Raw genomic sequence first — 56,676 nt, forward strand, 5'->3', positions numbered from 1 at the left:
CGTGCCAAGTACCCCCGCGCCCGAAACAAGGCCGAAGGCGAACATCACCAGACCCCGGGCAATCGCGGTCGGCCGGAACGCCCACCCGCCTCCGCGGCCCACACAGAACAGAACGCTCACAGAACAGAACGCGACCGAACACGGAGAACCACTGACCGACCTAGACGAACCGAACGTCGCGCCGAGCCCCGCCAGGCTCGGCGAAGCCCTCGGCCCGTACCTCCTCCTGCTGTGAGGCGGACAACGAGGCCGGAGCCGCGTGACGACCTCACGCAACCCGGTCAGCCCCGACCAGGCCTGCACGTCGGCGACGGTGGCCGGCCCGAAGGCGGCCAGGTAGCGCAGCACCAGCCGCGACATCGACGGCTCGGGATGCGGGCTCGCGCCCCAGCCACGACTCAAGGCCGGCGTACGCGGTCTGCCCCGACTTGCCCCACACGGCGCGCGGCGGCACCTGCACCAGCGGCGCCGGCAACCGCACCGCCTGTGACGGGTCACCGGGGAAGAGCGCGGCCAGCCGCTCCCCCAGCCTGGCGGCGGGCTTGACGGGTGATCAGCGGCCACTCCTGGTGGTCATGCCGTCGAGCAGGTAGCCGAGGCCGCGGGCGAAGGTCTCGTCCCAGTCGTGGTCGAGACCGTGGGCGGCCAGGGTCGGGTAGGCGGCGTGCCGGGCGCGGAGGTGGTCGCGCATCGCGGCGTCGGTGGCGTCGCGCTCGCGGGTCTGCATCGTGGCCGAGCCGGTGACGTACATGGACAGGCTGAAGGCGGCCGCGGCCAGGTCGGGCCCGGTGAATCCGGCTCCGGCCAGCGTGGCGTAGAGGAACTCGGTGCGGCTGAGCGCGTTGGGGCCCATCATCGGGCGGTCGAGCAGCCCGGTGGACCACGGGTGGCGGAGCATCGCGGCCCGCCAGGCGCCGGCCAGCTCACTCACCCGAGCCCGCCAGCCGCCCGGTTCCGAGAGGCCGGAGGGGCCGTCGGGCAGGGGCACCTCGCCGAACACCGCGTCGAGTGCCAAATCGAGCACGTCGTCCTTGGTCTTGACGTGCCAGTAAAGGGTGGTGGAGCCGGTGCCGAGCCGTTCGGCGAGGCGCCGCATCGTCAGCCGCGCCTCGCCTTCGGTGTCGAGCAGGGCCACGGCCTCGGCGACGATCCGGTCGAGGGTGAGCGTCTGGCGCTCCTGTCTTCGCGGTCGCAGCCACACGCTTTCGCCAGCCATGCGCCCGATCCTACGGCGGTGTACCGGATCGGCGATCCGGTACACCGCCGGTTCCGGCAGCGGATCAGGCGGATCAGAAGGTGTGACGGTCAGGGAGCATGTCGTCGTCGGGGATGGAGGGCGCGCTGCGCTGGTTCGCCTGGGTGCCGGTCACTCCGGCCCAGCGCAGCAGGGTGTCCGTGGCCGCCTGGCGCTCGGCCTCGGGCAGGCGCGAGATGTTCGCCCCGTGGTTGGCGCCGGGGGCGACGTACAGGTAGGAGTCGTTGCGGCTGGGCGTGAACCGCTCGGCGCTCCACGGGTCGTTCTGGCCGTAGACGAACATCATCCGGCTGGACTGCTTGCTCACCCAGTGGTCGACGTCCAGCATCGGGAGCGGGTTGTGGAAGGTGCGCAGCGCGGCGGGGATGACGGAGTTGGGCTGGTAGAGCCCGGGGTAGCGGGTCAGGCCGCGCAGGTGCTTGAACGTGAGCTCGGGCCAGCCGAGCTGGGCGGCCGCCTGGCGGTAGTAGGGGACGTAGTAGTCGATGCCCTGGTCGGTGTAGAAGGAGAATCCGGCGACGGTGTCGATCCAGTCGTAGATCTCGTCGTCGGTGGCCGTGGCGGGCGGCACGTCCGCGCAGTCGCTCTCGCTGGAGTACTGCCAGAAGGCCCACACCGAGTCGAGGACGGTCATCTCGAACGACCGGTCGGCGGTGCCGAGCGACTGGGTGAAGGTGTAGCCGTTCTGCGCGGCCTCGGCCTCGAATCTGGGCACCAGCCTGTCGCGCCGCTTGAGCGCCTCCTTCTGGACGTTGTCCAGCGCGGTGCGGCAGGCCGCGTCGCTCACGTTCGCGAAGAACTCGTCGTAGGCGCGGTCGGCGGGGTTGACCCGGTCGTTGGGCGCGACGTAGGCGACCACGCCGTCGACGTCGCCGGGGTAGAAGCGGCGGTGGTAGACCGAGGTCATGCCGCCCTTGCTGGCGCCGGTCTGGATCCACTTGCCGCTGTAGACGGTCTTGAGGGCTGAGACGATGCGGTGCTCGTCGCTCGCCTCCTGCCAGATGTCGAGCTTGCTCCAGTCGGCCGGGTCGGGGCGTGAGCTGCGGAAGAACCGGTGCTCGACGGAGACCTGGTTGGCGCCGAGCAGCCGCGTCGGCTCGGTCTGGGAGGCGCTCGGGTTGACGGGCAGGCCGTAGCCGTTGGTGTAGAGCACCACGGGAGCGTCGTCGGACCGGTGCAGCAGGGTGAAACGCTGCTGGTACGTGCCCTTGCCGGGGTGGCGGTGGTCCACCGGCTGGGTGAGGGTGAGGACGAAGAAGCGGAAGCCGCTCGGCTGGGTCTCGGAGACGACGGTCAGGCCGGGAATGGCGTTGAGCTTGGCCAGCAGGGCGTCCTCGGCCGTCGTGGCGGAGGCGGCGAGAGGTGCGGCGGCCGAGGCCGGCTGGGCGACGGCGCCGGTGGTGAGTAACGCGAGAGTGAGGGCGGCAGGGAGCAGCCGGGTGCGCGTGGACATGATTCTCCTGGAGGGCATCAGGGTGATCGTCTTACGAGTCAGATGTCCTACTTATATCGATCTGCCGGTTCTGGCGCGACCCTCAAGCGATCAACGCGCCGGGCCCCTGTCTTCGCCGGGGTCGCATGATAAAACGTTGTACGGATACCGGATCGATGGTCTAGTACTGGAACAATGAGCCATATCGAGGTCAGCGAGCTGACGTACCTGCTGCCCGACGGGCGGCCGCTGCTGGACAGGGTGTCGTTCCGGGTCGGCGACGGAGGCAAGGCGGCGCTGGTCGGGCCGAACGGCGCGGGCAAGACCACGCTGCTGCGGCTGATCGCCGGAGAGCTGGAGCCCGCCTCGGGACGGGTGACCGCGTCCGGCGGGGTCGGCGTGATGCGGCAGTTCCTGGGCCCGGGCACGGTCGCCGACCTGCTGCTGGCCGTCGCGCCGGGCCCGGTCAGGCGGGCCGCCGCCACGCTGGCCCGGGCCGAGGCGGCCATCGCCGAACGCGACGACGAGCCGGCCCAGCTCGCCTACGCGCAGGCCCTCAGCGACTACGCCGACACCGGTGGCTACGAGCTGGAGGTGGTCTGGGACGTGTGCGCCACGCAGGCGCTCGGCCTGCCGTACGAGCAGGTCAGGCACCGGCCGCTCGGCACGCTGTCGGGCGGCGAGCAGAAGCGGCTCATGCTGCGCGCGCTGCTGCGCGGGCCCGACCCGGTGCTGCTGCTCGACGAGCCCGACAACGCCCTGGACGTGCCGGCCAAGCAGTGGCTGGAGCGCGAGCTGCGGGCCAGCGCCAAGACCGTGCTGCTGGTCTCGCACGACCGGAGGCTGCTCGCCGAGACGGCCGACCGGATCGTGACGGTCGAGTCGCGCCGCGTGTGGGTGCACGGCGGGGGCTTCGCCGGTTACGGGCAGGCGCGACAGGACCGCGTGCGGCGGCTGGAGGAGCTGCGCCGCCGCTGGGACGACGAGCACGCCAGGCTGCGCGACCTGGTGCACGTGCTGCGCCAGCGCTCCACCCGCAACGACGCGCTGGCCACGGCCTACCAGGCGGCGCTCACCCGGCTCGACAGGTTCGAGCGGGCAGGCCCGCCCGAGCGCGTCCCCCGCCGCCAGAACATCCGCGTCCGGCTGCGCGGCGGCCGCACCGGCAAGCGCGCCGTCACGTGCGAGCGGCTGCGGCTCACGGGCCTGCTGGACGCCTTCGACACCGAGATCTGGTACGGCGAGCGGGTCGCGGTCCTCGGACTCAACGGCACCGGCAAGTCGCACTTCCTGCGCCTGCTGGCCGGGGAGCCGATCGAGCACACCGGGCTGGCCCGGCTGGGCGCCCGGGTCTCGGCGGGCCTGTTCGCCCAGACCCACACCCGTCCCGACCTGCACGGCCGTACGGTCGCCGAGATCGTCATGACCGACCACCGGCTGGCCCGCGACGACGCCATGGCCGCGCTGGCCCGCTACGAGCTGGCCCCCGCCGGAGGCCAGTGCTTCGAGACGTTGTCGGGCGGGCAGCAGGCGCGGCTGCAGATTTTGCTGCTGGAGCTGTCGGGCGCGACCCTGCTGCTGCTCGACGAGCCCACCGACAACCTCGACCTGGCCGGCGCGGAGGCGTTGCAGCAGGGGCTGGCCGCGTTCGAGGGCACGGTGCTGGCGGTCACCCACGACCGCTGGTTCGCCGCCGACTTCGACCGTTACCTGATCTTCACGGCGGACGGGCGGGTGCTGGAGGGCGCCGAGCCCCGCTGGGACCGCTGAGCCGCCGCAGCGGCAGCCGCTCGTGATCACGTCATACAGACGTGATCACGAGCGGCTGCCGTCGTCAGACCTGCTTCCGATCACACGATCGCATTGACCCATCCCGCGTCCGCACTGGTCATGCGACGAATGGCGGTGGCCGTACTAGCGACGTTCAAGGCGGGAGGCGGCTGACCGTGCGAGGTGGCGAGGTAGGTGCAGATCCCAATACCAAGCGCACCGCGTGGCACCGGCTGTCCACACCGATTCGACGTCAGACGGTTCGGGCACTCCCCAGCCGAAGCTGACTCCAGATTGGCGGAAAGTCTCAACTATTTCCCGGACGAAGTCCTCGAATCCCGCCTTGTCACCGAACTCGCGGACATAGTCATCGAACAGATCCTTGTGGCCAATCCAATAGCTTGAGAGATGGTCAGTGGCAATGATCTGAGGCAGGGCCCGCACCGCGTCCAACGTTTCCACGATCATGCTGATCTGGGGCTGCCTGTCGTATCTCGCGCCCCACGCGCTGGCCGGTATGACCTGCCGAGGTCGTTCTCCCCGAGGGGGATAGGTCAGGCACGTCCATGCGCGTTTTATCTCTTCTACGGTGCGAACGCGGGGCAATACGATCTCGTCGAAGCCCATGTTCGCGAACGTGACAAGCGAGTCCGGGTCGATCGCCGGAACACGGATAAGGGTGCTCACGCCGCGCCCGGAGAGCCGGTGCACGACGTGGCTAGCCGCGATGGCGGACAGACCGGTGTACTCTGCGTCAAGCCACAGAAAGTCCATTCCAGCCTCGGCGACCGAATCGATCAGAATCGGGTCAGAGGACGAAGTCAGTAAGCCCAACTGGCGGGAGCGGACCTCGTTCACGACCTCAGCCATTGTCGGACGCTCCGGTACCCGGCCAGCCGCGTCGCGCGCCGGTCACGAGACTCAAAGAACTCATCCCCGTTGAGAAATCCATTTTTCGAACTATCTCCATTCCTGATCGCTGATAGTGACCAGCATCGTTCTCGGTAATGCCGCGGCCGATCGACCCGCGACTGAGCCACCCTCAGCCCGCCTCGGCTGATGGCGCACGAGCCTCGCCGGCACCGTCCTCGGCGCCGGGCCGACGAGACGCTCCACCCAACCGCGTCATCAGGTTGCGAGTGATGGCGACGATGATCGGGTCGCGGCCCTCGATGCCGTGGCCCCAGTCGGTGCAGCCGGATGTGAAGACCGTGCCGCCGCGCGTGTACATGCCCATGACGGCGTTTCCATGCCCGATCGCACGCACTCGCGGCTCCATCTCCGACTCCGGGGTGACGCGTGGATCGACGCCGAACACGCGCCACTGCGTGTATCCCAGGTCGGACAGGTCGCCGTCGACCCCCGAGTTCGTAGGCGGCAGATCCTCATTCGCCCACAGGCGCGCCGGCGACGTCGCGAGGATCTCGAAGCTCTCGGGCGTGCCGTCGCGGTGCGTCGGCACCGGCAGCCCGTCTTCACCGTAGGTGAGCTCACAGCCGTCGGCCTCGTACCCGATCACGCCGTACTCGGCGCCGATCAAGTCGCCGTAGCGGACGTCCGTGCCCTCGAAGATCCAGTGGTCCGGCCGCCAGACGAGGTAGCCGCCTGGCCCACGCGCGACGCCGTGGCCTGCGCGCACATAGCCACCATGGGTGAAGCTGACGCCGGTGAGCTGGTTCTCGGGCCGCCCCACGACGCTGTCCGACCACATGCCGCTCTGCCGTTCGGTACCGCGAAGCGGGTCCTCTCGTGGTGCCGCGTACTTGTACGAGACCATCACGCGACCCTCATCCTCGAAACGCACCTGCCAGAAGACGGCGTTGCCGGTCAGGAACATGACGTTGCCGCCGCCGGTGATGAACTCCTCCATGGAGTCACGCATGGCCCATGACCAGTACTCGTCATGGCCGACGCTCACCACCAACTGCCGGCCGTCGAGCACCTCGGGCCGGAACTCCAGGTCCGAGCTCACCGCGAAGTCGAGCTCGATCCCCTCTTCCTCTGCCCAGGTGATGAATGGCCGCTCCCACTGGTAGAAGCCGGCCCCGTAACACCACCCGGACAGGCGATGCGCGTCGACCGTCGCGCGTTGCGTACGGAACGCCGGGTCGAAGGTGCCCATCGCCGTCGCCGCCCGCAGTCGCAGGTCAGGTGGACGCGTCAGGAAGCCGGGTGCGAACGGCCGCTCGAACGAAACGTGCGAACCGCCCGTGTAAAGACTCCGGCTGTGGTTCCAGTCGTTGTACGCGTTGTACGTGGTGTCGGTGAGCAAGAGCAGGATCGGTGGGCGCGGACGCTCGGGCGAGCTGCGCAAGACGAAGAACGCCGGGAGGTTGAGCTCGCGATCGTCCTTGCCCGGCCACGCGAACGACACCTCGTAGTAGCCGGGCCGCCAGTCCGGCGGCAGCACGAGTTCGAAGGAGGACGGCCAGCCGCATCCCCGCGCGCCCACGTCCGCGGGGATCTCACGCTGGTGTCCCTCGATCCCCTCGGCCGTCCACACGACCTCACGCGTGCGTCCACAGCGGGCGATCTCGATGTCGAAGGAGGGCACATCGGCGGTGCAGTGGACGGTGAGCGTCTCGCCCGGTGCGTAGCTTCGCCCGCCCGCGTAGCCCTCGACCGCGGCGCGAAGCATGTTGCCTGGAGATTGCATCTTCTACCTTCCATTCGTCGCCGTCACCGCCCGTCCGGTCAAGGACGGGCGGTGCACGCGATTATGAGAGGAACCGGGCGGGATCGAGGAGGCTCGCGTCACAGGATGTCCGCAGCCATCGCCCATGGACGACGAGGTCGCGGATCAACTCGCCGGTCACCGCGGCCAGGTGGATGCCGCGGTGGGTGTGACCGGTGGCCAGGAACACGCCTTCGCGACCCGGCACCGGGCCGATGATCGGCCTGGTGTCGCGCGAGAGCGGCCGAATACCCGTGATCTGCTGTCCGACCGTGGCGAACTCGATGGTGGGCAGAACTTCGATCGCCCGTGCCAGGAGTTCGGCGCGCGCCTCGGGGGTCGGCGCCGGGTGCGGTTCGGCGATCGCGGCGCCCTGGTCGACGATCCAGTTGTCGCGATCATCGAAGTCGCGGCCGCCCGTGCTCCCGATGCTGAGGTAGCCGTCCAGGCGGCTGATGAGATGACCACGACGAGGAGTCGAGAGCAGCACCTGCAGCGGCGGGGACGGCCAGCGCAGCATCAACCGCTCGCCCCGAAGCGGCCGGACCGGCACCTGGTAGTCGAACCAGTTCGACGCGACGGCCGCCGAGGCGCCCATCGCAAGGACGACGTTGTCGCAGGAGATCGTCCCCTGGCTGTGACGTACGCCCGTCACTCGGTCGCCGCTCCACTCGAGGCCCGTCGCCACTCCGGGAACGAACGTCGCGCCGAATCGCTCGGCCGATCGCATGAAAGCCTGCGACAGAACGTCCGCCGGGACCTGGATCGCCTCCGGCTCCAGGGCGGCACCGCGGACCTCGCCACTGATCCGAGGCTCGATCGACCGCACTTCGTCCGGCGTCAGCCACCGGGTGTTCATGACCTCCGACTGCCAGGTCAGGTCGGCCCGGACCTGCGTCTCTTCCTCGTCGTCGATCGCCAGCCGGAGAGCCGGGCGGCACTGGAAGCCCGTGGTGATTCCCGAGAGGTCCTCGAGGACGGGAACGATCTCCTTCGTCGAGTAGTGCCCCTGCACGCCCCAGCGTAGGTAGTCCGCGTCGTTGAAGTCGGCGGAGATGGAGTACATCGCTCCAGTCGCGCAGGTCGAGGACCCGGAGGCCACCCGATCCTGCTCGAGGACCATGACCCGCATCCCCGCTGCCGCCAGATGAAAGGCACACGAGGTGCCAACTGCCCCGGCGCCGACGATCACGACGTCAGGGTTCCCGTATTCCACCACTTGCCAACTCCGATCAGGTAGTCGATCTCAGTAGTATACTGGTGGTACTCGATTAGTATATTAGCAGAGTATGGACGCCTGAACCAGTCAGGAGCGGAGCACGAACGGGTCGTCCGCCGGACCTTCGCCGGTGTTGATCCAGACACTCTTGAGCCGGGTGTACTCACCGATCGCGTGCGTGCCCTGCTCGATTCCCATGCCGCTGTTCTTGAAGCCCGACCGTGGGGACATCGGCGACGTCGACCGATAGGTGTTGACCCACACCGTGCCGGCCACCAGCCGCGACGCGACCCGATGAGCGCGAGCCAGGTCGCGGGTCCACACTCCGGCCGCAAGGCCGAAACTCGTGTCGTTCGCCAGGGCGAGCACCTCGTCCTCGGTGTCGAACGGCATGATCGCCACGACCGGCCCGAAGATCTCCTCCTGGCACACACGCATGCCGTTGTCGGCGTCGACGAAGACGGTCGGCTCGAAGAAGAACCCGTCGAGGCCGTCCACCGACGCTCGGCCTCCGCCGGTGACCACGCGAGCTCCCTCGGCGACGCCGAGCGCGACGTATTTCTCCACCCGGCCGCGCTGAGCGGCGGTCGCGAGCGGCCCGAGTTGCGTCGTGGGATCCAGCGGGTCCCCGAGGCGGATCGCCTGGGCGCGCGCGCGGACCTGCGCGACTATCTCGTCGTAGACCGGGCGTTGCGCGAATACCCTGCTGCCCGCGACACAGGTCTGGCCGGCCGCCGCGAAGATGCCCGCCACGATGCCGACGGACGCGTTGTCGATGTCGGCATCGGCGAAGACGATGTTGGGTGACTTACCGCCCAGCTCAAGGGTGGTTCCCACGAAGCGGCGCCCGCAGTCGCCGGCGATCGCCGACCCGGTCTCGGTGCTGCCGGTGAAGGACACCTTGGCGACCAGCGGATGCTCGACCAGCGCCCTGCCGGCCTCGTTGCCGTGCCCGGTCACCACGTTGACGACGCCGGGCGGGAACCCGGCTTCGGCGAACAGCGGTGCCAGCCGCAGCAGGGAGGCCGACGTGTGCTCGGATGGCTTGACCACCACGGTGTTACCCGAGGCGAGAGCGGGAGCGAGCTTGGTGGCCGTGAGCAGCAGTGGCGAGTTCCATGGCGTGATCGCGACCACGACACCCAGGGGTTCACGCAAGGTGTAGTTGAGGATGTCACGGTGCGAACCTGGAATGGTCTCACCGTGGATCTTGTCGGCGAGTCCGGCGTAGTAGTGGAAGTACTCGGGCAGGCTGGCGAGTTGCGCCCGCATCTCGGTGAGCAGCTTGCCGTTGTCGAGCGTCTCGGTCCGGGCCAGATCCTCACCGTGTTCGGCGATGAGTTCCGCCAGCCGCCGCAGCAGCGCGCCTCGCCTGGTCTGTGTGACGTCGCGCCACGCCGGGTCGCGGAATGCGGCGTGGGCGGCCCGGACGGCGGCGTCCGCGTCGACGGCGTCACCACGAGCGGCGTAGTACCACGCGCGACCCGTCGTCGGGTTCACGCTCTCGACGTAGTCGCCGCGGTTCGGCGCGCGCCACGATCCAGCGATGTAATGGTCATGGCGGGGAAACGCTCTCTCGGTCACCGTCCACCTCCTCAAAGTCGCGTTCTCGTGGCCGGCAGTGGGTGTGGTGCCTCCGACGACAGGAGACGGCGGACCTAGTCAGGCCTGCTGCCGTCCTTGGCGATGGTCGCCTCGCCCGACGATCCGGCCCGCGTGAGCGGCACGTCACCCGGCGGAGCGTGGCCCGGCTCGAAAGCACGGATGCAGGCCACCCGGTGAGCGTCCGCGCCCCGGTCCGCTGTCAGCGTCTCGAGCGCCGGATCCGTCCGCGCGCAGGATTCCTGTGCCAGCGGACACCGCGGGCGGAAGCGACAGCCCGAAGGGAGGTCGAGAAGGTCCGGCGGCTCCCCTGGAAGGATCGGACGAGCCACGTCCCGTGACCGGTCCGGGTTCGGCACCGCCGCCAGCAGAGCTCGGGTGTAGGGGTGCGTCGGCGAACGGAGAACCGCCTCGGGACTGCCTTCCTCCACGAGCCTCCCGGCGTACATGACCGCCACGCGATCCGCGTAATGCGCAGCGGTGACGAGGTCATGGGTGATCATCAGGATCGCCAGGCCGGCGTCGCGGAGGTCCGCGAACAGGCGGAGCACTCCGGCGCGCAGAGACACATCGAGCATCGACACCGGCTCGTCGGCGATCAGTACCAGCGGATGAAGGACGATCGCCGCCGCGATCGCCACCCGTTGCAGCTGGCCGCCCGACAGTTCGTGCGGGTAGCGGTCCACGTACGTCTCGGCGTTCGGGATTCCGGCACGTGCCAGGGCCTCGATCACCAGAGCGCGCCGGGCCGGCGCGCCTCCGCCGACTCGGTGGACGAGCAGGGGTTCGGCCACCACCTCGCCGACCGTGCAACGCGGGTCCAGGGCCTCGTAGGGATCTTGACAGATCAGTTGGATCGAGCGGAGGATCTCACGGCGGCTGTGCCCGCGAGCCTGGACCAGGTCGGCGCCGGCCACCCTCACCGTGCCGGCCGCAGGTTTGACGAGTCCCACGGCCGCGAGTGCGGTCGAGGTCTTCCCGCAGCCCGACTCGCCGACCACGGCCACCAGCTCACCGCTGCGGACCGTCATGGAGAGCCCGTCCACGACCTGCTTGGCCCCGTATCGCACGGCCAGCTCGTCGATCTCAAGCGCTGGGGTCTTGGTCATCATGGCCGGACCTTGGAGGCCGAGTCGTACAGATGACAGCGAGCCCGTTGCATGCCGGAACCGACGGGCCAGAAATGCGGAGCCGAGGAGGCGCAGGGGTCGAAGTGGCGCGGACATCGAGCCACGAAGCCGCAGCCGGGGACCGCGCCACCGGCCGCAGGAGGAGTTCCCGCGATCGACACGAGTTCCCGGTCGCGATGGGCGAGGCTGGGGCTCGCCGCGATCAAGAGCTGGGTGTACGGATGCGCGGGGTCGTGGTACAGGGTGTCGATCTCCGCGGTCTCGACCACCTCACCGGCGTACATCACCGCGGCCCGGTCACAGACCTCACCGATCACGCCCATGTCGTGCGACACGAGGACGAGTGCCGCACCGAGCTCCGCGCAGGCGCGTTCGAGAGCCGTGAGCACCTGTGCCTGCACGATCACGTCGAGCGCCGTCGTCGGCTCGTCGGCCAGCAACACCCGGGGCTGGCACACCACCGCCATGGCGATCGCCACGCGCTGGCGCATGCCGCCGGACAGCTCATGTGGATAGCGTCCGGCGACATCCGCGCGGAGGCCCACAAGCTCGAGTACGTCTGAGACGCGGCGCTTCACGGGCAGCTCGGATTCACCGACCATCCGGCCCGCGGCCTCGGCGATCTGCCGGCCGACCGTTTGGACGGGGTTGAGGGCGTTCATCGCACTCTGGAACACGACAGCGATATCCCGCCAGCGATGCGCACGAACGCTCCGCTCCCCGTCCCCCAGGATGTCGACCCCGTCGACCAGAACGTCGCCGGCCACCGAAGCCCGGTCGGACAGGAGTCCCATGAGTGCCATGAGCGTCGTCGTCTTGCCACAGCCGGACTCACCGATCAGGCCGAACCGTTCGCCGCTCTGCACTGTGAAGGAAACGTCCCTGACCAAGTGCAGGTCACGCCCCCCGGAACGCAGCCGGACGTTCAGACCTCTGACCTCCAAGCAAGGCGCAGTCACCGTGATCTCCCTGCAGCGTGCTGCCTGCGGAACGACCGCAGACCCAGATGGGACACTTCTAGCCGCGGATTCATGTGCTGTTCGAGCCGTCTTCCCAGCACTGTCGTCATGAGCACCACCAGCCCGATGGCCAGGCCCGGGGGCAGCAGTACCCACCAGGCTCCCGCGTTCGTCGCTCCACGCTGGAACGCGTCGGCGATCATCTGACCCCACGAGGTGGTGTTGCTGTCGGCCAGCCCCAAGAAGCGGAGCGCGGCCTCGAAGAAGATCGCGTGTCCGATGGCAAGCGCGGTGCTCGCCGCGAGCAACGGGCCGACCTGCGGCAGCACGTGTCGTATGAGCGTCCGTGCGTGGCTGGAGCCCATCGCTCGCGCTCGCCGGACGAACAAGCGCTCACGAACACTTTTGGCTTGTGCCCGCACGACCCGCGCGGTGCTCTGCCACGACAACAACCCGATGATGAGGATGGTGTTGACCAGGTGGGTACCGTACAGCGCCGCGATGATGATCATCACCGGAAGAACCGGGATCACGAGGAAGAAGTCGGTGACCCGCATCAGCATCTGCTCGAGCCACCCGCCGAAGTAACCACTCAGGAGACCGACCAGTCCGCCGACCAGGACCGTGATGGCCCCCGCGCAGACGCCGACCAGAAGAGAGATCCGCGCACCCCAGGTCAGCTCGGCCAGCACGTCGGCGCCACCGTCGTCCAGGCCCAGCAGGTGCTCACCCGACGGGGCGGCGTACGATTCCCCCACCTGGAGGCCCGACCCGGCCGGGAAGATCAGCGGTGCCAGGGCGGCGATCACTCCCAGCGCGAGCAACACCGCCAGCCCGAGGGCGAAGCCCGGGTTTCGCCGCGCTCCGCGCCAGAGCGCCTTCCCGCGCCGTGCGCCGCGCGCCGTGCGGGCACCATGGCTCTCGGTCACCGTGCCCCTCCCATCCTGCGCACCCTCGGGTCGAGAAGTCCGTACGTGGCATCGGCCAGCAGGTTGGAAAGCACGACCGAGACGGTGAACACGAGGAATGCTCCCTGCATCATCGGATAGTCACGCGCGACGATGGAGTCGTAGATCGTGCGCCCGATCCCGGGCCACGAGAAGACCACCTCGACGAGGATCGCGCCGCCGACCATCGCACCCACCGAGAGCCCGATCAGGGCGACGGTCGGCAACAGCGCGTTGCGGAGGACGTGACGGCGAACGACGTATCCCGCACCGAAGCCTTTGGCTCTCGCCGTGAGGACATAGTCGTCACTCAGTGTCTCGACCACCGACGAGCGCGTGACGAGCACGTACTGGCCGAACATGACCAGAGCCATGGTCAGTGATGGAAGGATCATATGAACTGCGACATCGGCGATCCGCTCGCCCAGCGAGGGGTCGATGAGGAATTCGTCGGTCATCCCCCCGGCGGGCAACCAGCCCGACAGCAGGAACAACAGAACCAGCCCTATCCACTGTGCCGGTAGCGAGTACATGAACGTGGCGAACCCGACCGAGGCATGGTCCAGTGGCCCGCCGCGGTGCGCGCCGGCCAGGACGCCAAGCGTGATGCCGATGACGATCGCCAACAGAACTCCGAGCATGACCATCGGCAACGTGTTCCCGATGGCGTCCACGAGGTTGCCGCGGACCGGCTGCTTGTTGACGAAGGAAACACCCAGGTTGCCTTGGCCCAGCTGTTCCAGATAGCGGAAATATTGCACGAGGATCGGGCGATCGAGCCCGAACTCGCGATTGAGCTGCTCCTGGAGGGCAACGCTGCCTTGCGGGACGCGGCTGAGTTGCGCGGTGGGGTTTCCAGGGGCCAGACGGAAGAGGAAGAAGTTGAACGTGATCGCTGCCCAGACCAGCACCGCCGCACTCAGGATGCGGCGTACGATCGCGCTGCCCATGTTCGTCACTGGTGCCAACACCTAGGCTGGGCGGATGTCAGTGAACTGATCGCGCGAGATCGCGTTGAACGGCCCGAAGCCAGACATGTGATAGCCGGTGAACTTCGAGCCCGAGGCGGAGAGCGCATCGACATAGCACAGGGCCAGCATCGCGCGGGCATCGAAGAACATGCGCTGCATCCGGTAAACCATCTCCCGCCGAGCCGCCGCGTCAAGCGTGGCGTTCTGCTCGACGTAGAGACGGTCATACTCGGGATCGCTGTAATGACAGTTGTTGAAGCCGCCGATCGAATCCGTCACGAAGTGATCGAGCACCGCCGACGGGTCCGGGGAGGCGGGTAAGAATCCCCAGACGGCCACATCGTTGGTGAGGTACTTGCCATCGGGTGCGCTGATGGCATCGATCATCGCGCTCGCGTCCAGTGCGCGGGAGGTCACCTTCACACCGACCTGCTCCCAGCCGCTGCTGATGATCTGCACGATCCGGCTGCCACCTGCGAGGCCGCTGGCGAGGTTGACGGTGTACGACATCGGCTCCGAGTCGGCGACCCGAATTCCGTCGGGCCCACGCTTGTAGCCGAGGTCGTCCAAGATTTTGTTCGCCGCCGCGACATCGAAGGGGTCGGGCGTGATGCTCGAGTCATGCCAGTCCCCCATTGCCGGGTAGACGAGCGAGCTGCCCGGCCGGCCCATCGCGAACAGCACCACCTTCACGATGCGTTCGCGATCGATCGCCAGCGACAACGCCTTCCGTACCTTCGGGTCGAGCAGTTCCCGATGTTTCGTCTTCTTGGGATTGACGTTGAAGTACAGGTTGTTCATGACGAACCCGGGCGCTTGCTCGACCTTGATGTTCTTGGTCCGCAGCTTGTCCACGCCGGCCCCCACCGCGCTGGGCGAAAGCAGAGCCACCGCGTCGATCTGACTGGTCTCCAGCGCTTTGAGCATCGCGTCCGGCGAACCGAAGGTCAGGAAGCCGAGGGTGGTGATCGACTGCTTGGCGCCGTACCAATCCCGGTGCTCTTTGAGCAGAACGATCTGCTTCGGCGTGTACTTCTCCAGGACGAACTGCCCGCCGCACACGACCTTCTCGTCGAACGTGAAGCTCTTCAGGCCGGCACCGTCCCCGGCTGCCGGGGCCGTCCACACATGCTTGGGCAGGATCACCACGCGGGAGAGCAGTGCCAGCGCATTCGCGATCGGCTTGCTGTAGGTGACGACGAGTGTCTTGGCATCCTCGGCGACCGCCTTGGTTATCCCCACGACGTACTGAGCGAGCAGTGCGGCAGCCGAACTCTTCAGGCGCACGAGGGTGTTGATCGTGAACTCGACATCCTCCGCGGTGATCGGCTTGGCATCTGACCACTTGCCGTTGGTACGGAGCGTGAAGGTGATCTCCTTGCCGTCATCGCTGACCGCGTATCTCTCCGCCAGATCAGGTTTGAGGGTGAACTCACTGCCTTCCTGACGTGTCAACGTGGGAAACATGAGGTGCGTCGCGATGACGGCGGCGGCGCTCTGTTGCACGAAGGGGTTGAGCGAATCCATCTCGGAGGTCAGGCCGATGCGCAAGGTGTCCTTGGCCTCGCCGGATTCCGATCCTTCACCGCACGCCGCGAGCAGTGCCGGCAGACCGGCCAGCGCGAGGCCGCCGACGCCCATTCTGAACAGCAGTGCTCGGCGAGTGAATCCCTCGCCACCGGGCGAGGCCGTTCCCGCGACGCCCCTTGTTCGATCGTCAAACATGTGATTGCCTCCACTCACTGAGCAGGCTGCCGCTCGTTGGTAGGTCGAGTCGTTCCAACCTGACCTTGTGATGGTCGTGTCAGGTGTATCTGAGGTCGCCGCGCTCGTTCAGTTCTCCGGCTGAGACGCGACCGGTGACGTCGACCAGGTCGGCGATGAACTCGGCCACCAGTTCGTCATCGACCGCGTCGCACGTCAGGTGGAGCAACTCCGGGTGCCTGACACCGAACAGCGACCAGCCACGACTGGCCAGACCCTGCCCGACCACCTTGATGTCGAGTTCGGCTGACCCGATCGTCACGAGCGAGAGCTCGCTTCCGACCGAATGAAGTTCGGGGATCTGCTCGATGGCGGCCAGGATCTGATCACGCACCGACATCGTTCTCTGGGCCGTACGCAGGTATCCCTCGTGGCCAAGGAAACGCATCACTGCCCAAGCCCCCGCTACCGCTCCCCCTGGGCGCGATCCGACGAAGGCATCCGTCTTGTACGGACCGTTCGACCACTCCTCGGTGGCGAATCCTTGGTAGCGCCTGCGCTCCTCGTCGGCGTAGAACAAAGCCGAGCACGGTTTGGGGGCGTATCCATACTTGTGCAGGTCCAGGCTGACCGAACAGACCCCCTCGTGCTCGAATGCGAATTCAGGCACCGCATATCCGAGCTCTCGCACGAAAGGAGTGAGGCAGCCACCGACGCAGGCGTCGACGTGCAGCCATAGGTCGCGTTTTCTCGCCAGCGCCGCGACCTTGCCGATCGGGTCGTACACGCCATGCGGCCACGCCGGCGCAGAGGCGATCAGCCCCACCGTGCGGTCGGTGATGGCGGCCTCCATCGCCTCCAGGTCGACGCGGTACTCCCCATCCAGAGGAACTCGCACAAGCCGGACGCCCAGGTAATGGCATGACTTCGTGAAAGAGGCGTGCGCGGAGAACGGCGCGATTATCTCGGGTTCCACTCCCGGTCGATGCTCTCGTGCCCACTCTCGTATGGAGTGCACCGCGTTGAAAAGGCTGTCCGTTCCACCCGAGGTCAACACGCCGCATTCGGGGGTCGTGGACAATAGAGAGGCCCAACCGGACAGTAGTTCTTGCTGCATCAGGCCGATGCTCGGCAACATGCGAGCAAATAGACCGTTGTAGCTGAAGAACCGTTCGTATCCTCGGTGCGCCACATCTTGGATGTCGGCATTCCCGCGCAGCGAGAACATGCCGAACCTTCCTCGGCGTACGTCTGGATCTTGTGCGCGAAGGCCGTCGAGCATCGCCTCGACTTCGGCCATGGTCGCACCCAGCGGAGGAAAGTGATCTATCGCGACGGGGGCGAGGTTCTGGTCATCAACCATTTGCTAACTCCGATCCTGGTAATCACCGGAAGAGGTAGAATATTGGTGCGACGTCGCTAGTATGCCACAAGTATCGCTGGTGGACTAGAGCTTGATGAGGTAGGACCAGATGCCTGCTACAGAAATCGATTCCGACGAGGCCGCGGCGTTGGCCGCAGGTGGAGGGAGGCCGCTATGCGCTTGACCCCGAGTGAGCGTGATCGGCTGCTGCTGTTCACGGCGGCCGAACTTGCCCGGGCTCGCCGTGCACGCGGGCTTCGGCTGAACGTGCCGGAGGCCACCGCGCTCATCGCCGACGCGGTGTGCGAGGCGGCGCGTGATGGCGCCCGGCTCGCCGAAGCGGCCGGCGTCGGCCGCGCCGTCCTCACCGCGGCCGATGTGCTACCCGGCGTGGCGGATGTGCTCACCGAGGTCGCCGTCGAGGCCGTTTTCGACGACGGCACCCGCCTGGTGGTGGTCAACGAACCGATCCAGAGCGTGAGCCTCGCCGAGGAGGCGCCCGGCGCGATCACGGCCGGGGACGCTCCGCCACCGGTGCTCCGCGGGACCGTGACCGTGACCGTGACGAACACCGCCACGGTGCCGATCAGCGTCAGCTCGCACTTCCACTTCTTCGAGGTCAACCAGAAGCTGTCCTTCGACCGCGCGGCCGCCTATGGCTTCCGGGCCGCGATGCCTGCCGGGTCGACGATCCGGTTCGACGCGGGCCGGACGATCGACGTGGCGCTGACGCCGATCGCCGGCGCACGGGTCGCGATCGGCTTCGCCGGACTGGTCGATGGGCCGTTGGACGCGCCGGGCGCACCCGAGCGGGCGCTGCGACGCGCACGCGCGTTGGGCTACCTGGATAACGGATGGGACCGGACATGAGAAACGGCAAGCGGCTCCCCCGCGTTGTGGCGGCGCGCCTGACTCCGGCGGTGCGCCGATGAATCCGCTGAGCCCAGAGGAATACATCGCCTGCTACGGGCCGCGGCACGGCGACCGGATTCGCCTCGGCGACACCGGGCTCGTGGTCGAGGTCGAACACGACGCCTCCGAACCGGGTGAGGAGTTCGTCGTCGGATTCGGCAAGACCGCGAGGGACGGGATGCACCTGCTCGCCGCACCGGTCCACGCCACATGCGATCTTGTGATCAGCAACGTGGTCGTGATCGACCCGATGCTGGGCGTCCGCAAGGCGTCGATCGGCATCCGGGACGGGCGCATCGCCGGGATCGGCCGCGCCGGCAATCCGAACACCCTCGGCGGCGTGGACGTCGTGGTGGGCACCGGAACGGCGATCGTGCCGGGCGAGGGTCTGATCGCCACCGCGGGCGCGATCGACACGCACGTGCATCTGCTCTCACCGCGGATCATGGAGGCTTCCCTCGCCTCAGGCGTCACCACGATCATCGGCCAGGAGTTCGGCCCGGTCTGGGGAGTCGGGGTCAATTCGCCCTGGGCGCTACGGCATGCCTTCAACGCTTTCGACGCCTGGCCGGTGAACATCGGCTTCCTCGCCCGCGGCTCTTCCTCAGATCCCGCGCCGCTCGTCGAAGCTCTTGCTCAGGGTGGGGCGTGTGGATTCAAGGTGCACGAGGACCTGGGCGCGCATCCCCGGGCGCTGGACACCGCGCTGCGCGTAGCCGAGGAGCATGACGTGCAGGTGGCCCTGCACACCGACAGCCTCAACGAGGCCCTCTGCGTGGAGGACACCCTCGCGGTGCTGGCCGGGCGCACCATCCACGCCTTCCACATCGAGGGGTGCGGTGGTGGGCACGTCCCCAACGTGCTGCGCCTGGCCGGCGAGGCCAACATCATCGGCTCTTCGACCAACCCCACACTCCCCTTCGGGCGCGACTCGGTCGCCGAGCACTTCGACATGATCGCAGCCGTACATCTGCTCAACACCGAGTTGCCCGGCGACGCCGCGCTCGCCCGTGATCGCATCCGTGCCGGGACGATGGGCGCGGAAGACGTGCTGCACGACCTGGGAGTCATCCCGATCACCTCTTCCGACGCGCAGGGCATGGGTCGCGCCGGCGAGACGGTGCGGCGGACCTTCGCGATGGCCGCCAAGATGAAGGCCCAGCTCGGAGCCGAGAACCCGCGCCACGACAACGAGCGGGTCCTGCGCTACCTCGCCAAACTCACCGTCAACCCGGCCCTTGCCCACGGGCTGGCTCACGAGGTCGGCTCATTGGAGATCGGCATGCTCGCCGACATCGTGCTGTGGAAGCCCTCCTACTTCGCGGCCAAGCCCGAGCTGGTGCTCAAGGCGGGATTTCCCGCGTACGGCGTGACCGGTGATCCGAACGCGGCCATCGATCGCGCCCAACCGCTCGTGCTCGGCCCGCAGTTCGGCGCGCACGGCGCCACGCCGGCAGACCTGTCGGTGGCGTTCGTCAGCCAGGCGGCCGCTCAAGCCGGCAACGACGTCATGACCACCCGGCGTCGCCGCGTCGCCGTCCTCGGCACTCGAGGCATCGGGCCCGCAAGCATGATCCGCAACGACCGCCTCGGCGAGGTGCGTGTGCGACAAGACACCGGCCAGGTCACTCTCGATGGTGAGCTCATCGGCTCTGATCCAGCGGACACCGTGTCCTTGAGCCGGCTGTACTTCTTCTAACTCGTTGCAAGCTCCGTGATATCTTGGCGGTATCTATTCTTGGCGTCGACGATACATGAACGTGTCCTGTGTCGGATTGTCCTGATATCGCACACAGAGCGGCGCGTTCGTCGGTCTCGGCGGAGTTGACCCGTTTTAGTAAGGAGCACTCAATGGCCAGACAAAGTTCGGTCCAGTCACCTGGGCGTGCTGCGAGACCGCGACTTGCCGACGTGGCATACGAGCGGCTTGTCAAGTTGATTCTCTCCGACCTCCCGGCCGGTTCCCGGCTTTCGGAGACGGAACTGGCCTCAAGGTTGGGGATGTCGAAGACCCCGGTCAGGGAGGCGCTCCTCAAGCTGGAGAACGAGGGCCTGGTGTTGCCCATTCCGCACGTCGGATATCTCATTCCCTATCTCTCGTACCTGGAGCTAAGGGAGGCCCTGGAGGTGCGAGAGGCCGTCGAAGGCTATTTGGCCATGCTCGCCGCCGACCGAATTTCCGACACGGAGCTCGCCGGGATCCGGAAGGCTTTTGATGAGGGGCAGGCGTCTCTGGGAACAGATCCTGCATCGGATATTGCAACAATGAAGGAGCTGAATTCGACCCTGCACGGGAGCATCATGCGGGCGGCGGACAACAGCAAGATGGATCAGATCTTGGCCACGGTGCGCAACCAGGTGGACCGCGGCATCAAGGAACTGGTCGGGAACGATGTCAGCAGATACAAGGAATCGTTTGAACAGCACCTTGCCATCCTGTCCGCCCTCGAAGCCCACGATCCCGCCCAAGCCGAGCGAGCAATGCGAGACCACATCGGATCAATCAACGCCCACATTCTCCGTCGCTTCCGATAAGGCCTATCCACATGCTTGGCCGGCGAGCGAGAGAAGCCGTGGGATCGCGTCCGCGATGGTGGAAAATCGTTCACCCTGCTGAGGTCGGATCCGCAGTCGTGCGTGGATTCCTTGAAAGATCGCGGCGAGCTTGAGGTACCCGACGGCGGTGTAATGGTCAAGATCGTCGGGCGGGGTTGCACCGACGGACGCGTAGTACTCGATGAGTTCGTGACGGGTGGGAAAGCCTGGGTGCTGGGTGGTTCCCTCGGCGATGCCGATGCGCGCGCGCTCGTCGTCGGCGGCCTCAGCCCAATAGACGAGGAGCAAGCCGAGGTCGCACCACGCGTCGCCCACGGTGGCCAACTCCCAGTCCAGTACGGCACGGACATGGAAGTCGTCGTCGAAGATGGCGTTGTCCAGGCGATAGTCGCCGTGGACCAGGACGGCGGCCGTCCCCGTCGATCGAGACTCCGCCCACGGTGAGAGCCTGGCGGCCACATCGTCGAAGGCCCGGGTCAGTCCGGGGGGCGGATCGCCGGCCTCCCATTGGCGTCGCCACACGGACAGCTGCCGGGCGACGAACGGCGTCGTCGATCGTGATCTGCGTGGATAGGTGGTGACGTCCAACTGGTGCAGCCGAGCCAAGGCGCCGATGAACTCATAGGAGACCCTTGCCCGTTCGGCGGGCGTGAGCAGTGCGGTGTCTCGCGCGGACACAAGGGTTCGGCCCGCTTCCCAGGACATGACATAGGAACTACCCAATGACGAGGAAGCGCTGGCGAGCAACAGCGGCTTGGGCGCCGCGTAGCGCTGTCCAGCCAGAAACCGCAGCGTGCTGAACTCGCGTTCCATGTCGTGGGCAGTCGGTAGAACATGGTCTCGTGGTGGACGGCGAAAGACCCAGGTGCCCGCGGCTGGGATGGATCCTCCGCGGGGCTCGATGACTCCTCGGACCACGTAGGTCTCGTTCGAGATTCCAGCCTCGATGCGTTCGAGTCGCAGCGCGCCGGGCACCCCGTGCCCGGCCGCGACCAGCAGTGCCTTCAGCTCCAGGGCGTTCCTGGCCAGATCCGCTTCATGTTCGGCTTCTCCAGCTACTCCTGGCCCGTCATGCGGCACGTTCTCAGGAGGAAGATTCACGTGCCGGCCGCTTCATCCCGGTAGCCGGCAACCAGGTCGCCGTAACGCGCCACCGCCTTCGCGCGGCGCGTTGGCACGTGGTCGTGGGGGAAGACCGATGCCGTGAACCTCTTCAACTCGCTACGGGCCACCGACTGCATGTGCACCTCGTCGGGGCCGTCGTAGATGCGGGCGGACCGGGCGGCCCGGTACATCGCTTCAAGCGGCAGGTCTGCGGAATAGCCCAGAGAACCACACGTCTGGATGGCGCGGTCGATGACATCGTGCAGGACACGGGCGCCGAAGTATTTGATCATGGAGATCTCGACGCGGGCGTTCGATGCACCGGCCTGATCCATGGTCCACGCGGCATGCAAGGTCATCAACCGAGCGGCGTGCATCTCCGCCTTGCTCATCGCGATCCAGTTCTGGACCGACTGCTTGTCGGCCAGCAGCCCGCCGTGCGCGGTCCGGCTCACGGCCCGCTCGCACATGATCCGGTACGCCCGGTTCGCCTGTCCCAGCCAGCGCATCGCGTGATGGATGCGCCCCGGCCCCAACCGCTCCTGCGCCAGCCGGAATCCTGCTCCCCGTTGCCCCAGGAGGTTGTCCGCCGGAACCCGGACGTCCCTGTACCGCACCTCGGAATGGGCCCAGAACGTGCCGTAATGGGAAGAGGGGTGCTCCATAGTGGAGATATCACGTACTACGTCCACGCCCTCCGTGTCCGCGGGCACAATGATCATGGAATGCCTCTTGCCGCGCGCGGCGTCCGGGTCCGTCAGCGCCATCACGATCAAGATGTCGGCGCTCGAACCGTGCGTGGTGAACCACTTGTGGCCGTTGATCACCCAGCTGTCACCCTCCAGAACCGCCGTGGTCTGGAGCAAGTGCGGATCCGACCCGGCCGTGTGCGGCTCGGTCATGCTGAAGGCTGAGGACAGGTCGCCCGACAACAGCGGCCTCAGCCAGCGCCCGGCCTGGTCTTCGCGACCCGTCTCCCTGATGGCCAACGCGATCAACTCGCTGTTGCCCGAGTCCGGCGCGTTGTTGCCGAAGACGTAGGGAGCCAACGGCGACTCCCCGATGATCTCGTGCATCAGACCGAGCTTCAACTGCCCGAAACCGGTCCCACCCAACTCAGGCGGCAGATGCGCGGCCCAGAGACCACGCGCCTTCACCTCCTCCTGCAACGGCGACACGACGAGCTTCAACCGACGTCGATCAAGATCGAGCAGTTCGAGCGGAAAGACGTGCTCACGTACGAACCCGCGCATCCACTCCAAGGACGCTTCGAATTCCGGCTCGGTGGAAAAATCCCAGCTCATACAGCCCTCCGACGTGTCGGTGCCTTCGTGGCCGCGACGGCGGCCTCATGGAAGGACTCGCTGAAAGTCGGGTGCGGATGCACCGTCAACGCGATGTCCCACGGACTTGCTGCAAGTTCGATCGCGAGCGTGAGCTCACTGATGACGTCTGACGCGTGAGGGCTCACGACCTGTGCGCCGATGACAAGGTCACGGTCAGGGTCGATGACGAGGCGAGCGAATCCGTCGGTGTCAAGCGCCGACGCCCGCCCTGACGCCTTCAAGCTCGCGGTGACAGCCCGCGCCTCGATCCCCATTGACCGGGCGGTATCGAGGGTGAGACCTGTTGTCGCGATCTCTGGGTCAGTGAAGATGACGCTCGGGATGGTCGCGTGGTCAAATTCTGTCGGGTGCCCGAGGAGCGACTCCGCGGCCACGATGGCCTGAGCGCTGGCCCTGTGCGCGAATGCGGGTCCCGGGGTCACGTCGCCGATCGCGGCGAGACCGGGACGGACAAGACACTTGGCGTCCACGACGATGAGCCCATCATCGGTTACCGGGACATCGGCCATGTGGAGCCCGAGATCGTCCGTATTGGGAACTCGGCCGGCAGTGACGACGACGATGTCGGCAGGGATGACCTGCTGACCACCCTCCTCGCCGGCGATGAGCAGACCCTCGCTGGTCAACTCGACCGGTCGCGTCGACAACAAGATGTCGACGCCGAGCTTGCGAAGCCCCTTCCTGACGGGCCGGACCAGGTCACCTTCGAGGCCCGGAAGCAGCTGCGGACCGATCTCTACGACGGTTACGTGGACGCCAAGCTTGGCGTAGGCGGTTCCGAGTTCGAGTCCGATGTAGCCTCCGCCGACGATGACCATCCGGCCCGGCAGCACCCGGAGATCGAGAGCGCCCGTGGAGTCGACCACTCGGTCGCCGTCGACCGGCAGGAGGGGCAGTTGCCGCGGACGGCTGCCGGTGGCGATGACGCATCGCTCGAAGTCAATGAACCCGACTCCGTTGCCTTGCTGGACCGCAACGCGTTTCCTTCTGTTGAAGCGGGCCTCCCCATCGACGATCGTGACGTTGAGGGCCTTCATCCGCCTCGCGATGCCTTCGGCCAGCCGAGCGGACGCCACAGTTCGCCGCTCCCACGCCCCGATGACGTCAGGACGCCAATCAGCGAGCCGGCCGGCTGCGAGCTGATGCACGCATTCGACCTGACGGGCGAACTCGATCAACGCTTTGGACGGGATGCACCCTTCGTGGAGACAGACTCCGCCCAGACCCGGGACACCGCGTCGCTCGACCAGGACGACCTCTGCGCCAAGTTCTGCCGCCCGCAGAGCCGCGACATAGCCGCCGACACCACCGCCGATCACCAGGAACTCGGCGCGCTCAGCGACCTCTCCGACAACCACAGTTCTTCCCTCAGAGTTCCGTCAAGAGGAGATCCGGCTCTTCGATGAACCGGACGATGGTGTTCGTGAACGCGCAGAGATCCGAGCCGTCGAGGACCCGGTGGTCACCCACGACGGTGAGCCCCATCGTGGGCACGACGACTGCTCGTCCTTCCCTTGCCACGACGCCATCCCGAACAGCGCCGAACGCCACCGCGCCCGCTTCTCCGACGCGCAGCAAGGGTGACCCGTGGTCCGCGCCGAGCGGTCCCAAGTTGTTCAACGTGAAGGTGGCCCGGCCCATGTCGGATACCGGGAGTGTCCGATCGAGCGCCCCGTCGGTGAGTCGTCTCAGCTCGTCGTTGAGATCCGTGAGCGTCATCGCGTGCGCGTTCTTGGCCACTGGCACGACGAGTCCTTCGGGACCGGCTATCGCGAGTCCGAGGTCGACGCCGCCGTCGACGTGGATCCTCCCGGCCGCGACATCGAGTCTGGCGTTCAGAATGGGGTGCCTTCTCAGTCCGGCGAGAGTGATGCGCGCCAGCAACGACACGAGGCTCAGGCGATGACCTTCCGGTTGCATCCCCGCAAGGCGTCGCTTCACGTCCAGTAACGCTGAAACGTCGGTGGTTCGCCAGTCGTAGATGTGCGGAACGGTCTTGATCGATTCTGTGAGGACCGAGGCGATGCGCGCTCGTACACCGCGGAACGGGACGGACGAGGAAGTCCCTTCATCCGGTTCGGTTCGCCTCTGGCGCTCGATGGCAGGATCGGCCGGCGGCCGCGCCGCCGGCGCCGATCCCTCGGCAACGTGGCGCTCGAGATCCGCTCGGGTCACTCGACCGTGGGGACCCGAAGCGGTGATGACGCCGAGGTCGACTCCTCGCTCTTTGGCCAGGCGCCGGACCAGGGGCGACGCCTTGATCCTCAGCGGTCGAGGCACCGCCCCCGGTCCGCGCGCGGCAGAGCTCTGTGCCGGCAAGGTCGTCGCCTCGCCCCTACCCAGCGCTGAGGCCTCCGCCACGGTCAGGCCGAGCACATCGGCGGACTCCGTATCAGATTCCGTATCAGTCGTGACGGCCGCGAGAACACCGCCGACTGGAACGACCGTCCCAGCTTCTCCGCACACGGTCGCGATGCGTCCTCCGACCGGAATCGGCAACTCGACGACGGATTTGGCTGTCTCTACGGAGACGACGACCTGATCCGACACGACGGTGTCACCTGGACGCACGTACCAGTCGATGATCTCGGCTTCTTCCAGCCCTTCGCCGACATCGGGCAGCTTGAACTCGTAGCGGCTCACTCGCTGGTCACCTCACGAATGGCCGCGAGCACGGCATCGACCGACGGCAGGTAGATCTCTTCGACGCCGGGCAAGGGATAGGGAGCATCGGGGGCGCCTACACGTTGCACGGGAGCCTCCAGGTCGTAGAAGGCTTCTTCGACGATGGTGGCCATGACTTCGCTCGCGAATCCCCCCGTCACGGGCGACTCTTGTACGACCACGACGCGGCCGGTCTTGGCTGCGGCAGTGGCGATGCTCGTTACGTCCAGGGGAATCAGTGACCGAAGGTCGAGTACCTCGACCGAGACACCGAGTTCCTCGCCTGCCCGGACCGCCGCTTGCTCCGCCAGCTGCACCGAAGCGCTCCACGCGATGATGGTCACATCGTCTCCGGCACGTACCGTGCGGGCAGATCCAATCGTGTCGCCGCCGGCGCTCTCGGGCACCTCTCCCTTGACGAGCCGGTAGCCCTTGAGCGGCTCGAGGAACAGGACGGGATCCGGATCGATGATCGAGGCGATGAGCAGAGATCGCGCGTCCGCCGGATTCGAGGGTGCCACGACCTTCAGACCCGGGCAGTGGGCGAACTGCGCTTCGAGAGCGTCCGAGTGCAGCTCCGGCGTCCGGACGCCGCCACCGAATGGCGCTCGAATCGTCATCGGCATCGGATAGCGACCTTGGGAGCGGTGGCGAAAGCGCGCCACTTGACCGGCGATCTGATGAAACGCTTGATGAGCGAAGCCCAGGAACTGGATTTCCGGCACGGGAATCATCCCGCCGGCAGCGAGGCCCACGGCGGTGCCGATGATCGCTCCCTCGGCCAGCGGGGTGTCGACGACCCGGTGACGCCCGAACTGGGCTTGCAGTCCCGCCGTCGCCCTGAAGACGCCACCGAGTTGTCCGACGTCCTCGCCCAGGACCATGACGCGATCGTCGGCGTACATGCTTTCCCGAAGCGCGAGATTGATCGCCTCGATCATGTTCATCGTGGTCATGACGGCTCCTGGCCGTGACGTCTCTCCGCCTCAGCGGCCTGTCGGGCAAGGCGTGGTGTGGGCCTGGCGAAGACGTGATCGAAGACCTGTGAGTAGTGCGGTCGCCTGGCCTCCGCGGTCACCGCGGCCTGCTGAGCTCGACGTGCATGGCCGGCGAGCAGCTCGGTGTCGCGGTGTTCGTCCCAGAGGCCCTGCGAGATGAGGTGTGTTCGTAGGCGGACGATCGGGTCGAACTCCGCCATCGTCTCCATCTCGCCCTCCGCGACGTATCGGGTGTGATCGTCCGCGGTGTTGTGGGGGCCCAGTCGATAGGTGATCGACTCGATGAGTGTCGAACCTTCGTCGGCTCGGGCCCGGGCGACGGCTTCCTTCGTCACTTCGTACACGGCGACCACGTCGTTGCCGTCGACCGTCGCGCCGGCGACTCCGTAACCTTGGGCGCGGCAGGCGAACGACGTGGCTGCCGTCTGCGCGCTGCGTGGGGTGCTGATGGCCCAGCCATTGTTCTGCAGGAAGAAGATCACCGGTACACGAAGGACACCGGCGAAGTTCAGCGCCTCATGGAAGTCCCCTTCGGATGACGCTCCGTCACCGAAGTACGCGATGACCACGTCGTCGAGGTTCTGCAGTCGTCGAGCCCACGCCAGGCCCACCGCATGGGGAAGCTGCGCTGCCAAGGAGATCTGTACGGGAAGGATGCGCACGTCGTCCGGGATCCGCCCCCCGGACATGTTGCCCATCCAGTACATGAACCACAGGTCGAGAGGTAGCCCATGGACGAGGCACGCGCCCAGCTCGCGGTACTGGGGAACGATCCAGTCCTGTCCGACCGTGAGTGCCATGGCGGAGCCCACGACGGACGCCTCCTGGCCCTTGGTCGGGGAAAAGGTGCCGAGGCGACCCTGCCGTTGCAGCGTGAATGCCCGCTCATCTACGACGCGGGACAGCGTCATCCACGTGTAGGCGTCCACCAGTTGCTCAGTGGTCATCGAGTGTCCGCGACCGGTGAGCCGTCCGTCTGATTGGAGAAACCTGACCGCGTCAGCCGGAAGCTTGTCTGGCGTTCCCACGAGTGACTCGGTGGTACGCACGGCCGTCACCTCGTTCCATAGGGGCGCAAAGCGATGTCGTAGTAAGATATCGCTGGAATCCTAGCAGTGTAAAGGTAGGCGCTGATCTCTCGATGTGATTTCCAGCCGCCGCGTCCCGGCACCCACGTACCGTACACTGTACGGTTGTGAGCTCTCCCATCGATCTGGCACAGCGGCCCGTCGTCTTCGAGCCGGGCGACCCGCCCAGGTCCGGCCGGATGGCCTTCCTCGACCCCGGCGGCGACACCACGGTGACGGTCGTCGAGCAGCACGACGGCACTCTGCGGGTCCGTGAGGCCGCGGCCGTCCGGGTGCCCGTCTCCGAGGCCGTGGCCACCCTGGCCAGAGCGCGCCGCGACGAGGGGGCGCACCCCGCCGCCCGCTTCTGGGGCGCCGCCGCGCTGGTGGCGCTGCAACTGGTCACCCGGGGACGCGTCCTGCCCGGGGTGAGCGCCGGCGACCACGACTCCTGGCGGGCGGGGCCGTTCGACGCGGCGGACGGCCGGCGCATCAGGGAGCTGGCCGGCGCCATGCCCGCCACGGCGCGTGCCGTACCCCTCGAAGCCCCCGCCGGCGCGGCGGAGGAGGCGGTGCTGCCGGACGCGGAAGGGCTGGTGCGGGCGTTTCTCGACGCGGTGGCCGACGCGATGCCCCGCTCCCCCGGCGCGGTGCGCGCCACCGGCACGCCGGCGTTCGCGGCCCTCAGACCGGTGAAGGTGCCGCGGCTGCGCGGGTGGGCCGACGAGGTCGCGGCCGGGCTCGATTCCGGGGTGCGGCTGTCGCTGCGCCTGGAGGCCGACGACCCGGTGGCCGAGGAGTTCCGTGCCGTCGTCCAGTTGCACAGCCTGGCCGACCCGTCGCTCGTGGTGGACGCCGCCGACCTGTGGGAGGGCCGCGATCCGGGATTCGGCGACCGAGCCCGGATCGACACCACCCTCGCGCTACGCCGGGCCGCCCGCGTCTGGCCCCCGCTGGAACGGCTGCTCGACAGCGCCGTCCCCGACGAGCTCACGCTGTCCGACGGCGACGTCGAGCACCTGCTGGCCGGGATGGCCGAACGGCTGGCCGCCGCCGGGGTGGAGGTGCACTGGCCCCGGGCCATGGTGCGCGGCCTGAGCGCCCGCGCCGTCGTCGGCGGACGCGACGCCGCGCCGTCCGACCTGCCGTCCTTCCTCGGCGGGCACCACCTGACCAGCTTCGACTGGCAGCTCGCGCTCGGCGGCGAGCCTCTCACCGCGGCCGAGATGGACCGGCTGGCCGAGGCGCACCGCCCGGTCGTACGGCTGCGCGACCAGTGGGTGCTCATCGACCCCGACCTGGCCCGCAAGGCCCGCCAGCGTGACCTCAAGCCGCTGACCGCCCTCGACGCGCTCGCCGCCGCGCTGACCGGCACCGTCCAGCCCGCGGAGCTCGCGGAGTTCGCGGAACTCGGCGACGAGCCGGTGCCGGTGGAGCCCAGCGCGTGGCTGCGCGACCTGCGCGACCGCCTCGCCGAGCCGGAGGACATCGGCCCGCCCGACGGGCTGGCCGCGACGCTGCGCGACTACCAGTTGCAGGGGCTGCGCTGGCTGGCCAGGATGACCTCGCTCGGGCTCGGCGGCTGCCTGGCCGACGACATGGGCCTGGGCAAGACGATCACGCTGATCGCCCTGCATCTGCACCGGCGCGGCAGCGGGCCCACCCTGGTCGTCTGCCCCGCCTCGCTGCTGGGCAACTGGGAGCGGGAGATCGCCAGGTTCGCGCCCGGCGTGCCGGTCCGCCGCTATCACGGCGCCGGTCGCGCACTGGCCGGCGACGGGTTCGTCCTGACCACGTACGGCACCATGCGGCTGGACGCCGACCGGCTGGCCGCGCACCCCTGGGGCCTGGTGGTGGCCGACGAGGCCCAGCACGTCAAGAACCCCGCGTCGAGCACCGCCAAGGCGCTGCGCGAGATCCCCGCCGGCGCCCGTGTCGCGCTGACCGGCACCCCGGTCGAGAACAACCTGTCGGAGCTGTGGGCCATCCTCGACTGGACCACCCCCGGCCTGCTCGGGCCGCTGGGCCGGTTCAGATCACGGTGGGCCAAGCCGGTCGAGTCGGGCGACTCCGCGGCGGCCGAGCGGCTGGCCCGGCTGGTGGGGCCGTTCCTGCTGCGCCGCCGTAAGTCCGACCCGGGTGTCGCGCCCGAGTTGCCGCCCAAGACCGAGACCGACCGGCCGGTGGCGCTCACTCCTGAGCAGGCCGGGCTCTACGAGGCCGTCGTCCGCGAGATCATGGCGCGGATCGAGGACGCGGACGGCATGGCCAGGCGCGGCCTGATCGTCAAGCTGCTGACCGGCCTCAAGCAGATCTGCAACCACCCCGCCCAGTATCTGCACGAGACGGCCCCCAGGCTGGCCGGCCGCTCGGGCAAGCTGGAGCTGCTCGACGAGCTGGTCGACACCATCCTGACCGAGGACGGCGCCGTGCTGGTGTTCACCCAGTACGTCGCCATGGCCCGGTTGCTGGACCGGCACCTGACGGCCAGAGGCGTCGCCACCCAGTTCCTGCACGGCGGCACCCCGGTGGCCCGCCGCGAGGAGATGGTCCGGCGCTTCCAGGAGGGCCGCGCGCCCGTCTTCCTGCTGTCGCTCAAGGCGGCCGGCACCGGGCTCAACCTCACCCGCGCCGACCACGTCATCCACTACGACCGCTGGTGGAACCCGGCCGTCGAGGACCAGGCCACCGACCGCGCCCACCGCATCGGCCAGAACCGGCCCGTCCAGGTGCACCGGCTGATCACCGAGGGCACGATCGAGGACCGCATCGCCGACATGCTCGCCGCCAAGCGCTCCCTGGCCGAGTCGGTGCTCGCCTCCGGCGAGGCCGCGCTCACCGAACTGACCGACGCCGAACTCGCCGCCCTCGTGGAGCTCCGTTGAACGACGCCAGAGGATTCCCCGCCTTCCCTCCGCAGCGGGCCGGCGCCCGCTTCGCCACCAGCTGGTGGGGCCGCGCCTGGATCAAGGCCATGGAGGACACCTCACTCGACCAGGTCCTGCTGCGTAAGGGCCGCGCCTACGCCAAGACCGGACAGGTCGGCCCGATCACGGTCAGTCCCGGCCGCATCGCCGCCGTGACCGAGAACGACTACGACACCGTCGTCCACGTCGAGCGGCTCACCGACGGCCAATGGCGGCGCTTCCTCGACCAGGTGGCCGCCAAGGCCGGGCACCTCGCCGCGCTGCTCGACCGCGACATGCCGCACGACCTGGTGGCGTCCGCCGAAGAGGCGGCCGTGCCGCTGCTGCCCGCCCTCGGCGACCTGGAACCGGAGTGCTCCTGCCCCGACTGGGGCCACCCCTGCCAGCACGCCGCCGCGCTCTGCTACCAGGCGTCCTGGCTGCTCGACGCGGACCCGTTCGTGCTGCTCCTGCTGCGCGGGCGCGGCGAGCGGGAGCTGGTCGGCGCGTTGCGGCGGCGCGACGTCCCCGCCCCCGCCGCGGCTCCGGTGGGCACGCCCGCCGTTGAGGCGTTCGCGCTCGGCGTGCCGCCGCTGCCCGACCCGCCGCCGACGGACGTGGCGTTCGCGCCGCTCGGGCTGGAGCCGGCACCCGGCGTGGACGTGGCCGCCCTGGAGATGCTCGCCGCCTCGGCCGCCGGGCGGGCGCGCGAGTTGCTTGTCCGCGAGTGCCGGCGGGGGGCCCGGGGCCGAGAACAGGCTCAGGGCGAAGAACACCTGTTCAGTCGATGATCTACGTGGCCGGCGCCCTCGCCGGCTGGCTCACCTGACCGGACTTCAAAGACGGGCGATCTGCGCCATACGGGCGATCGCCTCTTCGATCAGGGCGGGCGAGCAGGCATAGTTGAAGCGGGTGTGCCCCTGGCCGGGCGCGCCGAAGTCCGGGCCGGAGGAGAGCGCGACCCTGGCCCGGTCGAGGAAGGTCGCGGCGGGGTCGGGGCCGAAGCCCAGCGGCGAGCAGTCGAGCCACGCCAGGTACGTGGCCTGTGGTTCGGGAAACGTGACCGATGACAGCTGACGGGCGAGAAGATCCCTGAGCAGCGCGGCATTGGCCGCCAGTTGGCCGTTGAGCCGGTCCAGCCAGTCGTCGCCGTCGGTGTAGGCGGCGGTGGCGGCGAGGGCCCCCAGATGGCCGACTCCCCAGGAGAGCTCGTGCGGAAGCCGGTCGAACATCGCCCGGTGGCGTTCGGTGACGATCAGTGCGCACTTGAGGCCGGCGAGGTTGAACGCCTTGGAGGCGCTGGTCAACGTGATGCCGGTCTCGATGGCGGCGTCGCTGACGGTGAGGTAGGGGTGGAACGTGTGTCCGGGGTGGGTCAGCGGGCCGTGGATCTCGTCGGAGATGACGGTGGCGCCGTGCCGCCGGGCGAGTTCGGCAAGTGCGCGCAGTTCGTCCAGGTCGTGGACTCGTCCGAGGGGATTGTGCGGGTGACACAGGAGGACGACACGTACTCCCCCTTCAAGCGCGCGCTCGATCCCGTCGAGATCGAGCCGCCCGCCGCGCTGCTGCTCGATGAGGGGGACGGGCACCGGTTCGGCGCCTGCCTCTCGTACCCAGGCGTAGAACGGCGGATAGACCGGCGGCATCACCACGACGCCGTCGCCGGGGCTCACCAGGCGCCGCAGCACCTCGGTCGCGCCCACCGCGACATCCGCGCAGGTGCGGATGCTTCCCACCTCGACCTGCCATCGCCAGCGACGCCAGGCGAAGCCACGGAAGGCGTCGGTCAGTTCGGTGCTGTCTCCGGCGTACCCGGTGTCCGACCGTTCCACGGCCGACCGCAACGCCGCCGCCACGCTGGGCGCCAGGCGGACGTCCATTTCGGCGACTGGCAACGGCAATACGTCGGACGGGTGGTGCGTCCACTTGGCGCTGCGGCGCCGCCGAAGCTCCTCAAGCGGAATGTCGAAGATCAAGTCCATTCGCACAGATTACTTATCACTTACCACTCGTCCCGCTCACGGGAGGCGAAGCGGGCCGCGATCAGCCGTTCGACGTTGTCCCGGCTGGAGCGCGCGGAGGGGGCTGTGGAGATCACCGCCGACGGGCACGCGCACGCCCTCGGGGCGGGCGACTGCCTGCGCTTCCGCCTGATGGGCGTCGAAATGACGCTTCGTCAGGAGGAAATAGGAGGCAGAATGCGGTACGTGCTCATGCTGTGCGGCGATGCGTCGGCCGGCGACGTCCAGGACGGGACGGCGATGTCCAGGTGCGGCGAGTGCGCGAACCTGGACGAGGCGATCGAGGTCGCCGCCAAGCACCCGTGGGCGAGCCTCGGGAAAATAGAGATCCGGCCGGTGTGGCAGCCGTGAACGCCCGGGTCGCCTCGATCGTGTCCGACGCCTTCCGCGAGGAGTGGGGGCAGATCGTCGCGACGCTGATCGGCCTGACCGGCGACTGGGAGCTGGCCGAGGAGTGCGCGCAGGACGCCTTCGCGGTGGCCCTGGAACGCTGGCCGCGCGACGGCGTCCCCCAGCGCCCCGGCGCCTGGCTGACCACCACGGCCCGCAACCGCGCCGTCGACCGCCTGCGCCGCGAGGCCGTGGGCGCGGCCAAGCTCCGGGAGGCGGCCAAGCTGGCCGAGCTCGTGGAGGTCCCCGGCGGCGACGAGAGCGGGGTCCCCGACGACCGGCTGCGGTTGATGTTCACCTGCTGCCACCCGGCCCTCGCACTGGAGTCCCAGGTCGCGCTCACGCTGCGCACCCTGGCCGGGCTGACCACCGCCGAGATCGCCCGCGCCTTCCTGGTGGCCGAGCCCGCCATGTCCAAGCGGCTGACCCGGGCCAAGGAGAAGATCCGCAACGCGGGCATCCCCTACCGGGTGCCGCCCGCCCACCTCCTGCCCGAACGCACCACGGCCGTCCTCGGGGTGCTCTACCTGCTGTTCAACGAGGGGTACGCGGCCAGCGCGGGCGCCGACCTGGTGCGCCGCAACCTGACCGGCGAGGCCGTGCGGCTGGCCCGCCTGCTCGTCCGGCTGATGCCCGGTGAGACGGAGGCGCTCGGGCTGCTCGCCCTCATGCTGCTGCACGACGCCCGCCGCGCCACCCGCGTCGGCCGCGACGGCGCGCTGGTGACCCTGGAACACCAGGACCGCTCCCGCTGGGACCCGGCGGGCATCTCCGAGGGCGTCGAGATACTGGAGGAGGCGCTGCGTCAGGCCCGGCCGGGGCCCTACCAGATCCAGGCGGCCATCGCCGCCTGCCACGCCACGGCGGCTGAGGCCGCCGACACCGACTGGCCGCAGATCGTCGCCCTCTATGAGCGGCTCGCCGGCTTCGTCCCCTCGCCGGTGGTGCGGCTGAACCAGGCGGTGGCGGTCGGCATGGCCGACGGGCCCGCCGCGGGGCTGGCCCTGGTGGAACGGCTGGCCGCGGAGCTGCCCGGCTACCACCTGCTGCCCGCCACCCGCGCCGACCTGCTGCGCCGCCTGGGACGCGCGGAGGAGGCGGCCACCGCCTACCGCGAGGCCCTCGCCCTGGCCGGCAACGACGCCGAACGCCTCTACCTTCAGCGCCGCCTGGCCGAAACCGGCCACGCCGACGTGTCCGCCCCGGCCTCGCCCGTTCGTCGGCCGGGAAACGAACGGGCCGGAGAAACGGCCGGGCCAGAGACGACAGGCACCACGAGATGATCCTCCTATGGCGGATGTGGTTTTCTTCGATCTGGACGGCACCCTGGTCGATCATCGAGGCGCGGTCTTGGAAGCGATCGGCCAGATCATCCAGGCCGCGCCGAACGCGACGGCTCCACCGGACGAGCTGGTGACGTCGTGGTGGACGCTGGAGGGGCGGCACATGCGGGAATACCTGGCTGGACGGTGCTCCTTCGCTGAGCATCACCGACGCAGGCTCCGTTCCTTCCTGCCCATGCTCGGCGAGCCGGTTCCTGAAAATCCCGGCCTTCTGGACGAGTGGTTCGCCGAGCGCTACCTCGCCGTGTTCGAGGAGTCCTGGCGGAGCTATCCCGATGTCCAGCCATGCCTGGAGACCTTGAAACGGCTTCCCCGAGGACCGCGTCTGGCCGTTCTCACCAACGGGGACCCCGAGCAGCAGCGCGCCAAGCTCGCCCGCTTCGGTCTCCTCGAATACTTCGAAGCCGTCCTGACTCCGACCGAGCTCGGTGCGGCCAAGCCCGTCGCCTTCGCCCCCGCCTGCCGATGGATGCGGACGGACCCCGCGCGGGCGGTCAACGTGGGCGACATGCTGGAAAGCGACGTGAACGCAGCCGCCCTCGCCGGGCTCACCGGCATCTGGCTGGACCGCGGCATCGACTTCGTCACTGGTGGACCATCGCCGACGGCAGACGAGACGGTGCTCCGCATCGAACGGCTCACCGACCTGCCCGGCCACCTGTCACGCACGAACGCCTGACCGGCTCTCGCGGCGTTCCTGGGGGTGTGTTTAGGTAAACGGCTCTGCTCGTCGGTGGTCACGGGGACGTGACCACCCGTGTGGCCGCGGCCGGCTGCTCAGGACGCGGGCCGCCCTTGGGCCAGAGCAGGGAGCCCGGCTTGCGGGCCTCGCGGCGGATCTTCCACAGCCCGAGCTTGCAAGTCAGCTCCTTGTATGCCGCGCCAATGCGGCCGCCGACGTAGACGTTCACCGAGGTGTCGTCTTTGCGGGCGAGCTGTCGCATGGCGGCGCGCCGGCCGAGGCTGACGCACGACCCCGTGAGGGCCAGATTGATCACCGCCGGTTCGGTCCCCGCAACGCGGCTCAGCACCGTGTTGGCGGCCTGCGCCGCCAGCGGCGCGGCGGCCTGGCAGCTCATCCGCAGCGGCTCGTGGTCAGTGCGCTCGCATGCACCGCACCGTCGGCGAAGACGATATCGCCGACGTCGGCCATCCCGACGACGATCAGGCCACCGATGTGGTTGGCGAAGGTGGCCACATCGACCGCGGTGTCGTGGTTACCCTTCTCCGTCTTCTCCTTATCCCCACCCGGGATGGCGCCCTTGTAGTCCAGGTCCTCGGCCTCACGGGCATCGGCGTTGCCGACCAGGGCGGCGATCTGGTCGTAGGTGACCAGGTCCAGGGGAGCACCGAGAAGGACTTCCAGACGGCGCGGGCTGTACAACATGGCGGATGGGTCTCCTTTGACCACCGAAGCTGGGCGACTTCGATGATCATGATAGAGGAGGCTTGCGCCTAATTGTCAGCAAATGAGCACACGCCGTGTTCGCCACAACTGTCGAGGCTTGCTTGCGACGCAGCGCGCTTGCACGGGCGCCTGTACCGGCGGCGGGATTCCAGGGTTTGATTAGATGTTCTTCTATCTTGACACTCTTCTAATCAACATGGAATGCTGATCCTACTTAGATGCCTGTCAATTCAAGCGGGTCGATCGGCGCTGTGACGTGCGCCGTCGGCCCGAAAGGAGCACATGATGGCAAGCGATATCACCGGTGGATTCATCGGAAACCTGGAGGACGCCTTCACCCCGCCCGCGGCCGGAGGATGCTGCGGGAGCCCCGCGACCACCACACCCGACGCCGCCACCTCCAGCACCGCGGTGTCGTGTTGCGGAAGCGAAGCCGAGGCGACCCAGGCGGCCGAGACCGGGTGCTGCGGGCAGGCCCCGGCGGCCGCTTCGAGCGCTGCTGGTGCCGGCGCCTCCGCCGGGTGCTGTGGATGAGTTCCCTGCCGCTCGTGCCGCCGGAGGCGATCGAGGTCCCCGGCTTGGCGGCCGCCCTGCAACAGGTGAGCGCGCAGCGGATGCTCACCTGTGTTGCGGAGCTGGCCGCCGACGGCTACGCGGGACGGCGGGTGGGCACCCCTGGCGGCCAGGCCGCCGCCGCCTGGCTCGCTGAGCAGCTGCGCGAGCTGGGTGCCGGCGTGCAGCTCGACCCGTTCGGTGTCTCCAGCGTGCGTGAGCTGTATCGCACGCCGGTGCTGCAGTGGAGCACCGGCCAGATAACCCGGAGTTTGGAGCATCGGCGGGAGTTCGCCGAGCACTTGGCCTCGGCTGAGCTGCCCCACCCTCGCTCGGCGCCGCTGGCGGACTTGAGTGCGGCGGATCTGCGCGGCCACTGGGTGCTGGCTCCCGCCGGTGATTGGGCGCAGTCCTGCCAGCGCGCCGAGGCAGAGGGCGCGGTCGGCGTTCTCATGGCGCGGGGCACGGACGCCGACGGGTGGATGCCCAAGATGATCGCGGGGCCGGCCCGGCGCGCGGTGGCGGTCATCGGGGTGCGCACCGACCTGCACCGGCAGCTGGCCGACGCCCTCACCGCAGGTGAGGTGAGGGTGACCGCGTCGATGCCACTGCGAGCGGTCAGCGCCGGGGGGGTCAACGTCCACGGGCACCTGCCGATCGGGCTGGACGAGCCGGATGGGTCGGCGGGCGGGCCGCGGGTGCTGCTGAGCGCGCACTTCGACGGTGTGGGCGATGACCCGGGCCGCCGCCTGCCCGCCGCCGCCGACAACGCCTCCGGAGTGGCCGCGGTGTTGGAGGCCGCCCGCGTCCTGCGCAGTGCCCTGAGCGCGCCGGTGGACTTGTCGGTGTCCTTCTTGGACGCCGAAGAGGCAGGCGCCTGGGGCTCGGCCCACCACGCCTCCCAGGTGCCGCCCGACACCCTGGTGATCAACCTGGACGGGGCGGCGCAGCTGCACCAGGCCGCCGCCGTCGAGGCGGGCGGCCCGGCTCACGCCCTGCTGGCCGCCGTGGATCAGGCCGGGCGCCGCGCCGAGGTACCACTGCGGGCTGGCGCGATGGCCTCGGACAACCGCCGCTACGCTGCGCACGGCTTGGCCGCGATCGGTATCGGCATGGGCATGCCCGGCTACCAGACCCCTGCCGAGACCCCCGACCGGGTCGAGCCGGCCACCCTGGTGGCCGCAGCCCGCCTGCTCACCGCCACCGTCTGGCTGCTGGCGGGCGCGCCCGCGCAACGCTCCTGAGCGTCGGCGCCGCTGGCGGCCACGCCAGCTTGACGGCGTACGGGCGGTTCATTGAGGAGCCGACACGTCCAGAGCTGGAGCGGTTCTTCTTCCTCGACGACGTCGACCGTGATCTGACCGGCCGGGTTGCGGATCAGACGGCGGCGGTGGCCGTGTCGGCCGGGGCGAGCCGGGGGATGAGGCGGACGTAAGCGACCATGCCGAGGACCTCGACGAGGGTCTGCGTGACCACCACGACCGCGGCGACGGCCAGGGAGTCGGGAAGAGCCAGGGCCAAGGGGAGGACGACCAGCGAGTTGCGGGTCGCGCCAGTGAAGACGACGGCCCGGCAGGCCGGGGCGTCCAGGCGGAAGAGGCGGGCGACCGCCTTCCCGGCGAAGGCCATGACGATCAGGAACACCGCGTAGAACGGGATGACCGCTGCGACGTCGGCCAGGCTGTCGCCGAGCTTGGGGACCTGGGAGGCGACCACGACGAGCAGGGTGGCGGCCATCAGCGGGACCATCGTGGTGCTCGCGGCGTCGGAGACCTTCTGCCCAGCCGGGCGGCGGGCCGCCCATGCCTGGGTGGCCCAGGCCAGGGCCAGCGGGATGACGATGAGGACGACGAACGCCTCGACGAACGGTCCGACCTCGACGATGTCGGCCAGCTCCGAGCCCATGAACAGGTACAGCAACCCCGGCAGCAGCACCATCTGCGCGACCAGCAACAGCGGGGTCGCGGCCAGCAGGCGGCGGCTGGAGCCGCCGGCCAGCCCGGAGAAGACGATCACGTAGTCCACGCACGGGCACAGCAGCACCAGCAGGACACCGATCCGCACCGCCTGGTCGGCGGGCAGGAAGACGAACATCGCGGCGACCACCAGCGGCACCACCACGAAGTTCACCACCAGAGCGGCCGCCAGGAACCGCCCGTCGCGCAGCGAGCGGAGAAGTTCAGCGGCCGGGACCTGGAGGAAGGTGACGAACAGCAGGGCGCCCAGGACCGGGTTGATGGCGTGCTCCAGGCTCGGCCCGGCGGACGGCAGCGTCCAGCCCACCAGGGCGCCCGCCGCCATGGCGCCGAGATACACCGCGATCTGGTGGTGTTCCATCCGCTCGACCAGACCTGACGGTTCCTGCGACACCGCGTGCTCCCTGCTCCGTAGTCGGCCGCCTTGTGCGGCGGCCGTTGTGTCGGTCATCCTCACAGGCCCCGGCGGGCGGCCCGGACCCCGGCCGGGGTCAGCGCGTGTGCTCGGTGTCGTGGGGTGTGCCGACGGCGGGCAGGCCGAGGTCAGCGGGCAGAGGAGGCGGGGTGGGTCATGCGGTTACTCCGAACAGGTCGGCCAGCAGCGGCGCCGCGGCTTCGGGTGCGCGCACGGTCAGCTCCAGTGCGGCGGGGCTCAGATGCAGGGTGAAGTCGAAGAACGCACAGCAGCCCTGCTCGGCCGCCGCCAGGGCCGCGACCTGCCCGGCCAGCTCCATGCCGGCCGGGAACCTCAGCCGCAGCCCGTCGGGGATCTCCTCGCGGGCCTCGGCCTTCTCCACCAGTTGCCGCCACTGTTCGGTGCGGGCCTGCAGTTCAGGGCCGCCCAGGGTGCAGGCCACCGGCGCGTCCCTCCACGGCTCGGCTGCCGGTGCGGGCCGGGTGCGCGACAGCGTCACCGGCACCGGCCCGGCCGCCGCCGGGGCGGTGGTGCAGCCGCAGTCCGGCCCGCACTCTCCCTGCGGCGCCGGACCCGACAGCTCGCCATGCACGGCGGTCAGGCGCGCGGAGAACGCCGACAGCTCAGCGATCCGGCCCTCGGTCTCGGAGATCCGGCCCGCGACCAAAGGCATCATCCGCTCCCGGACCGCCGCGCACACCCCCTCCTGCCGCACGGCCAGGAGCTCGCGGATCTCCTCCAGGGCCAGGCCCAGGAGCTTGGCCGAGGAAATGAAGGCCAGGCGCTCGACGGCATCCTCCCCGTACAGGCGGTAGCCCGACGGGGTCCGCTCGGCCGGCAGCAATCCGGCGTCCTCGTAGAAACGCAGCGTGGTGGCGGGTACGCCGCAGCGTTCCGCCAGCTGCGAGATCCGGTAGATGCTCATGCCTCCGACGGTAAACCTTCGACCCGACTCGAAGGTCAAGCCCGGGACGCAGGCGGGGCGCCGGCCTGCGACTCCGCGGACGACGGCCTGCCGATCCGGCCCAAGCCCGTCCGTATCCGGCACCCCGACGACCCGCCGCCATCCGCAGCTCGTCCTCCAAGCCCTACCATCCGTGATCGCCCAGGCCTCGGCTACCACGACAAGAGCGCGACCCGGATCGCTACCGAGGCCGGATCTCCCTGCCGACACGCGCCCGGCGATCACAATCAGTGACAGACGAAGCATCATCATCTGCCGCAGCAAGGGGAACACCGACTACCCGATCAACGACTTTTACCAGTTCCGAGGGCGGTTATCGGGCGTCGAGCTCAGCGATCAGCTTCTCGATGCGGTCGCGGATCTCGTCGCGGATCGGCCGGACGGCCTCGATGCCCTGCTCGGCCGGATCGTCGAGCTTCCAGTCCTCATACAGCTTGCCGGGGAAGATCGGGCAGGCATCCCCGCAGCCCATGGTGATGACCACGTCGGAGTCCTGCACGGCCTCGATGGTCAGGATCTTGGGCTGGGCGCCGGTGATGTCGACGCCGGCCTCGGCCATGGCCTCGACGGCGACCGGGTTGATCGTCTCGGCGGGGGCGGAACCCGCCGAGCGGACCTCGATCCGGTCGCCGGCCAGGTGGGTGAGCCAGCCGGCGGCCATCTGGGAGCGTCCGGCGTTGTGCACGCAGACGAACAGGACGCTGGGCTTGCCGGAGGCGTTCTCAGGCACGAGCGGGCTCCTTGGTGAACAGGCGGCGGCCGGCCAGGCTGACGTAGACCAGGGCGACCAGGACGGGCACCTCGATGAGCGGGCCGACCGCTCCCGCGAGGGCCTGGCCGGAGGTGACGCCGAACACGCCGACCGCGACGGCGATGGCGAGCTCGAAGTTGTTGCCGGCCGCGGTGAAGGCCAGCGTCGTGGTTCTGTCATACGGCAGGCCGATCGCGCGCCCGGCCAGGAAGGAGCCGCCCCACATGAGGAAGAAGTAGCCCAGCAGCGGCAGCGCGATCCGGGCGACGTCGCCGGGCCGGGAGGTGATGACCTCGCCCTGGAGGGCGAACAGGATGACGATGGTGAACAGCAGGCCGTACAGCGCCATGGGTCCGATCTTGGGCAGGAAACGGCTCTCGTACCAGTCGCGGCCCTTGGATCGCTCGCCCAGCTTGCGCGAGGCGTAGCCGGCCAGCAGGGGGATGCCGAGGAAGATCAGCACGTACTGGGCGATGTCCCAGGCCGAGACCTCCAATACCGCCTGCGACAGGCCGAGCCAGCCGGGCAGGACCTGCAGGTAGAACCAGCCCAGCGCGCCGAAGGCGATCACCTGGAAGATCGAGTTGACGGCGACCAGGACGGCGGCGGCCTCGCGGCTGCCGCAGGCCAGGTCGTTCCAGATGAGCACCATGGCGATGCACCGGGCCAGGCCCACGATGATGAGGCCGGTGCGGTACTCGGGCAGGTCAGGCAGGAGCAGCCAGGCCAGGGCGAACATCAGCGCGGGGCCGACGACCCAGTTGAGCGCCAGGGAGGAGATCAGTAGCCGCCGGTCGCCGGTGACGGTGTCCAGCCGGTCGTAGCGGACCTTGGCCAGCACCGGATACATCATCAGCAGCAGGCCCAGAGCGATCGGCAGCGAGATCTCGCCGATCCTCACCGCGTCCAGTGCGGTGTCCAGGCCGGGCACTGCGCGGCCGAGCAGCAGCCCGGCTGCCATCGCGACGCCGATCCAGACCGGCAGAAACCGATCCAGCGTGGAGAGCTTGCCGATCACGCCCGCCTCCGCCGCAGCGGCGGGAGCGGGAGCACGGGTACGTGAGGACATGAATCTTCCTTGATCTTCCTTCGGGGCGGGTCAGACCGTCAGGGCGGGTCAGACCGTGGCGGGGATGTTCAGCAGGGCCGACAGCTCCGACAACGTCTCCGGGGCCAGGCGGTAGTAGACCCAGGAGGCACGCCGCTCGGAGACCAGCAGTCCGACCTCCTTGAGGACCTTGAGATGGTGGCTGATCGTCGGCTGGGACACCTCGAAGGCGCCGGTGATGTCGCACACGCACACCTCGCCGCCGGCGTGGCTGGCCACGATCGACAGGATGCGCAGCCGTACCGGGTCGCCCAGCGCCTTGAACACCCGCGCCACGGCGGCGGCCTGCTCGGCGTTCAGCGGCTCACGGGTCAGCGGCGGGCTGCACTCCAGAAGCTCCAGCGGCTCCATCGATCCCCTTCCTCACATAGATAACCGTCGATGTCAGTCTCAATCTATATTGACATGCATCTATTCATGCTGGGTACATGGGCCTGCGGTCAGACGGAGGAGACACCGAGATCGGCGAGCAGGGCGCGCACGCGGCGCTCGATCTCATCGCGGATCGGGCGGACGTCCCCGACGCCCTTGCCGGCCGGATCGTCAAGCTCCCAGTCGAGATAGCGCCTGCCGGCGTAGACCGGGCAGGCGTCTCCGCAGCCCATGGTGACCACGACATCGGCGGCCCGCACGATCTCCTCGGTCCACGGCTTGGGGAACTCGTGCGAGATGTCGATGCCGCGCTCGGCCATCGAGGCCACCGCGGCCGGGTTGATCTCGCCGGCGAACTCCGCGCCGCCGGACCAGGCGATCGCGTGCTCGCCGGCCAGGTGCCGAAACCACCCCAGGGCCATCTGGGAGCGTCCGGCGTTGTGGGTGCACAAGAACAGCACGATGGGCCGCCCGTCGCTTCTGCCTTCGACGCGGGCCAGGGCGTGCAGCCGCTGGCGGGCGAAGCGCTCGGCCAGCAGTGGCAGGAAGTTGGCGACGGCGGCCCGGGTGGCGAACTCCTCATAGCTGGCGTGCAGGAACCGCTCAATCGTCCCGGCGCCGAAGGCGCCGGTGAATTCCTCGCCCAGCCGGCGGGCCGCGGTGGCCAGGGCCAGCTGCTGATCGATGGTCAGCTCGCCGCGCCTGTAGGTGTTGGTCATCACTGGCTCCTGGGGCATCCACGCATGGAATCGATGAACGTCTAATTCGACTATTGCCGATATTGACATCCATCGATCTCTGAGCGGTTAAACGGCGCATGAACAGTCGATGTGCACATCGGCCCAGGCAGAGAGCGCCGGCCCGCACACCGCAGGCGGTCCGGGCGGGAGAGCACACCAGACATGCCGAAGGCCCCGCGTGGCGGGGCCTTCGGTCCAACGTGTGCGTACCGGTGTGCAGGTCGCCTCTCGGCGAGATGCGCAACGCGGCTCCAGCCGGACGGTATTCCGCGAAGGCGATAGGTGAGGCCCGGGGACACTGGGCACACCGGCCACAAGATACACAACCACCACCGGCCGCCGAATGTTCCCGCACCTCAGCCGTGACCTGACCGGCCCGGGCTCATCGCCCGACGGCTGTACTGCGCCGCTCCAGCATCAGCACGTCCCGCCAGATGCCGTGGTGGCGGCCGACGCGCTCGCGGGTGCCGACCACCCGGAAGCCGAGCGACTGGTGCAGCGAGAGGCTGGCTGCGTTCTCGGGAAAGATTCCGGACTGGATCGTCCAGATCCCGGCGTCCTCGGATCCGGCGATGAACGCGGCCAGCAGAGCCCGGCCGATGCCGTGGGCCTGGCAACCCGAGTGGACATAGATGCTGTGCTCGACGACCCCCGCGTAGGCCGGACGTGCGGACACCGGCGAGGCGGCGATCCAGCCGACGACCTCGCCGGTCTCGGTATCGGCGGCGACATAACGCAGGCCCGGCAGCTTGCCGGCGGTAAAGCCCTCCCAGCTCGGCGCCACGGTCTCGAAGCTGGCCTGGCCGGTGTCCAACCCCGCCTGGTAGATGGCCAGCACCTGAGAGGCGTCACTCTCGCGCATCGGCCGGATGACCAAGCCGGGCGAGATCGCGGGCTTGACCGCCTGAATGATCGCCGAGTGCACGCCATCGCCGTGATCGGCGGTCAGCGTGATCGCGATGCCGACGAACCCGGCCTTCCGCAGCAGGTCACGGTAGGCGTCGATGGTGAGAGAGCCGGCGACGCAGCCCACCCGCTGCTCGGCGGCGGCGCGGCGCTGCGGGTCGATGACGCCGTCGGCGACGACGTCGCTGAGGCCCAGGCGGCCGCCGGGCCGCAGCACCCGGAAGGCCTCGGCCAGCGCGGCCGCCTTGTCGTCGGACAGGTTGATCACACAGTTGGAGATGACGACGTCGACCGCGTGATCCGGTAGCGGGATGGCCTCGATGGTGCCGTGCAGGAATTCGGTGTTGGACGCGCCCGCCTCCTCGGCGTTGCGGCGAGCCAGCTGCACCATGTCGGGACTGGCGTCCAGGCCGTAGGCCTTGCCGTACGGGCCGACCCTGCGGGCCGACAGCAGCACGTCGATGCCGCCCCCGGAGCCGAGGTCGAGCACGCTTTCCCCGGCGCGCAGCTCGGCGACGGCGACCGGGTTGCCGCAGCCGAGACTGGCCCGCAGCGCGCCGTCGGGAAGCTCTGCGGTGTCGTCGTAGCCGGCCGTCCCGAAGCAGCCGTCGGCGAACGCGCCGGAACCGCAATCGATGACGCTCTCACCATCCGATGCCGCGCGGGCCAGGCTGGAGTAGCCGTCGACTACCTCGTCGTGCGCCATGGCACTCTCCTCAGTCGCAGGTGGGGGTGGCCGGGGCAGGATTGCCCATCACCACGTCGGCGGCGGTGGGGAAGCAGCTCACGCAGGCCTCGTTGATCCGATACAGGCTGGCGGTGCCCTGGCGTTCGACCAGGACGAACCGCACCTCGGACAGGATCTTCAGGTGGTGCGACACCGTCGACTGGCCGATCTCCACCGCGGCGACGATCTCACCGACGGTCATCGGCTCGTGCCGCCGGGCCAGCAGCGACACGATCTGGATGCGCGTGGCGTCGGCCAGCGCTTTGAACCAGCTCGCGTACTCCTCGGCCGCTTCGCGTTCCAGCGGTTCTGGTTTCTGATTCATCGTTAATCGACGATAATCGATAAATGAGGGAAGGGCAACACCCCAGACTCGCGCTTGATTGCCATCCTCTACTTCCGGAAACACGCAGAAGCCGGTACCGCGGAGGTCCGAAACAGCTTCCGGAAACACGCAGCCGCGATCCTGGGGCCGCCGTCCGGTCGAACTGCCGCCCCCCTACGACCGCGCACTGGCCGACTACGGCGCCGCACTGAGCGGCTCGCCCCTGGCCGAATCCAGCCGGGCCAAATATCTGTCGCGGGTACGCGGGTTCCTCGCCTTCGTCGCCGAGGCCTCAGCCGACGGCCTGCTGGACGGCGACCCGCTCACCGACCCCGCGGCCGCCACCTGGGCAGTGCGCGACTACCGCCGCCACCTGAAAAACGGCCGCCGCGCCGCCACCACGATCGACAACGTACTGGCGGCCGTCGACGACTTCCACGCCCGATCCGCCCTGGCCGTCACCCCAGCACGGCGCGAACGCGCCTCCCGGCGCACCGCCCCCAAGGCGCTGGACGAGCGCCGCGCCCGGCGTTACCTACGCGAGGTGGAAAAGAACGCCTCAGCCCGAGACGCGGTCATCGCGCTGCTGCCCTACTTCGCGGGCCTACGCATCGGCGAGGTCATCGCCCTGGATGTGGCCGACGTGCGCCTCTCAGCCCGTAAAGGCGAACTGCGCGTGCGCGGCAAGGGCCATGATGGCGGCAAGATCCGCACCGTCGACCTCCACCCCGACCTGCGCACGGTGCTGCAGACCTGGCTGCAGACCCGCACGGCCTGGCCCGGTGCCGCCACCGCCGCGGCGCTGCTGCTCAACGTCCGCGGCGGGCGGCTGACCGACCGGGCCGCCCGCGACATCATCGTCCGCCTGGGCACCGCCGCCGGCATCAACGACGACCCGGCTGAGCCGTTCGGCCCGCACGTGCTGCGTCACACTTTCGGCACCCAGCTCGTGCGCGCCGGCAAAGACCTCATCCTGGTCGCCGAACTCATGGGCCACGAACGCCTCGACACCACCCGCCAGTACACCCTGCCCACCTCAGCCGACCGCGCCCCCGCCCTCAACGCCCTCATCACCGACCACTGACCCGCATAAACGATGCCCCTTTGGGGCTGATAACGCAGTTCTTACCAGCACCCCATCATGGGCAAGACCCGCCACAAAAACCCTCGCACCGCCATGCGCTACGTCAAACCCGGCTCCGAGGCCATCGCCAAGGTCACCAAGGTCCTGGCACCCCGCCGCACCCACTGATCAACAGAGTGGCAGCTTGCGGAGTTATAGAAGTTCCAGGGCCTTCCACCTGGGCCAACGCCACTCACGTGTACTTGGTGACGGCTTCCTTAACGGCAGGCCTTGTCGAACTGGCAAGGGCAGACCCGACCAAGGGAGTCAGTGACACGATGGACAGGACACCATGACCACCCCATCCGAGCCAGGACACGGCTGGCCGGATCCGGGCCTGAGCGCGCTCATGAACGAACGGCGCCGGCTGATCAATCTCGCCTACCGGCTCCTCGGCTCACTGGCCGACGCCGAAGATGTCGTCCAGGAGACCTACGCCCGCTGGTACGCCATGTCCCGGCAGCGGCAGGACGCCATCGCATCCCCCGGCGCCTGGCTGACGAAGGTCGCCGGCCGCATCTGCCTCAACGTGCTCTCCTCGGCACGGGCCCGGCGAGAGACCTACGTGGGCGAATGGATCCCCGAGCCGCTACCCGAACCCACGGAGTGGATCAGCGGGCGCTCGGACGGCATCACCCGTCGACCCTGCCGACCGGGTCACCCTCGACGAGTCGATCAACATGGCCTTCCTCGTCGTGCTCGAATCGATGACCCCGGCCGAGCGCGTCGCGTTCATCCTGCACGACGTCTTCCGCTACCCCTTCACCGAAGTGGCCGAGATCGTCGGCCGTACCCCCGCGGCCTGTCGCCAGCTGGCCTCCTCGGCGCGCCGTCGCATCCGCGCGTCGCAGGCTCCCACGACTCCGGCGGCCCAGCAGGCCGGCATCGTCAGGGACTTCAGGCAGGCATGGGAAGCCAAGGACATCAACGCCCTCATCGGCCTCCTCGCCCCCGACGCCACGGCCATCGCCGACGGCGGCGGCGTCGTCGGCGCCGTACTCCGCCGCATCGAAGGCGCCGAGCAGATCGTGCGCTCACTGCTCAATCTCGCCGGCAGGCTACGCAACCTGACGATCCTGGAACGTACGGTCAACGGCCGGCCCGGCCTGATCGTTCAGCACGATGACGTCACCGTGTCGGTGTACGCGTTCGACATCGCAGGCGACCGGATCAAGCACATCTGGGCGGTGCGCAACCCCGACAAGCTCCGGCCGTGGACGGTGGGACCGACAGCACTCGGACGGTCCGCCGGAAACCCGTCCTCGCGCTTGGGCCGTTCCGATCGGGCTCCTCGTTGTTCTGTATGCCGTTTCGTTCCTCACGCTGCCCGCGGCCGAAGCCATGACGCACGAGTGGGCAGTTGAGAACGGCTGGATCACCGAGTAGCGGCCTTGAAGGTTTCGACGTTTTACCGACACATGGTGCCGCGACACCGTCGTGGCGCACGAAACAGCATCGCACGCATCGGCGAAAGGCGGCCTCACCCTTAGGAGCGGAGGAGATGATCACTGGAGGGCAGCACCCCGCGCCGCATCAGTACCCTGGCCGCACGGATCCGAGCGAAGGGACTACGGGAAGCGCAACACCCAGCGGCGCTGCCACGGGGTCTCGATGGCCCGATGGTGGTGGTGCTCGCGCGTCCAGGCGACGGCGTCGGCCGGGTCGAGACCGGCCAGGACGGCGAGGCAGGCGACGACCGTGCCGGTACGTCCGACACCGCCCCCACAGGCGACCTCCACCGCGGCACCCGCCCGCGCTCGCTCGTGCAGCTCACGGATCCGCTGGATGGCCAGGTCACGGTCGCGGGGCAGCAGAAAGTCGGGCCACTGAATCCACGCGTGCGGCCACCGCAGCCCGCTGTCGTGGCGGCGGTGGAGCCGGCCGGAGCCGAGGTAAAGGCCGAAGTCGGGCAACGGCCCCTCCGGCAGCGGACGGCGCAGGCCGCGGCCGCGGATCCAGGAGCCGTCGGGGAGCTTGAAGGCGCCCACGAGCGGGGGCTCGCTCGCCGGCCCGCGTACCGGGCCGGCCGCCGTGCTGTCCATGGGGTCCTTCATCGTGGTTCTCCTCGTCTTCACCGGGTGGCCCTTCTGGCCATGATCGGAAAGTTCTGGTGCCGCAGCCGGTAGGCCTTGTCGTCGAGGCTGCGAAAGTCCGGCTCCTGGCCGGACTCCTCGCCCCGGTCAGGAAGGGGCCCCGCCACCTGCTCGTCGACGAAGAAGGTCGGGGCCTCGCAGGCGCTGATCGTCGAGGTCAGGCGCCACCGCAGGCCGAAGTGGCGGGCCTCCCACGTGACGTGGTCGCCGAGGGTGAGCAGGCCGGAGGTGACCCCTGCCACGGCCCGCTCCCCCGATCCGGCGAAGGCGGAGGTGTGCACGTCCACCGACAGGGACACCTTGAACACCCGCTCCGGCGAGGCGGGCACCCGTGTGGACACCTCGAATCGTGGCATGGGATCAGCCTATGAGGCCGAAGAACTCCGGCCGCCGTGGTGTACGCAAGTCCAAGGGTTTCGACCTGACGGCCTACGCGGATTCGCCCCGTGACATCGTCCACCGCGAGACATGAGCGCCACTCACTGACAGCTCCTCACACGCCGATCAATATGGTGAAATAACGATCAAGCGACCTCCCGCGCAGTGACACGCTACCGAGGCCGCAGGCACCGTGCGGGGACGATGGGTGACAGCCGGAAAGGCAGTGTCAATGTCCAGCGCGCAGTTCTACGACACCATCGGAGCCACCTACACCGTGACCCGGCGCACTGAACCGCGCATCGCCGCGCGGATCTGGGCCGCGCTCGGCGATGCCCGGACCATACTGAACGTCGGGGCGGGCACCGGATCCTACGAGCCCCCCGACCGCCATGTCCTCGCGGTGGAACCGTCGGCGCTCATGCGTTCGCAGCGCCTTCCGGACGCGGCGCCGTGTCTGGTGGGATCTGCCGAGAACCTGCCGTTCGATGACCAGTCCTTCGACGCCGCGATGGCTGTTTCCTCCATTCATCACTGGCCGGATCCGATCGCCGGCCTGCGCGAGATGCGGCGGGTCGCCCGCCGCGTGGTGGTGTTCACGCACGACACCAGTGATGCCGGATGGCGTCATCGGTTCTGGCTTACTCGCGACTACCTGCCTGAGGTCGCGGACCTCCTCGCCGGTCGGCCTTCGGTGACCGAGCAGGCCCGCGCGATCGGCGCCCGGATGGAACCGGTGCTCATCCCGTGGGACTGCGCTGACGGTTTCTTCGAGGCCTACTGGCGCCTGCCCGAGGCATACCTGGACGAGAATGTCCGTCGCGGGGTATCGGTCTGGGCGAGAGTCGGGCCGGACGCCGAGCAGCGCGCGGTGCACAGCCTCCGGGATGACCTCGCATCCGGTCGATGGGCCGAACGCAACCGAGACCTCGTCGATCTCGACGCGGCAGAGCTTGGCCTTCGCCTGCTGATCGCCTGAACCCGCCACCGCCTCGCACCGGTCAACGGTCCTTGAACCCCGGAGCCCGGGTGATTGATCTAGGTTTGGTCCCTCCCGTGCCTGCCGTACGGGAGGGACCTCCATGTACGGCGAGACGCGTGGCGGTCAGGCCAGGTTGAGCTGCCAGGAGACCCCGAAGCGGTCGTTGAGCCAGCCGAACTTGGTGCTGAAGCCGTAGGAGCCGAGCGGCATCAGCGCCCCGCCCTTGTCGAGCAGCGCCGCGTAGAGGCGCTCGATCTCGTCGACGGACTCGCAGTTCACGTAGAGCGAGATCGACGGGGTGAAGGTGAACTCGTGCTTCACGTTGCTGTCGATGGCCATGTAGGGCTGGCCGGCGAGGGTGAACAGGGCGTGCTGCACCGTGCCCTCCTCGCCCGGCCCGTCGGCGCCGTAGCGGCTGATCGACAGGATCTCGGAGTCATCGAACAGCGACATGTAGCACGTCATCGCCTCTTCGGCGTCGTTGCCCTGGAACATGAGGAACGTAGTGATCTTCTGCGACATATCGGAGTTACTCCTTCTCGGGACTTTCGGGGATATAGAACGCGAGGGTGTGCGCGACCACGTCGGCCACCCGCTCGGGCGGGGCACCGGCCGCCTGGAAGGTCTCGCCCCACGCCTTGCCGCTCGCCGTCATGTAGCGGCGGGCCTCGTCGGTGTGCTGCCAGGCGTCCGGATCGGAGATGGAGCCTCCGGCCAGGTACAGGCCCAGGCCGAGCACCGCGAGGTCCCAGCCGATGCCGACCGCGCCGGGACCGTAGTGCGACCACATCTCCGGCGGCACCTGCGCGGTGTGGCGCAGCTCGAAGTGCGTGGCGTCGCCGTCCTCGGCCGTCAGCCGCACCTCGACCTCCGAGAGTCCGGGGGCCTCACCCATGACCCAGGACACTTTCAGCAGGTGGGGCGGCTCGCACCGCAGGATCTCGCCTCCGGCGTTGCCCTTGAGCTGGAAGTGGCCACCGAGCCGGAGATCGCCGGTGACGGGCAGGAACCAGCGGCCGATCCGCTCGGCGTCGGTGCAGGCGTCCCACACGTCCTCCACCGCGGCGTCGTAGCGGCGGCTCACCACGATGGTCTTGACCTCGGCCCCGTCACTCACCTCGCGACGGGCGCGGGCGATCTCGTTGAGGATGTCGATCATGGATTCTCTTTTCTCGATGAGGCGTCCTTGGCCCGGCGTTCGCGCTTGCCCCGCGCCAGCTCGGTGGCCAGCGCGTCCAGGCGTTGCTCCCAGAAACCGCGGAACCGTTCCAGCCAGAGGTCCACCTCCTGCAGCGGGCCGGGCTCCACGGAGTACAGCCGCCGCGTGCCCTCGGCGCGCACACTGGCGAACCCGTTGTCGCGCAGCACCCGCAAATGCTGGGAGACGGCCGGCTGGGAGATGCCGAACTCGCTTCGGATGACGGTGGTGACCTCGCCGGAGCTGAGCTCGCCGTCGGCGAGAAGCTCAAGGATCCGGCGCCGGATCGGATCGCCGAGGACGTCGAACGCGTGCACGTCCCAAGTGTTTCAGGTCCCACTTATATAAGTCAAACCTGGTACTGCTGGCCGTTTCGCAGGAGCGGCCAGTCACGTCAGGCCCCTGGGTCGAGCTCCTGCCGGATGGCCTGTCCCGCCGCGCGGTGCTCGGCGGCGGCAGCCGGGTCCGTCTCGTCGAGCACGGCCGCGATCCCCTCGTGCGCCAGCGCCTCCTCGTGCCGGTGGCCCACCTTCGGGGCCAGTTCGAGCGCCTGACGGTGCAAGCTCAAGGCCTCGTCGGGCAGCCCGGCCAGTCGGCAGGTCTCGCCGTAAGCGTTGAGGAAGTGAATCTTCCAGTCTTCCTCGAACAGCTCATCCAAGAGTGCGAACGCCTGTCGGTGGCTGGCCAGCGCCTCCTCGAAGCGGCCCATCTGGCGCAGGGCGACGCCCAGGCAGTTGAGACACCACGCCTCGTTGTGTTTGTGGCCGTCCTCGCGGGCGAGTTCCAGGGCTTGGCGCAGATGCCCTGCGGCCTCGTCGGACTGCTCGTGGGCGATGGCCATGCCAAGGGTGATCCGGGCCGTCAGTGCGGCCGGCCAGGCGGAGTCGGCGTGCGCGATGTCCAGCACCTCGCGGGCCAGCCGCGCCGCCTCCTCGCGCTTTCCCAGCTGCAGCATCGCCCACGCCTCGTAGGCGGTCGCATGGGCCGCGCCCATCGGGCAGCCGGCGTCCGTGTACAGCTTCCCCGCCAGCCGGAAGAGGTCGAGTGGCTCCTCGACACGGCCCTCGCCCCACCTGAGGTAGCCGCGGCGCATGATCAGATCCGCCTCAGAGCGGGTGTCCCCGGCCTCGGATACCAGCGGTGCCGCCGCCTCGTACGCGGCGCCGGCCTCCGCCAACCGGCCCGCGTTGTAGCGGGCGAAGCCCAGGTCGCTATGCGCCTCGGCCAGTCGCCGCGGATCGCCCAGGCGCTGGGCGGCCGCCAGCGATCGTTCGAAGAGGACGTTGAGGTGCGTCGTGCCACAGCGCCGCGCGAAGAATGCCCGCATGAAGCGCGGCAACTCGCACGCGTGCGTGTCGGACCCGGTGGCGACCGCCACCTCGAACACGCCGATGAGGTTCGTGTACTCCGTGACGAACCAACTGAGGGCCGCATGCTTGTCGGTGAACCGCGGCAGCTCTGCCGGGGGCCGGCCCGCGGAGGCCGCGCGACTGCCGGACACATCGGGCATCGCGGCGTCGGCGGCGGCCGCCGCGTGCACGTAATAGTCGAGCACCCGGCCCAGTGCCCGCTCCAGCTCCGCCGGGGAATCCCGCTCCGCTGCGGCTCGGCGCGCGTGCTGGTGCACCAGGTCGTGCAGGGTGTAGCGGCCGGCCGACGGCTGCTGGACGAGGTGCGCGTCGAGCAGGTCCTCCAGCATCGCCCGGGCGCTGCGCAGCGGCACGTCCGCCAGTGCCGCCGCCACGTAGTCGTCGAAGGACGACCCGGACAACAGGCCCAGCAACCGGAACAACCGGCGCTCGGCCCGGTCCAGTTGCCGTACGGACATGGCGAACGCGGTGTCGAACTCGCTCGCGCCCTCCGCCATACGCTCCACAAGGATGCCCACGGTCCAACCCGGCCGGTGCCGCAACCGGGCCCCGGCCAGCCGCAGGGCCAGCGGCAGATGGCCGCACAACCGCAGCACCTCGGCCGCGGACTCAGGGTCGCGGGCCAGCCGACCGTCGGCGCCGCTGGGATCGCCGCTGGCGCGGACCAGTAGCTCCGCACTCTCCTTCGGGGTCAGCACGTCCAGCGACACCGGCGACACCTCCTCCAGGCCCACCAACCGGTTGCGGCTGGTGATCAGGGCGACGGAGGGGCCCGCGCCGGGCAGCAGCAAGCGGACCTGCTCAGCGCTGGCGGCATTGTCGAGGACCACGACGGCCCGCCGGCTGGCCAGTTCCGATCGCCAGCAGGCGGCCAGCGGCTCGACACCACCCTCCTGCGGGACCTTTTCCGACGGGACGTCGAGCGCGGCGAGCAGCGCCCGCAGCGCGGGATCGGGATCGAGCGGTTCCCGCCCGTCGGTGAACCCGTGCAGGTCCAGATAGAGCTGGGCGTCCGGGTATCCGGCGGCGAGCCGGTGCGCGGCGTGCACCGCCAGACAGGTCTTGCCGACGCCCGCCATGCCGTCGATGGTGACCACCCGGCTGCTGTCCACCACGGCGAGAACGGCGGCGAGCTGGGCCTCACGCCCAGTGAAGTCGGGCACGTCGCGCGGCAGATCGTTGCGGGGTGGGCGTGGGGCACCGGCGGGCGGCGACGGGGGCTGGACCTGGCGGCTCGTCTTCGGGGGCGCGGGCAGGGGGTTCGTCGCCCGTTCCCACAGGGGACGCAGCGGGCGGGGGTCACGCTTGACGAGGCGGCAGAGTTCGATCACCACGGGCCAGGGGGGCACCGACTGGCCGCTGAGGTAACGCGACAGCGACGACGAGCTGAGGCCCGTGTCCCGCGCGAGGGCCCGCACGCCGCGCCCGGACAGCTCCTGGAGCAGGCGCAGCCGGGTGGCCAGTTCGTCTTGGGGGTCCGCCTTCGCCCTCCGCTGTTGCGCCACCACCGTGTCCTGCCTCTCTGTCCCGTCGCGGAAGAAACTTATCTGGACGAATCGCCGCAGGCCAAGGCGGTTTTCGCTGTCCCACGGTGTCCCACCGCCGTCGTCTTGGCAGGTCCCTTCGGCTGTCATGGAGTCACGCCCCGAGGGACGGGGCGGCGATCCCGAAAAGGAGAACCACGATGCAATCCCGTATGCAGAACCCGGCCATCATCCTGCCCGACGCGATGCAGTCCATCCAGGAGCTCTTCAAGGCCGTGCACGCCGGTGGGGTGGACGGCCAGACGCTGGAGCTGGTGCATCTGCGGGTCAGCCAGATCAACGGCTGCAGCGCCTGTGTCGACGCGGGTTCCAAGACCGCTCGTAAGGCCGGCGTGAGCGACGAGCGGCTGGCCACGGTCGCCGCCTGGCGCGAGACCCCGTACTTCACCGAGCAGGAGCGGGCGGCGCTCGCGCTGGCCGAGGCCGCGACACGGCTCGCCGACCGTGCCGACGCGGTGAGCGACGAGGTCTGGGACAGGGCCGCCACCCATTTCGAGGAGAAGCAGTTGGCCGCGATCGTTCTGATGATCGGTGTCACCAACCTGTTCAACCGGCTCAACGCCACCACCCGGCAGATCGCCGGCGCATGGGGGTGAGCGGGGCGCGCCCCTGACCCAGCACATTCCTGACGTGGTCGGGCTGCCGGAAGATGTGGCGCTGGCCGGCGTACCCACGACCCGCTCAGCCCGTCGGCCTCCAGCTCGGTCGCTCAGCGGGGGTGCCCTCCGAGGTCGAGGGCTGCGACCTCGAAATCTCCGGCGCAGGTGTGAAGGAACACCTCGCCGCGCGCGGCCCGATCCAGTACCTGCGGCGGGATCAGGGCCGCCAGCTGTACACCGGCCCGCAGCATTCAGGTGGCACCCGGGGATCAGTGGGCGCCGAACCGGGCGAGCGGCTCGACGAGCTCCCTCTCCTCGTACGACAGGTGCGACAGCAGCGTGTCGGTGAGCAGGTCGACGGCGTCACGCAGGGCCTGGGTCCCGCCGGGTTCGCCGACGAGCGCGACGAGGGCCCGATCGACGCCGTCGAGGACGTCGTGGATGGCGCGGTGCTCGGCCTCCAGGCGGTCGACGACCGGCACCAGCGCCGGGTCCGCGCGGCGCAGGTGCGGGAACAGGCTCTGGTCCTCGATCGTGTGATGCGTGGTGACGACCCGGCAGTAGGACTCGCAGTAGGCGCCGAGCGTCCAGTTGTTCTGGCGCATGGTCATGGTGTTGATGTGCGAGCGGGCGGCGCCGACGTCCATCGTGCCGGCGGTCACCTTCTCGACGAGCTGGCGGATCTCCCGCAGCTCCTGACGCAGGTGGTCGTGCACGTCGACGAGCTGCTGCCCGGCCGCCTGCTCATGCGGGGTGTAGCGGCGCTCGGGATCGGGGGCCGGGCCGGTCGGGCGGGCGCTCTCGTCCCACACCCGGACATCGCTGAGCCGGACGCCGTCGTCCGGTGTCGGCGTGACCCGCAGCGCCCCGGTCCTGACGACCGCCGTCACCGGCCGCGGCACCTGCTCGTCCAGGGACCTGTCCGTCCGGGCCGGGCGCGCCCGCTCGTTCTGGACGAGTTCGCGTACGGCGGGCGCGACCTCGGCGGCGTAGCGGCGGATCGCGTCGGGGTCGTCGTCGGCCAGGATGAAGACGCTGATCCCCTGGCCGAGGGCGAGCTCTGCGAGCTGCTCGGCCCAGGTGCCCGCCGGCCCGTTCAGGAACCCGGCGCCACGCCCGGCGAAGGTGCCCTGGATGTTGTACAGGCGCCGGACGTCGCCGGGCCGTCGCCCGGCGGCGACGGCGGCCTCATCGATGATCTGGTGCAGTGCGGGCAGCGCGTCGGGGGCGGCGTAGGCGCTGCTGGGCAGCCAGCCGTCGGCCACCCGCCCGGTCAGCGCCAGCATCCGCTTCTTGTAGGCGCCCAGCCAGATGGCGACGTCGTGGGCGGGCGCGGGGCCCGGATGGGCGCCCACGACCCGGTGGTGCTCGCCTTCGACGCGCACCGGGCTGCTCGTGGTGTCCCACATCGCGCGGATCACCCGGATGCCCTCCTCCAGCGCGTCGACGCCGCGCGGGGCATCGAGGCGTGGGCCGCCGACGGCGGCGATGGCGTCCCAGAAGGCGCCCGCCCCTAGCCCGAGCTCGACGCGGCCGCCGCTGAGGAGGTCGAGGCTGGCGACGCTGCGGGCGAGCACCGCGGGTGGGCGCAACGGCAGGTTGGCCACGTTGGGCGACACCAGCACCGTCGAGGTGCGGGCCGCGATCACCGAGAGCAGTGTCCAGGTGTCGAGGAACCGTGACTGGTAGGGGTGATCCTGGGCCGTCACCAGGTCCAGGCCGACCTGCTCGGTCAGCTGGCCCAGCGCGACCACCCGCTCGGCCTGCTGGGCCTCCGGGGTGAGGAATGTGCCGAACATCAGGTCGTGGCCGTAGTCCGCCATCGCTGTCGTGTCCCTTCGTGTGGCGCGGCCACCGGAGAGAGGAGCGACCGCCGCCCCAAATAGTATGTGAAACAGACGAACGGTCAAACAGATGGTCTGTTTGACTGCCTGTCGGGGTAGGCTGGAGCCGTGCCCGAGACCACGCCCGCGAAGCCCGCCACCGTGCCTGACTCCGTGCCTGACTCCGTGCCTGACGCGCTCGACCGCGACCTCGGCTGGAGTCTCGGCGTCGTCTTCCGCGCCTACGTCCGCATCGCCGATGCCCTGGTCGCCGAGCTGCCCGGCGGCGCTCGCGGCTACCAGGTGCTGGCCGCCGCCGCCCAGGAACTGCCCGGCGGGCAGGGCGCGCTGGCGCAGCGGCTCGGCATCGACAAGACGGTCATGACCTACCTGGTCGACGACCTGGAGAAGGCGGGCCTGGTCGAGCGCCGCCCCGACCCCGCCGACCGGCGCAACAAGCGCGTCCTGGCCACGACCGAGGGCAGGGCCACCTGGACGAGCCTGTGCTCCCGGCTCGAACACGCCGAGGAGCACGTGCTCGCGCCGCTGGCGGCGGACGAGCGCGACCTGTTCCGCGAGCTGCTGCGGAAGCTGGCCGTCCGGGCCCACACGCTCGACCCCGTCACGAGCGCCTGCGAGCTCGTCACCGAGCTCGACCCCGCCCAGGGACGCCCCCGCCACTCCGTGCGCCGCTGACCGTCCCGGCTCCGTCAAGATTCTTTTACCGGACGCTCACGGAAAGCGATTGAGCGCCCACGGCACTGTGTCTACGTTCGAGGGAACGCCGCCGCCTCCAGAAGTCTGGTGAACCCGCCATGCCTCGAACCCGTTCCAGCCTCGTCCACCAGGCCGGTTACGCGCTGCGCCACCCGCACAAGATCGTGCCGCACCTGCGACGACTGACCCGTGACACGTGGCTGCGGCTGCGCACCCGCGACCATGTCGCCTACTATCGGGCCGTCATGAAGTCCGACGCCGCACGCAGCCCC

General features: G+C 69.0%; 53 protein-coding genes and 1 pseudogene (1 of these 54 only partly in view). 17 read left to right on the top strand and 37 right to left on the bottom strand.

Going from position 1 to position 56,676, the window contains the following annotated elements; all coding sequences use genetic code 11:
* The 3 genes from AB0I38_RS02770 to AB0I38_RS02780 all read right to left on the bottom strand — a co-directional run.
* A partial coding sequence (locus AB0I38_RS02770; protein WP_358460821.1) for a DNA glycosylase AlkZ-like family protein occupies positions 1–564 on the bottom strand: 564 nt, incomplete at its 3' end.
* On the bottom strand, positions 554–1,216 hold the full coding sequence (locus AB0I38_RS02775) for a TetR/AcrR family transcriptional regulator (RefSeq protein ID WP_358460823.1): 663 nt from the start codon (positions 1,214–1,216) through the stop codon (positions 554–556). The genes AB0I38_RS02770 and AB0I38_RS02775, both read right to left, overlap by 11 nt.
* Positions 1,217–1,289: 73 nt before the next feature.
* Positions 1,290–2,708, bottom strand: a complete 1,419-nt coding sequence (locus AB0I38_RS02780) for a S28 family serine protease (protein ID WP_358460826.1) — start codon at positions 2,706–2,708, stop codon at positions 1,290–1,292.
* A 174-nt stretch (positions 2,709–2,882) separates the two neighbouring features.
* Here AB0I38_RS02780 and AB0I38_RS02785 point away from each other — a divergent pair, with 174 nt between their 5' ends.
* Positions 2,883–4,457 (top strand): ABC-F family ATP-binding cassette domain-containing protein, encoded by a 1,575-nt coding sequence (locus tag AB0I38_RS02785; RefSeq protein WP_358460829.1) that lies wholly within the window; start codon positions 2,883–2,885, stop codon positions 4,455–4,457.
* Between the two features lie 144 nt (positions 4,458–4,601).
* On the opposite strand, the gene AB0I38_RS02790 is transcribed toward AB0I38_RS02785, so the two are convergent.
* From AB0I38_RS02790 to AB0I38_RS02835, 10 genes are all read right to left on the bottom strand, one after another.
* Positions 4,602–5,327 (bottom strand): aldolase/citrate lyase family protein, encoded by a 726-nt coding sequence (locus AB0I38_RS02790; RefSeq protein WP_358460832.1) that lies wholly within the window; start codon positions 5,325–5,327, stop codon positions 4,602–4,604.
* 172 nt (positions 5,328–5,499) lie between these two features.
* The gene (locus AB0I38_RS02795) at positions 5,500–7,113 is read right to left on the bottom strand and encodes a N,N-dimethylformamidase beta subunit family domain-containing protein (protein ID WP_358460835.1); all 1,614 of its coding nucleotides are present in this window, start codon (positions 7,111–7,113) and stop codon (positions 5,500–5,502) included.
* Positions 7,114–7,174: 61 nt separating this feature from the next.
* Positions 7,175–8,350, bottom strand: a complete 1,176-nt coding sequence (locus tag AB0I38_RS02800) for an NAD(P)/FAD-dependent oxidoreductase (RefSeq protein WP_358460838.1) — start codon at positions 8,348–8,350, stop codon at positions 7,175–7,177.
* Positions 8,351–8,437: 87 nt separating this feature from the next.
* Positions 8,438–9,934, bottom strand: coding sequence for an aldehyde dehydrogenase (locus AB0I38_RS02805; protein ID WP_358460841.1), 1,497 nt, complete (start codon positions 9,932–9,934; stop codon positions 8,438–8,440).
* 74 nt (positions 9,935–10,008) lie between these two features.
* A complete protein-coding gene (locus AB0I38_RS02810; RefSeq protein ID WP_358460844.1) occupies positions 10,009–11,064 on the bottom strand; it encodes an ABC transporter ATP-binding protein in 1,056 nt (351 codons plus the stop codon).
* On the bottom strand, positions 11,061–12,041 hold the full coding sequence (locus AB0I38_RS02815) for an ABC transporter ATP-binding protein (protein WP_358460847.1): 981 nt from the start codon (positions 12,039–12,041) through the stop codon (positions 11,061–11,063). Before AB0I38_RS02815 ends, AB0I38_RS02810 begins: the two co-directional genes overlap by 4 nt.
* The gene (locus AB0I38_RS02820; protein WP_358460849.1) at positions 12,038–12,970 is read right to left on the bottom strand and encodes an ABC transporter permease; all 933 of its coding nucleotides are present in this window, start codon (positions 12,968–12,970) and stop codon (positions 12,038–12,040) included. The genes AB0I38_RS02815 and AB0I38_RS02820 overlap by 4 nt, the downstream gene beginning before the upstream one ends.
* Entirely contained in the window at positions 12,967–13,938 is a 972-nt protein-coding gene (locus AB0I38_RS02825) for an ABC transporter permease (RefSeq protein WP_358462234.1), read from the bottom strand. Before AB0I38_RS02825 ends, AB0I38_RS02820 begins: the two co-directional genes overlap by 4 nt.
* 21 nt (positions 13,939–13,959) lie before the next feature.
* Positions 13,960–15,684 carry an ABC transporter substrate-binding protein gene (locus AB0I38_RS02830; protein ID WP_358460852.1) on the bottom strand — a complete coding sequence of 575 codons (1,725 nt, stop codon included), beginning with the start codon at positions 15,682–15,684 and terminating at the stop codon, positions 13,960–13,962.
* Positions 15,685–15,763: 79 nt separating this feature from the next.
* Complete coding sequence (locus AB0I38_RS02835) at positions 15,764–17,026, bottom strand: pyridoxal phosphate-dependent decarboxylase family protein (RefSeq protein WP_358460855.1); 1,263 nt, start codon at positions 17,024–17,026, stop codon at positions 15,764–15,766.
* Between the two features lie 174 nt (positions 17,027–17,200).
* Between AB0I38_RS02835 and ureA the strand changes: the two genes are divergently transcribed.
* The 3 genes from ureA to AB0I38_RS02850 all read left to right on the top strand — a co-directional run bounded on the left by ureA (position 17,201) and on the right by AB0I38_RS02850 (position 20,473).
* Entirely contained in the window at positions 17,201–17,896 is a 696-nt protein-coding gene (gene ureA, locus AB0I38_RS02840) for an urease subunit gamma (protein WP_358460858.1), read from the top strand.
* A 58-nt stretch (positions 17,897–17,954) separates the two neighbouring features.
* On the top strand, positions 17,955–19,637 hold the full coding sequence (locus AB0I38_RS02845) for an urease subunit alpha (protein ID WP_358460861.1): 1,683 nt from the start codon (positions 17,955–17,957) through the stop codon (positions 19,635–19,637).
* Positions 19,638–19,849: 212 nt separating this feature from the next.
* Entirely contained in the window at positions 19,850–20,473 is a 624-nt protein-coding gene (locus AB0I38_RS02850) for a GntR family transcriptional regulator (protein WP_358460864.1), read from the top strand.
* Positions 20,474–20,476: 3 nt separating this feature from the next.
* Here the strand turns inward: AB0I38_RS02850 and AB0I38_RS02855 are convergent, their stop codons facing one another.
* The 6 genes from AB0I38_RS02855 to AB0I38_RS02880 are packed head-to-tail and all read right to left on the bottom strand — an operon-like array spanning position 20,477 to position 27,553.
* On the bottom strand, positions 20,477–21,595 hold the full coding sequence (locus AB0I38_RS02855) for a phosphotransferase family protein (protein ID WP_358460867.1): 1,119 nt from the start codon (positions 21,593–21,595) through the stop codon (positions 20,477–20,479).
* On the bottom strand, positions 21,592–22,902 hold the full coding sequence (locus AB0I38_RS02860; RefSeq protein WP_358460870.1) for an acyl-CoA dehydrogenase family protein: 1,311 nt from the start codon (positions 22,900–22,902) through the stop codon (positions 21,592–21,594). Before AB0I38_RS02860 ends, AB0I38_RS02855 begins: the two co-directional genes overlap by 4 nt.
* Entirely contained in the window at positions 22,899–24,302 is a 1,404-nt protein-coding gene (lpdA, locus tag AB0I38_RS02865; protein WP_358460873.1) for a dihydrolipoyl dehydrogenase, read from the bottom strand. The genes AB0I38_RS02860 and lpdA overlap by 4 nt, the downstream gene beginning before the upstream one ends.
* Positions 24,303–24,312: 10 nt before the next feature.
* On the bottom strand, positions 24,313–25,587 hold the full coding sequence (locus AB0I38_RS02870; protein ID WP_358460876.1) for a dihydrolipoamide acetyltransferase family protein: 1,275 nt from the start codon (positions 25,585–25,587) through the stop codon (positions 24,313–24,315).
* Positions 25,584–26,564, bottom strand: coding sequence for an alpha-ketoacid dehydrogenase subunit beta (locus AB0I38_RS02875; RefSeq protein ID WP_358460879.1), 981 nt, complete (start codon positions 26,562–26,564; stop codon positions 25,584–25,586). Before AB0I38_RS02875 ends, AB0I38_RS02870 begins: the two co-directional genes overlap by 4 nt.
* Positions 26,561–27,553, bottom strand: a complete 993-nt coding sequence (locus AB0I38_RS02880; protein WP_358460882.1) for a thiamine pyrophosphate-dependent dehydrogenase E1 component subunit alpha — start codon at positions 27,551–27,553, stop codon at positions 26,561–26,563. The genes AB0I38_RS02875 and AB0I38_RS02880 overlap by 4 nt, the downstream gene beginning before the upstream one ends.
* Positions 27,554–27,801: 248 nt before the next feature.
* Between AB0I38_RS02880 and AB0I38_RS02885 the strand changes: the two genes are divergently transcribed.
* Both AB0I38_RS02885 and AB0I38_RS02890 read left to right on the top strand, forming a co-directional pair.
* A complete protein-coding gene (locus AB0I38_RS02885; RefSeq protein ID WP_358460885.1) occupies positions 27,802–30,558 on the top strand; it encodes a DEAD/DEAH box helicase in 2,757 nt (918 codons plus the stop codon).
* Entirely contained in the window at positions 30,555–31,370 is an 816-nt protein-coding gene (locus AB0I38_RS02890) for an SWIM zinc finger family protein (RefSeq protein ID WP_358460888.1), read from the top strand. Before AB0I38_RS02885 ends, AB0I38_RS02890 begins: the two co-directional genes overlap by 4 nt.
* Before the next feature lie 45 nt (positions 31,371–31,415).
* Here the strand turns inward: AB0I38_RS02890 and AB0I38_RS02895 are convergent, their stop codons facing one another.
* Positions 31,416–32,561: a MalY/PatB family protein gene (locus AB0I38_RS02895; RefSeq protein WP_358460891.1), complete on the bottom strand. Its 1,146-nt coding sequence runs from the start codon at positions 32,559–32,561 to the stop codon at positions 31,416–31,418.
* A gap of 105 nt (positions 32,562–32,666) precedes the next feature.
* On the opposite strand from AB0I38_RS02895, the gene AB0I38_RS02900 reads away from it, so the two are divergent.
* Genes AB0I38_RS02900 through AB0I38_RS02910 form a run of 3 tightly spaced genes read left to right on the top strand, consistent with a single transcriptional unit; the run spans position 32,667 to position 35,012 of the window.
* Complete coding sequence (locus AB0I38_RS02900) at positions 32,667–32,951, top strand: hypothetical protein (RefSeq protein WP_358460894.1); 285 nt, start codon at positions 32,667–32,669, stop codon at positions 32,949–32,951.
* Positions 32,939–34,273 (top strand): RNA polymerase sigma factor, encoded by a 1,335-nt coding sequence (locus AB0I38_RS02905; RefSeq protein WP_358460897.1) that lies wholly within the window; start codon positions 32,939–32,941, stop codon positions 34,271–34,273. Before AB0I38_RS02900 ends, AB0I38_RS02905 begins: the two co-directional genes overlap by 13 nt.
* A gap of 7 nt (positions 34,274–34,280) precedes the next feature.
* On the top strand, positions 34,281–35,012 hold the full coding sequence (locus tag AB0I38_RS02910; RefSeq protein ID WP_358460900.1) for an HAD family hydrolase: 732 nt from the start codon (positions 34,281–34,283) through the stop codon (positions 35,010–35,012).
* Positions 35,013–35,070: 58 nt separating this feature from the next.
* On the opposite strand, the gene AB0I38_RS02915 is transcribed toward AB0I38_RS02910, so the two are convergent.
* Positions 35,071–35,412, bottom strand: coding sequence for a hypothetical protein (locus AB0I38_RS02915; protein WP_358460903.1), 342 nt, complete (start codon positions 35,410–35,412; stop codon positions 35,071–35,073).
* Positions 35,409–35,720: a hypothetical protein gene (locus AB0I38_RS02920; RefSeq protein ID WP_358460906.1), complete on the bottom strand. Its 312-nt coding sequence runs from the start codon at positions 35,718–35,720 to the stop codon at positions 35,409–35,411. The genes AB0I38_RS02915 and AB0I38_RS02920 overlap by 4 nt, the downstream gene beginning before the upstream one ends.
* A gap of 551 nt (positions 35,721–36,271) precedes the next feature.
* On the opposite strand from AB0I38_RS02920, the gene AB0I38_RS02925 reads away from it, so the two are divergent.
* Positions 36,272–37,537 carry a M28 family metallopeptidase gene (locus tag AB0I38_RS02925; RefSeq protein WP_358460909.1) on the top strand — a complete coding sequence of 422 codons (1,266 nt, stop codon included), beginning with the start codon at positions 36,272–36,274 and terminating at the stop codon, positions 37,535–37,537.
* Positions 37,538–37,670: 133 nt separating this feature from the next.
* On the opposite strand, the gene AB0I38_RS02930 is transcribed toward AB0I38_RS02925, so the two are convergent.
* The 8 genes from AB0I38_RS02930 to AB0I38_RS02965 all read right to left on the bottom strand — a co-directional run bounded on the left by AB0I38_RS02930 (position 37,671) and on the right by AB0I38_RS02965 (position 44,577).
* A complete protein-coding gene (locus AB0I38_RS02930) occupies positions 37,671–38,663 on the bottom strand; it encodes an arsenic resistance protein (RefSeq protein WP_358460912.1) in 993 nt (330 codons plus the stop codon).
* A gap of 175 nt (positions 38,664–38,838) precedes the next feature.
* Positions 38,839–39,609 carry a heavy metal-responsive transcriptional regulator gene (locus tag AB0I38_RS02935; protein ID WP_358460915.1) on the bottom strand — a complete coding sequence of 257 codons (771 nt, stop codon included), beginning with the start codon at positions 39,607–39,609 and terminating at the stop codon, positions 38,839–38,841.
* Positions 39,610–39,961: 352 nt separating this feature from the next.
* Complete coding sequence (locus AB0I38_RS02940; RefSeq protein WP_436838718.1) at positions 39,962–40,309, bottom strand: arsenate reductase ArsC; 348 nt, start codon at positions 40,307–40,309, stop codon at positions 39,962–39,964.
* A 61-nt stretch (positions 40,310–40,370) separates the two neighbouring features.
* Entirely contained in the window at positions 40,371–41,468 is a 1,098-nt protein-coding gene (arsB, locus tag AB0I38_RS02945; RefSeq protein ID WP_358460921.1) for an ACR3 family arsenite efflux transporter, read from the bottom strand.
* Between the two features lie 48 nt (positions 41,469–41,516).
* Positions 41,517–41,858 carry an ArsR/SmtB family transcription factor gene (locus tag AB0I38_RS02950; protein ID WP_358460924.1) on the bottom strand — a complete coding sequence of 114 codons (342 nt, stop codon included), beginning with the start codon at positions 41,856–41,858 and terminating at the stop codon, positions 41,517–41,519.
* An 89-nt stretch (positions 41,859–41,947) separates the two neighbouring features.
* Positions 41,948–42,598: an arsenate reductase ArsC gene (locus AB0I38_RS02955; RefSeq protein WP_358460927.1), complete on the bottom strand. Its 651-nt coding sequence runs from the start codon at positions 42,596–42,598 to the stop codon at positions 41,948–41,950.
* A 403-nt stretch (positions 42,599–43,001) separates the two neighbouring features.
* A complete protein-coding gene (locus tag AB0I38_RS02960) occupies positions 43,002–44,231 on the bottom strand; it encodes a GNAT family N-acetyltransferase (RefSeq protein WP_358460930.1) in 1,230 nt (409 codons plus the stop codon).
* A gap of 10 nt (positions 44,232–44,241) precedes the next feature.
* A complete protein-coding gene (locus AB0I38_RS02965; RefSeq protein WP_358460933.1) occupies positions 44,242–44,577 on the bottom strand; it encodes an ArsR/SmtB family transcription factor in 336 nt (111 codons plus the stop codon).
* Positions 44,578–44,635: 58 nt separating this feature from the next.
* On the opposite strand from AB0I38_RS02965, the gene AB0I38_RS02970 reads away from it, so the two are divergent.
* The 3 genes and pseudogenes from AB0I38_RS02970 to AB0I38_RS02980 all read left to right on the top strand — a co-directional run bounded on the left by AB0I38_RS02970 (position 44,636) and on the right by AB0I38_RS02980 (position 47,064).
* On the top strand, positions 44,636–45,661 hold the full coding sequence (locus AB0I38_RS02970) for a tyrosine-type recombinase/integrase (protein ID WP_358460936.1): 1,026 nt from the start codon (positions 44,636–44,638) through the stop codon (positions 45,659–45,661).
* Between the two features lie 388 nt (positions 45,662–46,049).
* A pseudogene (locus AB0I38_RS02975) lies at positions 46,050–46,187 on the top strand (sigma factor); the annotation flags it as partial.
* 193 nt (positions 46,188–46,380) lie between these two features.
* Positions 46,381–47,064, top strand: coding sequence for a sigma factor-like helix-turn-helix DNA-binding protein (locus tag AB0I38_RS02980; protein ID WP_358460939.1), 684 nt, complete (start codon positions 46,381–46,383; stop codon positions 47,062–47,064).
* Positions 47,065–47,268: 204 nt separating this feature from the next.
* Here the strand turns inward: AB0I38_RS02980 and AB0I38_RS02985 are convergent, their stop codons facing one another.
* Positions 47,269–47,754: a phosphatase domain-containing protein gene (locus AB0I38_RS02985; protein WP_358460942.1), complete on the bottom strand. Its 486-nt coding sequence runs from the start codon at positions 47,752–47,754 to the stop codon at positions 47,269–47,271.
* A gap of 17 nt (positions 47,755–47,771) precedes the next feature.
* A complete protein-coding gene (locus AB0I38_RS02990; RefSeq protein WP_358460946.1) occupies positions 47,772–48,149 on the bottom strand; it encodes an SRPBCC family protein in 378 nt (125 codons plus the stop codon).
* A gap of 254 nt (positions 48,150–48,403) precedes the next feature.
* Here AB0I38_RS02990 and AB0I38_RS02995 point away from each other — a divergent pair, with 254 nt between their 5' ends.
* The gene (locus AB0I38_RS02995) at positions 48,404–49,150 is read left to right on the top strand and encodes a class I SAM-dependent methyltransferase (RefSeq protein WP_358460949.1); all 747 of its coding nucleotides are present in this window, start codon (positions 48,404–48,406) and stop codon (positions 49,148–49,150) included.
* A gap of 126 nt (positions 49,151–49,276) precedes the next feature.
* Here AB0I38_RS02995 and AB0I38_RS03000 read toward each other — a convergent pair whose 3' ends face one another.
* The 4 genes from AB0I38_RS03000 to AB0I38_RS03015 form a co-directional block, all read right to left on the bottom strand.
* Positions 49,277–49,675, bottom strand: a complete 399-nt coding sequence (locus AB0I38_RS03000) for a VOC family protein (RefSeq protein WP_358460952.1) — start codon at positions 49,673–49,675, stop codon at positions 49,277–49,279.
* Between the two features lie 7 nt (positions 49,676–49,682).
* Entirely contained in the window at positions 49,683–50,312 is a 630-nt protein-coding gene (locus tag AB0I38_RS03005) for an SRPBCC family protein (RefSeq protein ID WP_358460955.1), read from the bottom strand.
* Complete coding sequence (locus AB0I38_RS03010) at positions 50,309–50,668, bottom strand: ArsR/SmtB family transcription factor (RefSeq protein ID WP_358460958.1); 360 nt, start codon at positions 50,666–50,668, stop codon at positions 50,309–50,311. The genes AB0I38_RS03005 and AB0I38_RS03010 overlap by 4 nt, the downstream gene beginning before the upstream one ends.
* A gap of 77 nt (positions 50,669–50,745) precedes the next feature.
* Positions 50,746–53,226, bottom strand: coding sequence for a tetratricopeptide repeat protein (locus AB0I38_RS03015; RefSeq protein ID WP_358460961.1), 2,481 nt, complete (start codon positions 53,224–53,226; stop codon positions 50,746–50,748).
* Positions 53,227–53,405: 179 nt separating this feature from the next.
* On the opposite strand from AB0I38_RS03015, the gene AB0I38_RS03020 reads away from it, so the two are divergent.
* Entirely contained in the window at positions 53,406–53,861 is a 456-nt protein-coding gene (locus AB0I38_RS03020) for a carboxymuconolactone decarboxylase family protein (RefSeq protein ID WP_358460964.1), read from the top strand.
* Positions 53,862–54,133: 272 nt separating this feature from the next.
* On the opposite strand, the gene AB0I38_RS03025 is transcribed toward AB0I38_RS03020, so the two are convergent.
* Positions 54,134–55,687 (bottom strand): LLM class flavin-dependent oxidoreductase, encoded by a 1,554-nt coding sequence (locus AB0I38_RS03025; RefSeq protein WP_358460967.1) that lies wholly within the window; start codon positions 55,685–55,687, stop codon positions 54,134–54,136.
* 129 nt (positions 55,688–55,816) lie between these two features.
* Between AB0I38_RS03025 and AB0I38_RS03030 the strand changes: the two genes are divergently transcribed.
* Together AB0I38_RS03030 and AB0I38_RS03035 are read left to right on the top strand one after the other, a co-directional pair.
* Positions 55,817–56,383, top strand: a complete 567-nt coding sequence (locus tag AB0I38_RS03030; RefSeq protein WP_358460970.1) for a MarR family winged helix-turn-helix transcriptional regulator — start codon at positions 55,817–55,819, stop codon at positions 56,381–56,383.
* A gap of 119 nt (positions 56,384–56,502) precedes the next feature.
* Positions 56,503–56,676, top strand: the beginning of a protein-coding gene (locus AB0I38_RS03035; protein ID WP_358460973.1) for a class I SAM-dependent DNA methyltransferase. 588 nt of this gene lie beyond the right edge of the window; the window shows 174 of its 762 coding nt (coding positions 1–174); the start codon lies at positions 56,503–56,505; its stop codon lies beyond the right edge, outside the window.

It is taken from the genome of Nonomuraea cavernae (assembly GCF_040655715.1).
Classification (GTDB): Bacteria; Actinomycetota; Actinomycetes; order Streptosporangiales; family Streptosporangiaceae; genus Nonomuraea; species Nonomuraea cavernae_A.

What these genes read in the sequence shown, in the direction of transcription:
- AB0I38_RS02835 (WP_358460855.1), bottom strand. Translation starts at nt 17,026, where the DNA reads ATGGTTGATGACCAGAACCTCGCCCCCGTCGCGATAGATCACTTTCCT.
- AB0I38_RS02810 (WP_358460844.1), bottom strand. Translation starts at nt 11,064, where the DNA reads ATGATGACCAAGACCCCAGCGCTTGAGATCGACGAGCTGGCCGTGCGA.
- AB0I38_RS02910 (WP_358460900.1), top strand. Translation starts at nt 34,281, where the DNA reads ATGGCGGATGTGGTTTTCTTCGATCTGGACGGCACCCTGGTCGATCAT.
- AB0I38_RS02995 (WP_358460949.1), top strand. Translation starts at nt 48,404, where the DNA reads ATGTCCAGCGCGCAGTTCTACGACACCATCGGAGCCACCTACACCGTG.
- AB0I38_RS02980 (WP_358460939.1), top strand. Translation starts at nt 46,381, where the DNA reads ATGGCCTTCCTCGTCGTGCTCGAATCGATGACCCCGGCCGAGCGCGTC.
- AB0I38_RS02935 (WP_358460915.1), bottom strand. Translation starts at nt 39,609, where the DNA reads ATGAGCATCTACCGGATCTCGCAGCTGGCGGAACGCTGCGGCGTACCC.
- AB0I38_RS02790 (WP_358460832.1), bottom strand. Translation starts at nt 5,327, where the DNA reads ATGGCTGAGGTCGTGAACGAGGTCCGCTCCCGCCAGTTGGGCTTACTG.
- AB0I38_RS02895 (WP_358460891.1), bottom strand. Translation starts at nt 32,561, where the DNA reads ATGGACTTGATCTTCGACATTCCGCTTGAGGAGCTTCGGCGGCGCCGC.
- AB0I38_RS02830 (WP_358460852.1), bottom strand. Translation starts at nt 15,684, where the DNA reads ATGTTTGACGATCGAACAAGGGGCGTCGCGGGAACGGCCTCGCCCGGT.
- arsB (WP_358460921.1), bottom strand. Translation starts at nt 41,468, where the DNA reads ATGTCCTCACGTACCCGTGCTCCCGCTCCCGCCGCTGCGGCGGAGGCG.
- AB0I38_RS02925 (WP_358460909.1), top strand. Translation starts at nt 36,272, where the DNA reads ATGAGTTCCCTGCCGCTCGTGCCGCCGGAGGCGATCGAGGTCCCCGGC.
- AB0I38_RS02985 (WP_358460942.1), bottom strand. Translation starts at nt 47,754, where the DNA reads ATGAAGGACCCCATGGACAGCACGGCGGCCGGCCCGGTACGCGGGCCG.
- AB0I38_RS02860 (WP_358460870.1), bottom strand. Translation starts at nt 22,902, where the DNA reads ATGAGCTGGGATTTTTCCACCGAGCCGGAATTCGAAGCGTCCTTGGAG.
- AB0I38_RS02825 (WP_358462234.1), bottom strand. Translation starts at nt 13,938, where the DNA reads ATGGGCAGCGCGATCGTACGCCGCATCCTGAGTGCGGCGGTGCTGGTC.
- AB0I38_RS03000 (WP_358460952.1), bottom strand. Translation starts at nt 49,675, where the DNA reads ATGTCGCAGAAGATCACTACGTTCCTCATGTTCCAGGGCAACGACGCC.
- AB0I38_RS02780 (WP_358460826.1), bottom strand. Translation starts at nt 2,708, where the DNA reads ATGTCCACGCGCACCCGGCTGCTCCCTGCCGCCCTCACTCTCGCGTTA.
- AB0I38_RS03025 (WP_358460967.1), bottom strand. Translation starts at nt 55,687, where the DNA reads ATGGCGGACTACGGCCACGACCTGATGTTCGGCACATTCCTCACCCCG.
- AB0I38_RS02950 (WP_358460924.1), bottom strand. Translation starts at nt 41,858, where the DNA reads ATGGAGCCGCTGGAGCTTCTGGAGTGCAGCCCGCCGCTGACCCGTGAG.
- AB0I38_RS02875 (WP_358460879.1), bottom strand. Translation starts at nt 26,564, where the DNA reads ATGACCACGATGAACATGATCGAGGCGATCAATCTCGCGCTTCGGGAA.
- AB0I38_RS02785 (WP_358460829.1), top strand. Translation starts at nt 2,883, where the DNA reads ATGAGCCATATCGAGGTCAGCGAGCTGACGTACCTGCTGCCCGACGGG.
- AB0I38_RS02795 (WP_358460835.1), bottom strand. Translation starts at nt 7,113, where the DNA reads ATGCAATCTCCAGGCAACATGCTTCGCGCCGCGGTCGAGGGCTACGCG.
- AB0I38_RS03005 (WP_358460955.1), bottom strand. Translation starts at nt 50,312, where the DNA reads ATGATCGACATCCTCAACGAGATCGCCCGCGCCCGTCGCGAGGTGAGT.
- AB0I38_RS02775 (WP_358460823.1), bottom strand. Translation starts at nt 1,216, where the DNA reads ATGGCTGGCGAAAGCGTGTGGCTGCGACCGCGAAGACAGGAGCGCCAG.
- AB0I38_RS02920 (WP_358460906.1), bottom strand. Translation starts at nt 35,720, where the DNA reads ATGTTGTACAGCCCGCGCCGTCTGGAAGTCCTTCTCGGTGCTCCCCTG.
- AB0I38_RS02940 (WP_436838718.1), bottom strand. Translation starts at nt 40,309, where the DNA reads ATGGCCGCCGGCTGGCTCACCCACCTGGCCGGCGACCGGATCGAGGTC.
- AB0I38_RS02955 (WP_358460927.1), bottom strand. Translation starts at nt 42,598, where the DNA reads ATGACCAACACCTACAGGCGCGGCGAGCTGACCATCGATCAGCAGCTG.
- AB0I38_RS02965 (WP_358460933.1), bottom strand. Translation starts at nt 44,577, where the DNA reads ATGAATCAGAAACCAGAACCGCTGGAACGCGAAGCGGCCGAGGAGTAC.
- ureA (WP_358460858.1), top strand. Translation starts at nt 17,201, where the DNA reads ATGCGCTTGACCCCGAGTGAGCGTGATCGGCTGCTGCTGTTCACGGCG.
- AB0I38_RS02880 (WP_358460882.1), bottom strand. Translation starts at nt 27,553, where the DNA reads ATGACCACTGAGCAACTGGTGGACGCCTACACGTGGATGACGCTGTCC.
- AB0I38_RS03020 (WP_358460964.1), top strand. Translation starts at nt 53,406, where the DNA reads ATGCAATCCCGTATGCAGAACCCGGCCATCATCCTGCCCGACGCGATG.
- AB0I38_RS02845 (WP_358460861.1), top strand. Translation starts at nt 17,955, where the DNA reads ATGAATCCGCTGAGCCCAGAGGAATACATCGCCTGCTACGGGCCGCGG.
- AB0I38_RS02960 (WP_358460930.1), bottom strand. Translation starts at nt 44,231, where the DNA reads ATGGCGCACGACGAGGTAGTCGACGGCTACTCCAGCCTGGCCCGCGCG.
- AB0I38_RS02990 (WP_358460946.1), bottom strand. Translation starts at nt 48,149, where the DNA reads ATGCCACGATTCGAGGTGTCCACACGGGTGCCCGCCTCGCCGGAGCGG.
- AB0I38_RS02915 (WP_358460903.1), bottom strand. Translation starts at nt 35,412, where the DNA reads ATGAGCTGCCAGGCCGCCGCGCCGCTGGCGGCGCAGGCCGCCAACACG.